This is a genomic window from Bacillus sp. IBL03825 (assembly GCF_024712505.1).
GTDB classification, from domain to species: domain Bacteria; phylum Bacillota; class Bacilli; order Bacillales; family Bacillaceae_G; genus Bacillus_A; species Bacillus_A wiedmannii.
Window position 1 is genome coordinate 346,029 of sequence record NZ_JAMXKE010000002.1, and the last position, 57,671, is coordinate 403,699.

Here is a 57,671-nt window from a genome sequence, read left to right on the forward strand (position 1 = left end):
CGATGGCGTCCGAGGTAGAACATTTAAACCTCCAATAGTTTGCTCATCAGGTACTGGCAAGGCCTTTCGGTCAATTTTCCCATTCGGAGTAAGCGGGAAGTGTTCTAACTCTACAAGGTGCGCTGGAATCATATGATTCGGTAATTGGTTTTGTAAATACTCTCTCCACTCTTGGGTATTTCCATCGCTCATTACATATGCAACCAATCGTTGATCACCTGGACGATCTTCTCTAACTAATACGACAGCCTCTTTAATAAACGAACATTTTTCTAAAGTCGCTTCAATTTCTCCTAATTCAATCCTAAAACCACGCATTTTGACTTGATGGTCCATTCTACCTATAAATTCTAAATTTCCATCAGTTAGATATCTTACTGAATCTCCTGTTCGATATAGTCGTTCCCCGAATCGATATGGATGCGAAACGAATTTTTCAGCAGTAAGATTCGGACGATTTAAGTATCCACGTGCTAAACCAGCACCACCAATATATAACTCACCCTCAATTCCTATTGATTGCAAGCGTTGATTTTGGTCTAATACATATAATTGCGTGTTCTGTATCGGCTGCCCAATAGAAACAAATTCTTGATTTGGCTGAATATCAAATGCATTCACATAAATAGTGGCTTCAGTTGGTCCATAAAAGTTGGTTAATTTCACTTGTCCACTATGATTCCATTTCTGTTGAAATCGTCTAACCAACCCTGAACTTAGTTCTTCCCCACCAGAAAATACATGGCGTACGGACGAACAATTCATGTTCAATTCAATATGATTGAAGTGATCTAAGAAAACAGATAACATCGAAGGTACAAATTGAACTATAGTAACCTGATGTTTTTTAATCACTTCAGCTATAATAGAAGGATCTTTTTCTCCACCTGGAGGCAGGAAAGATACACATGCACCAACGTGAATACCCCAAAACAACTCCCAAACAGAGACATCAAATGAGAATGGCGTTTTCTGCAAGACCACATCCTTTTCAGAAAGTGGATATTTATGTTGCATCCATTCTAGATAATTGATTACTGAATGATGCTCAATCATTACTCCCTTTGGATTCCCTGTAGATCCTGAAGTATACATAACATACGCTAAACTTCTTCCTGTTACACCACTTATACATGGGGTTGTTTCTTCTTTTTCAATTGCAGTATAATCTTTATTCATACAAATCGTTTCAACATTTTCAGATACAAACAAATTTTTAGAATTCTCTTCCGTCACTAGTACTTCGATTCCAGCATCCTCTAATATATATCGAAGCCGACTCTCTGGATAAGTAGGATCAAGTGGAACATACGCTGCTCCTGATTTTAGAATACCTAATAACGCTATCATCATTTGTAATGAACGTTCTATATATATCCCAACCAGAGACTCTGAGCCTACACCACGCTTTTGTAAATAATGAGCTAGCTGATTCGCACGCTCCTCCAACTCTTTATAGGTAATTTGTTCATTTTCGTAAATAGCCGCGATTGCTTCCGGCGTTTTTTTAACTTGCTCCTCAAACATCGTATGAATCATGCCTTCAGCCGAATAATTTACTTGAGTATGATTCCATTCCTCTAATAACTGTATCTGTTCTTCCGCTGTTAAATGAGTAATTTCAAAGAGTTTTGAATCTAGGCTCTTCGTCATCTGAATTAATATTTGCAATAAGTGATTCTGAATCCAATTTATTGTTTCTTCATTAAAATAGCTTCGATCATACATCAACTTTAAAGTAATTTTCTTACCAGGCATTACAATGAGTGTTAAAGGATAATTTGTTTGTTCCGCGCTTTTAACATCTAGTAATCTTAAATCATCATTTCTCTCACCTTGAATTGGATAATTTTCAAACACATACAAGGTATGAAATAAGGAGCTATTTCGCGGAACCTCACTCCACCCTTGAATATCTATCAATGAATTATACTCATATTGTCTTCGTTCCATTTCTTTCATCTGTATTTTATGAAGCCAATCTACTACAGATGTATTATCCGTTAATCGAATTCTAGTAGGTAAAGTGTTAATAAATAGGCCTACCATATTCTCTGCTCCTATCAAATCAGTAGGACGTCCAGAGCTAGTTACGCCAAATACGATGTCACTTTCACCGCTATACCTACCCATCAAATAGGCCCATGCTCCTTGGACTAATGTATTCAATGTTAATCGACTATTTCGTACCCACTCTTGTAAATTCTCAGTGAATTCCTCAGATACCTGATAAACACACTCTCCATAGCCCTTCTCCTGCCCTTGATCCTTTCTTTCCATCGCTAATGGCGTAGGTGCATAGAACCCTTTTAATTCTTCTTTCCAAAATTCCTCTGCTTGACTTTGATCTTGTTTATTTATCCACTGGATATATTTTTTATAAGGAAGAGATTTAGGAAGATTCAACAATTCTCCCTTTATCATCTTGAGATAAACTTCCATCACTTCACTAAAGACCAATGAAACACTCCAACCATCTAGCAAAATATGATGATGTGTCCAAATAATTCTCGTTTCCCCTTCTGCTTCTTTAATCGCAGTGACTCTCATCAATGGTGCTTCATCCAATAAAAATCCTTTCCTACGATCTGCAGTCAAAAACTGGTGTAATTTCTTCTCCTTCTCCTCATGCGAATGGGTACTCCAATCCTCTTGATGAATAGTAAAAGGAAGACGTTCGTAAACTGCTTGTAGAGGTTTTTCTACTTCCTCCCAAACAAATACTGAGCGCAGAACCTCATGTCGTTGAATAACATATTCCCAAGCTTTTTCAAAAGTAGCAACATCCAATTGCCCCCCGAGCAAGAAACCTACTTGTACAATATAGGAAAAAGAATATTCATCATCTTGATCGTATAAAGTATGAAACAGTATTCCTTTTTGCAAAGGTGATAAACCATATATATCAATAACGTCTCCCATTTTTACACCCTCTTCTTTGTTAATTTAAGTAAGACTTTGCTCAAGCTTTCTTCCGTAAGATTCTCTGCATCAGCAAAATCTGATACCGTAAAAGCAGACTCTGTTGTTGGTTTATTTATAAGTTGGCGAAGATGCCTCAACATACCATCTGCTATTACTTGAATTTTTAATTTAGAAAACTGTTCTCTACTATACATCCAAATAAAATGTAACTTTTCATCTTTCACCATTCCGATAACATCAATTAGATGAGATGGCTTGGAATCTGGAGCATGATCTAATAATGTAAACCCTGCCTCTTGCATAAACAAAGATTCCTTTGAAAACACCTGATCAAATTGGCCCAAATAGTTAAAGCTTATTGAAGGCTTTTGCTGATAAAACGGAAGTATTTCTTTATTCAAGTAACGTAAAATACCATAGTCTACTCCGTGATTCGGAATTCGACGCAATTGTTCTTTGACAGCCTTTAAGCCTTCAATTGGTGTTTTAGTTCCTTGAAAATTTAGATGAACAGGATAAATACTCGTGAACCAGCCCACTGTCCGTGATAAATCAATACCTTCAATCATCTCTTCTCTCCCGTGTCCTTCTAGATGAATAGAAACCGTTTGCTGATTTGTACAATCGACGATAGCTTGTCCTAATGCCGCCAATAGTACCTCATTAATCCTTGTCTTATGAGTGACTGGAACTTCGTGTAACAATGCTTGTGTTTCTTCTACCCCTAAAGTCCTCGTCACTTGATCAATCGATTCTTCTGTTGTTTCTTGTATTGGATAGTCCATTGGAATTGTCATCGTTTCTTTTTCTACTTGTTCATTCCAATAATCCTGCACTTCTTTTGAAATACCCGAATCACTGTATGTCTGGAGTCGTTCAGACCATTCTTTAAAAGATGTACTTTTCGCAGGTAAGCGAATTCCTTGACCTTGTTTCATCTGGTTATATACCACCTGTAAATCTTCCAATAGAATTCTCCACGATACTCCATCTACTACTAAATGATGAATCACCCAGAATATTCGATCATTTCCAGTCAAGTTATCCTCAAAGTAAACTACTCTCATTAACGGACCAGTAACTAAATTGAAACTAGCTTGATTAATGTTCATCTCTTCTTGTATTATTTTATTCCACTCTTTTTCATTAACTTTGTTCCGTTTTACAACATGGAGTACTGAAAGCTCATCTGTCCCTTCATTTCTCTGCCTCCATGTTCCGTTTGGTAACTGCTCGTACCGAAAACGTAAAGCATCATGATGTTTGATTAAATTTAATATTGCTCCCTCTAGTAACTTCACATCCAATCTCTCTTTTACTCTTAAAAGCATTGATTGATTCCAATGCTCTGGATGTGGATGTTCTTGCTCGAAGAACCAGTACTGAATTGGAGTAAGAAGCACATCTCCTGTCACAATCCCCTGCTCCGCTTGTACTCCCTGCGTTTCTATAGCCACTTGTGCCAGCTCGGCAATAGTTGGGCATTCAAACATTTGCTTCGGAGTAAGTTTTAACCCCACTTGACTTGTTTGAGATATGATTTGAATACTGAGAATCGAGTCGCCACCAATTTCAAAGAAATTATCATAGATTCCCACCTTTTTAATACCTAATACTTGCTTCCAAATGGTAGCCAGTATCTGTTCATTACTATTCCGAGGGCCAATACATTCACTATTAATCTGCTTTTCCTCCGGCATAGGTAAGGCCTCACGATCAACTTTTCCGTTAGCTGTAAGTGGAATGGCTTCCATCATCACATATCCCGAAGGTACCATATAGCTCGGTAGTTTCGCTTTAAGATACTCTCTCCACGCACCGACATTTCCATCTCCTACAACATAAGCTACTAATCGTTTATCACCCGGTTGATCTTCTCTTACAATTACAACTGCCTCTTTTATAGATGCATATGCATTTAAAGTAGACTCAATCTCCCCAATCTCAATTCGGAAACCACGTATTTTAACCTGATGATCAATTCTTCCACGATAATCCAGATTCCCATCTGGCAAATACCTCGCTAAGTCTCCTGTCCGGTATAATCTAGCTTTCGGATCACTACTAAATGGATGAGTTATAAAGCGCTCTGCTGTTAATTCAGGTCTATTTAAATACCCACGTGCAAGCCCTGCCCCGCCAATATAAAGCTCACCATCTACACCTATAGGAACAGGTTGTTGATAAGCATCTAATATATACACTTCTAAATCTGGAATCCGTTTTCCGATATTACTTCTCGAAGCATGATGTACATCATCTAGAGTAATTGGATAATATGTAACATGAACTGTAGTTTCTGTAATTCCATACATGTTAATTAGCTGTGGTTCTTTATCCCCATATCTTTGAAACCACGGTAACAAGCTAATGGGTTCTAACGCTTCTCCGCCAAATATCACATAACGCAGCTGCAAGTTTTTATTCTTATCTTCGTGTTCACACACTCGTATTAATTGTCGAAATGCGGAAGGTGTCTGATTTAGAACTGTGACTTCTTCCTCCACCAATAATTGATAAAAATCTTTTGGCGATCGACTAATCCAGTACGGAACAACAACTAATTTTCCACCATATAATAATGCTCCCCAAATTTCCCATACTGAGAAATCAAATGCATAAGAATGAAAAAGCGTCCAAGTATCTTTTTCATTAAACTGATACCAACAATCCGTCGATTTAAATAACCGAATGACATTGTGATGCTCTATCATAACGCCCTTTGGATTCCCTGTTGATCCCGAAGTATAGATTACGTAAGCTAGATTTTGGGAATTCACATCAGAAACCGGCAAGGTCTTACTTTCTTTCCCAATCTCTTCTTGATCACGATTCAGGCAAATCGATTCAACATTTTCTGGTAACCATTTCAATTCTTTTAAACTTTCTTGCGTTACGAATATCTGAATGCTAGCATCCTCTAAAATATATTGAAGTCGCTGCTCTGGATATGTTGGATCAAGCGGAACATAAGCCCCACCAGCCTTCAAAATCCCTAAAATACCTACAATCATTTCGAGAGAACGTTCAACACACAGTCCAACTAAAGTATCAGGTCCTATTCCCTTTTTCTGCAGATAATGAGCTAACTGATTTGCACGTTCATTAAGTTGCCTATAAGTAACTTTTTCTTTTTCATACGTAACTGCAATAGCGTTTGGATAAATCATTGCTTGTCGTTCGAACAATTCATGAAGAGTTTCCCGAGGTGGGAAATCCAGCTTAGGATTGTTGAACTCAACTAAACTTTTTCTTTTATCTTCATCAGAAATAATTTCGATTTCAGCTACCTTCTGCTTTGGGTTTTCAAAAGTGTTTTCCATTATCGCTAACATAACGTTAAAAAAGCGTTTTATCTCTTCCTTAGAAAATAGCTCCTCACGATAATCAATATGTACATGCAAAGAGTCTATATCAATTAGATTTTCAATATGCACTGCAAAATCTTGTACTTCTTCACGGTTTGCAATCCATAGTGAGTCACCACTTTCATCACGATCCCTATAATCAATCGTAGTTCCGAAAAGTCTCACATTGCTGTTATTCTCTTTATTAATCTGCTTTAATAATAAATCAAATGGATATTTCTGATGTCTTAATGATTTACTTTGTTTTCTGGACACCCTACCAATAAATGAAAGCACTTCTTCTTCTGGATCAATATCCATTCTTAAAGGAACTGTACTCACCATCATTCCAATCAATTTTCGTTCCATTTTAGTCATACGGTTGCCGTAAGCCATTCCTAATGCAATATCAAGCGATGAAGTCCACCGATACATGGACAACGAGAAAGCAGCGACAAAAAGAGTATATAAACTAAATTTGTAATTTCCGGAAAACAATTCTATTTTTCTCTTCAAATGCTCCGATAATATAAACGTTTCGCGTGATGCTTTGGTACTAACTTGGTACGTATTATAGGGCTTCAATCCGGTCACAGATGGAAGTGTTTTAAATTCCTCTAACCAGAATTTTTGATCTTTTTGAAAGCGACTACTATTCAAGTATGTTTGTTCATTAGCCAGAAATTGAACATATGAATTTTTAATTTCGCCTTCCTCAGTCTCGTTATGCATTTCATAATAATATTTTGCAATCTGCTCAGTAAATATTTGAATTGATAAACCATCCATGATAATATGATGAACATTTCCAAAGACTGCACATTCATTATCGTTTAATTTTATTAAGGCGAAATAGTATAAATCCGAATTAAATAATGTAAACGTTTCTTTTGTTTTCTGCTCAATCCATTCCTCAAGTAAATCTGAATTCTCCACATTACTGAAATCGAAAAACTCAAATTCTTGTTCTTCATGTTTAATAAAATATTGTTTAGGTTCCTGATGCCCATTTTCTTTTAATCTAATGCATAGACCGTCATTTTCACTGATAACACGATTCACAACTTGGTTTAATTTTGAATAATTCATTTTTCGATGAAGTTTAAATAAAAATCTTAAATTACATATCCCTTTATCAGAATGAATAACTTCTGTATACCATATTCTTCGCTGCGGGTGACTTAATGGATAACTTTCCTCATTGGTCATAAAAAATCTTCCCTTCAAAAATTATTTGCTCTTATAGGTTCGTGTTTATGTTTAGCCCATAAATATTTCTGCAGTGAAACTCCAATTACTCCAATGACAACAAGCCCAATCCCGCCATAAACATAGAGTTGAGTTACTCCAAACAAATGCACTAATGGGCCACTCATAGCAGGAGAAATAATTAGAACTGCGTTTGTTAAACTGCTTTGAATACCAAATACTCTTCCTACTTGATCTTGATCAGATTCTATTTGTAAAATGACTTGATTAGATACAAGCATCAGCCCACTTCCAATACCAGCGATAAAACTAATCAGATAGGCCAAAACGAAGACCGTACCGGGCGTTATCAAACCAATCCCTCCAAAACCAATTCCCATTAAAACCATGCCTCCACATACTACCCAACCATATTGAAATTGTTTTAATTTCTGAGTTAGTAATGCACCAAGTATTCCGCCAAGACCAATAATAGAAATGATATATCCCATTTTACTTTTATCATGTGGGAATAAGCTCTTAAATAAAGTCGGGAATTGTGAGTCTACTAATTGTAATACTGCCATGGCTATTGTAACGAAAATCATAGTTGATAATATTATCCGATTAGATAACACATAGCCCCACCCTTGTACCCAAGCAGCCCAAGTGCTTTGCTTTTGCTTTTCAACAAGTTCTTTTGATATAGTTTCTTTGAATTTTATTGTGGGTATCAGAACTAAAGTAGCTAATAAACAACTTATAGCTCTTATAATTAGGCAGAACTCTGGCTGAAACCAGCTCAGCAACATGCCCCCTATAAGTGGGCCTACTATCTTGGTACCCTGCTCTACTATTCCGTTGATACTTACTGCTTTAGTAAGCAAATCTGGGGATACAATTTGTCTTGTTAGTGTTTGTTGTGCAGGATAATAGAAAACAATAAAAATGGAACGAATCATTAATGCCACTAAGAGCCAGTGGATATTTTGTACAAATAAAAGAGCAATTGTTATTAAACCAACCATCAAATTACAGAACATCATAATTGGAATTTTTCGAAAACGATCTGCAATAACACCTGCCCATGAGCCAAAAATAATTCCAGGAAGTGCATATGCAACAGGGATCAATCCAATCATAGTAGGATCTACTTCCCATTCAAACCCAACTATAGTCATAATCGCTAACATATCAATAAAAACACCAAGCATAAGCAATGAATAGGCAGAAAAAACTTGTAAATAAACCCTATTTCCTAATAGGCCTTGTGAATCGGTAGTTTTCATAAAATGTGCTCCTTAAATTTACTAAAACGGATGTTTTCGTGTACACAATACCTCTTTTTTGCATATAATTTATAACTCTACATATATCCATCCGAAATTTAATAGTATTCAAACTTCAATAACTATAAAATTTAATATCATTGGTATAATTTATGCATTCAAATATATTTATTTTCAGTTTTTATACATTCACTTCTGACTCTAAATAATCTTTTTCACCTATAAACGTGGACAAATTAAATGATTTCTAGTTATATCGTCATTACAACCACAGTAAAAAAAGATAATATTTCATTAATTTATCTGAAAAACTTTCTTTGATTTTCATATTCTACAAGCTAAAACTCTACTCAATGAAAATAATCCATTAATAGCTATCTAACCCTAAAATTCACAATAGTTAAACCATCCAAATTACACCCCCCTTTTCAGAATTGTCTTTTTTTTCTATTTAAAATACTATCACACAAATTTTCTAGCTACTATCTTCATAAAGTTGAAATAATCAAATTGGAAAATTCAGATAAAAACAAGGTAAATTTGCAATTATCTTACTCAATATTATTTTCACAAAAGCTATTGAGTTCTAACAAATGGTAAATTCCTCTTTTTCCACATGTATGTTAATCATAGAAATTGCTTCTTTTCCTTAAAAAACTCTCGTTACTGGTTTATTTTTCATAAATAGGTCATACCTATTTCTCCTTCCATGCCTCTTTAAATTTTTTATCATACGCAATGAAAATCTCCCCCTCCTCATTTATTGTTAATGTGTTAAAAACTGCTCTTTGATACTAAGTGTTTTTCTGTCACATACGGTAGTGTCAAAATGTCATGATTTTTATGACATAGCTATTAATCCAGCAGGATCCCACTCAAATTTTATTATTCTTTATAAATATGACAGAAGTTCACTATCGACTATGACTCGCCGCTTGCTACACTCTGTTCATACGCTAACGGGCCGCTAACTCGTTGTGCTTATAAAAATGTGGCTAAAAAACTTACAAAGATAATTCCAAATGATTATACAAACGCATATCGACCTTTTATATTTGATTCCCCGTTATTAAAATGGTTAGAAAGTAAACAAGTGAATGCGATACTATCTATTCTTAGTGTACTAGTAGGAGTTGTATTATTTTTATTTACAATTAGTTTCTTATACTTCCATTTATTTACAGTTTTAGTTAGAAGAAGTTATTTGCGTCAAATAATTCATTCCATACATTAAAGTGGAAAATGAGAGAAATGCTAATGGTATTCCGTATATATACCTCTTACTTAAAGTCACTTTTTTAGTGAGCTAATTAAATTCTTTGTTTTACTAATGGAGTAGCACCACATCTTTATCAAGCTAAGAAAATAAAATTCTTTTTAAAATGAAAGAATACGCTATTCTTTCTGCAGAATCAGAGGAAGGGATAACGTATTTTTTGCTTTATGGATAGTGTAACGTCTTAGCTTGATAGCGATGTGGCGGTACCCCATCGCTATCAAGCTAAGGTTTTATGCTGCCCCTATACAATAATTTTTTACATTTTTACTCTAGGGATGTCAATTTTACCATTTTTGGGGTATTTATTTTTACTAGCTTGATGGACATGTGGGCAAAGCTCTCTTTAAAAAAAACTGTAGGAATCAAAAAGAACCGGGCTATTTATGCCCAGTTCTTTTTGATTTTGATTTCTCAATTTAATTATCTTATTTTACATCCTCTTTAGAGGTTGCTGGTACTGCATCTTTAGGTGCATTAAAGTCTTGTGAGAAAGAAGTTGTTCCATCTGCACTCATTGAAATTGAATTACCTTCATTTGACTTTAGGTTATCCATTCTTGCATCTTCTTTTACATCACCTTTAGGAGTTGCTGGTACTGCGTTTTTTGAAATTTCACTTCCATCAATTTCTTTATACGTTATATTTCCATCTTTATCTGCAACAGTAACTTTTATTTTTTCATCCGTTTTTACATCTTCTGTACCTACTACACCACCCGCAAATAATCCTGTACTTAAAAGTGTTGCTGCTAATAATGTTTTTTTTTCATTACCTCCTTGTTTTGTTTGAGCATGCATTTAGCATAAAACAAGAATCTATAGTTGATATGGACTGTATCTGGAGATTATGTAGAGAAAAATAAGTGGTTTCTCGGTGCGTAGGCAAGGACATATTATTAAAATCTTTTTTAAGTTAAGAGCGTAATGGGGATTCCACCACATCGTTATCAACTTAAGAAATTAAATGTACCTCGAATCTCCCTATACGTAGCTCAAAAAGGCAGATGTAGTGTAACTGCGGAGAAACTTCTATCCTGTGGGACATCCATTGTTGTCACAAGCAATTATGGAATGAAACAAAGGACGATAGCTGCAAAAACCTTACAATTGTTAAATCGAGTATTTACAGACTAATTCAGGCAACCAAAGTTGAAATCATTAACCAACTACTCTTTGAGCTACAACTTAACGAGGAACAGTTAAACAAACTCAACAAATTGCGAAAACTAGTTAAAAACGAGGAAATCTGTATGAAATCACAAACTGAAGTGGAAACAAATAACGAAAAACTAGCGTTGTTTACTTAGAACTTATCATTATTGGGTGAGAAGAAAACTACAATATAGATGGAGCGCGGTATGCCATGAAAGTGGCACGTACTGTGCGGATCGGGGGAAAAGTTAGAAATAACCTCACAGACTTACCTATCGACAATCATGCAGTTATGCAAGAGCAAAATTACTGGAAAGGTCAAAAACATAAGCTTCGAAAAGAAAATAAAAAGTTATTTATTTCATTAGAACCACATTTGTTCGAAAGACTGGAAGAGTTCGCATTGTATAACGAAAATCTAAATCAAACCGCATCGGAGTTAGTAATAGAGGGCTTAGACTATATCTATAAAGAGGGTCTACCTGTAATGTAATCTCATGCTTTTCAGCATTTTGTAAAAATTGAAATATCACCATTTCAACAAAAACTCTTACAACAATTAGCGCTCAAACGAGGATGTTCAACAAGAAAAATGGCATATCCAGTATTAAAATTCATGTTACAGACAAAGTAAAAGAATCCAACGTTTAACGAAGGATTCTTTTACCTGGTGTTCGTTGACAAATAGCTTCACCAAAGGAATTGAGTCTAGCCACTCAATTCCTTTTTTATGTTATAAAAAAGTGTTTAATTTGTCAAAAAGCATTTGCTATAGAATAACAAATGCTTTTTGTTGAACTTGAATTGATCACTTTCAGAAAGTATTTATATTGTTTGCCTTTTTCTCTTGAAAAATTGTACCCTCAATCACTAATCTTACTATAAAATATAGAAAATGTAGCGTTTTAATATAGAAAAACTTATTGGTTTTATATGGATTTTTTCTTTATAATAATGAAAGGTAGTTCCCGATTATAGATAGGCTCGCATGCTTTTCTTGTATGAGAGCCTATCTATATAAAAAGATTGGATATTTATGAGTTTTGCAACACCCTCAGTAGTAATATCGTAAAAAATTATTGTAAAATATTTTTAGAGTAGATTAATTTATGTAGCAACACTTAATAATCAATGGAGGTATTAAATGAGAGATTTTTTTGAGGATAAATACTTAGATATAGAGCTACAAAGAGAACTGGTAAGTTTAATAAGTGAAATTAGTGAATACAAAGGAAAAATATCCGCTTATCAAGACAGAAACCCTGATATATTCAATAATTTGGAGAAAACTATCCCCCTTCATTACATAAAAAACTTTAATACTGTTTTTATGGATATAAAAGTTCCGAATAAAAGGTTAAAAGAACTGATTTTGAACGAAATGTTACCCAAAACAATAGAAGAAGATGCCGTATATTGTTATTATCAAGCAATGTCTCTTGTGCAAAAAAAGTTCCATAATCTACCCGTTGACTCAGAGACAATACAAGAATTACATTTTCAATTAATACATTATATTACTTCTGACTGTGCAATGTGGCGTAAAAAACAATTTATTGTCCCAGGTGTTCCTGAATATGGGATGCATTCCAGTAGCTATCGTCCAGTAGCTCGGGAACTTATCCCCCAATCTGTAAAACAATTATGTGAGCAATATAATACATTAGTGAAGAATAAGGAGTTTCATTCACTTATATTAATAGCTCAATTTATATTGAATTTTTATTGTATTCTCCCTTTTGACCAGGGAAATCGAAGACTCGCATTCATATTGATACAATTACTATTAATGAAGAGTGAACATACATTTATAAAGTATGTATGTTTAGATAAATATATAAAGAAACATGAATCAAAATACTATGATTCAATCTTTAAATCTTCAGTTAATTGGTACTGTCGTGGGCATAATATCAGTTTTTGGATAAAAATATTCTTAACAATTATATTAGAAGCATATCAGGATTTACATCTAATAGTTCAAGATTCTATATGTAGGGATACTAAAATTGAGCGAATTAAAAATTATATAATTAGGCAAAAAAAAACTTTTACTAAAGAAAATATTCGTGACGTTTATCCAGATATTGCCGAAAGTACAATCAGTAAAGCATTAGCTTCCTTCCAGTCTCTTGGTCTTATAAAGCTAGCTTCACGAGGAAGAAATGCTCAATGGACACGGGTTTAATTCCTTTTTTTACGATTATTAAAAATTTATCGGCCAAAGAAAAATGTAATTCATTTATGACCATATAGTTCAAAGGAGGCTTAAATCCTGAGTAATAGATCACTTTCAGAAAAGAAAATGAGAAAAATCACAGATAGGATATTTGAAAGGTAATACAATTCAAGAAAGATAATTTTGTGATAGCCGTTGGCTATTACTTTTGTTTTTTTAGTTATCGAGGTGTATCTGAGGTCCTCAAAGAATCTGAAAATTTCATATTCTCCCAAAAACGATTATGCGTTGGGGCCATGAATATGGTAATTTGATCTATCAAATCTGGAAGAAGAAAAATAGAAAGGTTCAATCATTCTAGAAATTAGATGCGATTTATATAAAAGTGAAAGGAAAATGTTGTTATTTATATCGTAAAATCTTTAATAATGGATGTAAATTGGATATTCAACTTCAAAAAACTAGAGATCATCAGACAGCCTATGCCTTTATGAAAAGATTGGTGAAGGCTTTTGGAGAGCCAACGGTTCTCAAAACAGACAAGGCCCCAGCACTACTTTGCACATTTAACAAATTAAAAGTACAAGGTTTTTATAAACAACTCATTGTACAGTCAAACATTTGAACAATCTCGTCGAACAAGACTATAGACATGTAAAAGATGTTGAAACCGTTCATGCTCTATATACACGAAAACGAAGTTTGCAACAACCAAACTTCGTTTTTTTCGACGTATAATGAACTATATCAATTACTAACGATTGTTTGAACTACTCACCACTTAACGTCCTTACGGACTTTTTGAAGTGGGAGATTCCTGCGAACACCGATGTATCCACCGGTTATCTTAGCAGGCTCTACCCGTAGTCCCTACGGTGAGAACACAAATATCTTGTACGTTGACGCACCACACTCCCTACTTTAGCTTGGTTTTCGCAACTTCGGCAAGAATGGGGCGATAGAACGTTGAAGATTTTACGGTTGGAACGATTTTCTGCAACCAACCTCATATCTTCAGTTTTCGAAGAGCAATCTGTACAAGTAAATGATAGCAAACATGTTGGCTTATGCCAACCGACATTCATCTCCCACCTAAAATTGGTGTTTCACACCTTCACATTTTTGAGGAAGGAGTCTTCTGTCGGAAAACGATAAAAAAGAAGAATCCAATTTAGGTTCTTCTTCCATACAAAAGCAGACTATTTACTGAATATTGACTATTTCATTCCCCATCTTTCGTTTCCTGGATTGCTTCAATTACATTGTATGGTTCTGGTGCAAAAATTTTAATAGATGTGTAAGTAATCTCTAAAACTTCAACATACTGACCCTATTACTCAAAAAAGATATTTGATTGGTCTGGAAAAGAAACGCGCATTCAAATATATGCATTATCAGCTGATAATATTTTGTTAACGATACAATCCCAATTTTCACAATTTGGTAAAGATGATGAAGAAACGGTTTTATCCATTTCTAATGCAACACTTCCATTAGGATTATATACGCTTTATTCTCTTTTATTTTTATTGTTTATTTACAAATTGATAAAAATTTTGGCGTATTGTTTTTTTTTTAGTTTCTTAAATTATTTTCATTCTCGATATCAATATTGGGTAGTATCAAATTGGTATCATCTTTTGACAATTTTATTTTACTTTTAGACCTCACCATACCATTTCGGGAAAATTGTACGCTAAGGATTACAAACCTTTATCATTACAGTGTTTTTTTAAGATGAGTATATGTTCATAAAGATAAAATACTAAGTTTAATTGAACACTGATTTATATACACACTTTATGAACACGATTATAGCTACAAAACGTTGATATTATTGAGTTTTATCGCCTGTCCATAAACATAGATTTTCTGGACAGATGTCTCTTAACGTACATAAAACGCTTAAAATGTGTCCAATTTGTGTCCAAGTGTACGATTTTCCCAATATGGCATGGGGTACAAGCTTAGATACGCGTAAAAATCGGTCACAGGTTAAATTTTATTCCCCAACATAATTTAAGAGTATTTATTTTTACATTTTGGAAAGATAAGCACATTCAAAATCATTATAGAATTTATGACAATTAACGATGGATTTCTTAATTCATATATATCTTTTTATTATAAATATGACATTACCAAAAAAAAAATATATATTTCAAATGGCATATATATAACAAAACATAAAAAAACTAGTCACTATTATCTTATAGTGGGTGATTAATCATAAAATTGCGTATTTTCTGACGTTTATATATTCTAATAGGGGGTATCTTTTTCCATCCCCGAAAAAGGAGAATAAGAAAGAATCTAGTCAATATCTATTGCTATTCCCTTTATAAAAATAGTAATTGTAACAGACTTAATCTAGAATCTCTCTTTAAAAAATAAGAAAAGGAGGAGTTCAAGTGAAAAAAACTTTAGTTACAGGATTAATGGTTACAGCAATATTAGCAAGTCCTTCCAACTATGTAAGTGTTTACGCGGAGAAGGTGCAGTCTAAATCAGAGTCAACATATGTACAAAATGTCAAAAATGCGAATACATTATCACATTCGATTAGAACGTTAGGTTCACAATCACCTTTAGCACAAGCATATGGATTAATTATTTTACAGCAACCAACCATTAAAGGGACTGGTATGAGCAGTTTAACGAATCACCAAGAATTTGTAAAAAATCATGTTCGCGAATGGTTAGATGAATATAATCCTAAGTTAGTTGATTTAAATCAAGATATGCAGCGTTTTAGTACAAGATTCAATGGTTATTATGGTACATTATATGATTTAGCCGGAACGGTAAATACAGATGCGGAAACAAAAGTGCGTTTTGTAAATGCTTTTAATAGACTACAACAGGACGTACAAACTATCCAAGATAGTATGAACCAAACCTTATTGCAGCTAAATCGTTTTAATGATTTATTGCTTCAAGATAACAAAGGGTTTTCTGAAAAAGCAAAAATAGCAATTCAATCCTTAGAGGGGTCAGATGGAACTGTTACACAGCTAAGAGCTGATATAAAAAGACTTCAAGAAGAGATACTGGTAGAACTCGCAAAAATTTTAAATAGACCAAATGAAGTTCGTAACGGCGTTATAAATATTGGGAAGCAAGTCTTTACGATTGCGGGCGGAGCAGCTCAGACTCAAACTATAGATTTTATCTCTATTTCATCTCTTGGTGGTGGAATTTTAGATCTTTTCGACAGCCAAACAGCTGCTTCTGCTAGGATTATTGAGCAGAAACAAAAGGAATTACTACCACTAATTCAGCAGTTAGCAGAAACGCAAATTCAAGTGACTGAAATGACTTTTATTGAGGATCAAATGAATGGGTTTACTGAGATGATTAAGAGGCAAATTACTACTTTTGAATATTTGATGAATGATTGGAAAGCGCTAAATGATACAATGATCCAAATCCAACTCAATCTGAGTGCAGGGGCACACATGGATAGTGTTGGATTGCAAAATCAATTAATTCAGCTCAAAGAATTCAGTGATGAACTGTATTTGCAAACAAAAAAGTTTGAAAATTTCATTTCAAATGTAACAATAAATTAAGTTTAAGCAAAGAGTGAAATATGATTATACTGAAAGTTAAAGGAGAAGACAAAAATGACAAAAAAGCCTTATAAAGTAATGGCTTTATCCGCATTAATAACGGTAATGGCAGCAGGTAGTATCATGCCAACATATGCTTCTGCAGCGGAAAGCACGGCAAAATCAACTCCTATTCACGCTAAAACAGGTACAACGGGCGATTACCCGGATTATTCATTAGGACCAGAGGGTCTTAAAGAGGCAATAACAAATACAGGGTCAAATGCTTTAGTAATGGACCTTTATGCTTTAACAATCATTAAACAAGCAAATGCTGATTTCAATGGGCTCAATTCAATTGATACATCTTTACGAACGAAAATAATTAATGATCAAAATATTGCCAGAATAAATGCAGGGCAATGGTTAGATAAACTTAAACCGCAAATGATTTCAACGAATCAAAATATTATTAATTATAATACTAAATTTCAAAATTACTATGATACGTTAATAACAGCTGTAAACAATAAGGACAAGGAAACATTATCAAATGGACTTACAAGGCTAAATAATGATGTTGTAGCAAATAAGGCGGAAGTGGACGAATTATTAGGAGAACTGCGAGAATTCCGAAAGAAAATGGCAACAGATACGCAAAACTTTAAACAAGATGCAACTCAAATAACGTCTATTTTAGCAAGTCAAGATGCTGGAATTCCGCTGTTGCAAAATCAACTCACAACGTATCATGCTACAATTGCTGAATATAATAAACTGCTTATTGCCTCAGCAGTTGCAACGGCTTTAGGCCCACTTGCTATTATAGGCGGAGCAGTTCTAATTGGTACTGGTTTAGGAGCTAAACTAGGAGTGGTGTTCATTGTAGGTGGTTTAGGAGCAACAGCAGGTGGTATAGCGGGAATTGTTATAGCAAAGCAAGAGATGGATAAGGCTCAGGAAGAGATTAAGAATATAACAGGACAAATAACCCAGGCTCAATTAGAAGTAGCTGGTTTAACCAATCTAAAAGAGCAAACTGAATCCTTAACAGAGACTATTGATATAGCAATTACTGCACTACAAAATCTTTCAACCAAATGGGATGTAGTTGGATCAAAATATAAATCTTTACTTAAAAATATTGCAGTTATGGACCCTAACGATCTATTTTTCATAAAAGAGGATCTCGATGTGGCTAAAGATAGTTGGAAAGAAGTTAGAGATACTGCTGCAAATCTTTATGAAACCGATATTAAATTAGTAGATACAAAATAATCAATTGATTTTATGTGATAAGGGTTCCCTGTTCAAACTTGAGCAGGGAACTTCCTCACTGCTCACTAAAAGATACGAATTCTTAAAAAGCGTAGGTGGGATAATATGAATAAGAAATTGTACAAGAAATTCCTATTATCAATGATGATTGCTGGAATGGTAACAAGTAATATAGTACCACTTCATACTTTCGCGGCAGAACAAAAAGTCCATACAACTATATCGCAAGAAACCATTCATAATTATTCACTTGGTCCTGAGGGCTTTCAAGATGTACTAGCACCAGCAATGTCTAATGTACTTGTTATGGATTCATATGCCAAAACAATACGCAATCAACAAGAGACAGACCTTAGTGGTATAAGTTCTCTTAATAGTTATTTACGAGCAAACATGTTGAAGCACCAGGACGATGCAAAAAAAAACGCGACCTATTGGTTAGATAATCTTAAACCACGTATTATGAATACGAATCAAAACATTGTAAATTATAATGATACATTTCAAACACACTATAGTATTTTACTAGATGCAATAGATCAAAAAGATACTGAAAAATTGAAAACTGAGCTCGAAAAATTGTATCAAAGTATATTGACTAATAAAAGTGAAGTTAACGAGCTATTGGAACAGCTGAAAACATTCCGAAATAAAATGACAGCAGATACGCAAAACTTTAAACAAGATACAAATCAATTAACGACTATTTTAGCTAGTACAACTGCAGGTATTCCGTATTTAGAACAGCGAATTAATGGGTATAATGAGTCTATCAAAAAAAGCAATGATCAAATTATTGCAGGTTCAGTACTTTGCGCGACGTTAATAACGTGTATCATTGGTGGACCGCTGATCGCAACAGCAAAAAGTAATATTGCATCTGCTGAGCGAGAAATAGAAATTTTAAAAGCACAAATTTCTGGGGCACAAGCAGAAATAGCTATTATAACTGATGCAAAAAATAAGACTACGAATATGGCGGAAACAATTGACACAGCTATTACTTCTATACAGAAAATGTCTAATAGTTGGGATACTGTAGCAGCAAAATATAATAATTTAGTAAAAAATATCACATTCATTACCCCAGAAGAATTTGCTTTTATAAAAGCAGATCTTAATACAGCAAAAGATAGCTGGCAAGATCTTAAGAATTATGCTGATAAATTATATGAATCGGTGAAAATTGCGGAGAAAGAAGAGCAGGATCTTATGGATCGACTTCGTCCGTCAAGTGTTCAATATTTCTACAAACCGATACACAATGCCTATACATTTGAAATAAAAACGGGAGCAAATGCACCAAATGCGTCCTATAAAGTTATGAATTTAACAAAACGGACTACTCATAATATGTGGAGCGGAGGACCAAATGCAAGCATGTGGATTGACCAGCTTCCATTAAACTTAAAAGACCAATATGCAGTAATAGCAACGGTCAATGGAATGGATTATGTCATATATAAAGAAGTAGGAGAAAACATTCCTGGAGCTAATTTGAATGGTACCTATCAACTATTTTCTGCGTTAAATAATAGTAGCGTTATAGATATGGATCGATCAACGAATAATGTTACCTTATGGAGCAATAACGGCGGTAATCATCAAAAATGGAAGTTAGTATATGATTCAAATAAAAAGGCCTATCAAATTAAAAGTGTAACAAATGGAAATTTAATATTAGCTTGGAATGACTATCAAGGTTCTAGCAATGTTTTTGCTACACCTAACCAATACTATGAAGAGCATTATTGGATAGTTGAAGATGCAGGAAATGGATATTTTTATTTAAAAAATAAGAAAAACTCTAGGTATTTAGATGTAACTGGTTCTGGTACTAAAGATGGAACAAATGTTATAGTATATCCATTTACAGCTAGTAATAATCAAAAATTTAAATTACAGAGACTAAATTAAATTATAAGATTCTGGTAGAAAAAAATTTCATCTTGAATTTCAATTGTTGTAAAATCGGGCATCTCTCCTGCTTCGGAAAGATGCCTCTTTTCTATTCTAACGAATGTTGGGGTACAGCCGCATGCCCATCAACTTAAGAATTTTTAAAAAAGGCGTTATTCTTTCTTAATAATATAAATGAGAAAGGGTGTCGTTTTTTTAGGTTCTGTTGCAAAAATAGTGGGATATGAAAGAAGGGTAAAAGATTCCTAGCGGTATTGAACGTTATGCTGTTAAACCAAAAAGTTCATTGATAAGATATATCTGCCTTTGGACAGACTTCTCCCCTTGGAGAGTTTGTCCTTTTTTGACCATATTTGTGAAATTACCAATGTTTCAAGATCTGCTTTATATAGAATACTACAAGACAAAACATAATAAAAAATACCCGCCCAAATTGGAAATTTTCAGATGTGGCGGGTTATTCTTTGAATCGTTTCTGTACCCCAGTTTAACATTTTGTATGTTTTGTAAAACTATTTTTCTTTCGGAAGTACAATTCTTTTATACAATTGAACTGTAATCAAGTAGTAAATTAAGTAAATCACTACGAAAATGACAAGTGGCAACCAAATTCGGAAATACGGATCAATCAAAAGTGGATTGAACATGTTCATACCAACTAATATATGAGCAATACCCACAATTGCCGGTACTAAGAATATGAAGAATAACTCTTTATAAATCGATTGTGTTAATAACCCCTGGCGGACACCGATTTTACGAAGCATTTGATAACGTGTGCTGTCTTTCGATGCACCAGATAGAATTTTAAACATTAGGCAACTTGCCATCATTGCTAGGAACGCAATTCCAACGAAGAAGCCCATAAACATGAATCCACTGGCCATACCATGACTCAGATTATACATTTGATACGTACTACCTAATTCTTCCGCTTTCACATTTTTATATTTCGCTACCTGTAATTCATCAAGTTTTTTCCATTCTTTTAAATGTGCTCCAAAATCATCTGTTTTCCCAATAAACACAGTATTTTCTTTATCCTTCATACTATCATATATGCTTGGGTCTATAATTTTTATTTTATGATCAGGATACATATAAGTTGGCTGGATTGTGAAGAAAGCTTCTTTCCATTGTTTTGTTTTCGTATTATCGTTATACAGTTTATACAGTTGTTTTGGCAATGTAAATGCATCCTTAGGAAATTCCTCTGAAACTTTCATCATCTTCCTATTTTCACTATCTTGTGCTAAAGGACGATTTTTCTCTACATCTTCTTTTATATAATATACATACTGATCATCTACTTTGTAGCGATATTCAAACTTCTCTTGAAATAAGATGCCACTCAAAATTTTCTTTTCTTCCGCTGTTGGATTATGAACGACTGAATCGTAAACTTTTTCTTTATCAGTCGTCTTTAGAACGTTATTTTTAAATGCCATACCACACGCAATTCCACCAGCGCCAAGAGCCACTAGGATTGCTACCGTTGCAAGCACCCGTGTTAGGCTATTAATTCGGAAATTCAATTGTGCAAAAGTAAAAGCATTCAGCCCTTTTTCAAGACGTTTTTTATTACTCTTTATCTTGTTAAGCATAACTGGGAGAAGTGATCCAAATAACATGTAAGTACCGACTGTTGCTGTGATTAATCCAATACCCATGAATTTAGGTACGGTTAATAGCTCTTTTTCCTGTAAATGTGCTATATGGATCAGTGATGCATACCCAATACCTAGCAAAATCAGACCAAGGAATGCAACTACATCTGTCATTTTTCCTTTTACAGCGATACGCTCTGTTTTTGCATCTGCATGTACAAGTTGTAATACAGAAATACGAGATAATTTCATACTATTCATGATTGCTGATACTATAAATAGTGCAAAGAAAAAGAGGCAAGTAATAGTCATAGATGGAATATAAAATGCTTTATAATCTTCACCAGAGAATTCCAACTGCTTCATTAATAACTGACCAATACCTTCTGCAAGCCCTACACCAACTGCGATTCCGATTGCAAGAGATGCGGCACCTATTACGATTGTTTCAATAAACATAAGTAAGGTAACTTTATGCTTTTTTGCCCCTAACATCATGTACATACCAAATTCTTTTTGGCGAAGAGATAATAAGAAAGAATTTGCATATAAAATATAGAAAAACGTTACAATCGCTAATAAAAAAGAACCGATTTGGAATGCAATTGCAACCGTATTAGCATGTGGATTGGATTCAAGGAACGCTTTATTTAGTGATAACGTTTGAAACATATAAAAAGTAGAAATAGATACGATAAGACCAACAAGTAAGACAATATAGTCTTGCAACTTACTTTTTAGTCCTGACATGGAAAGTTTAAATAACATACATGAGCCTTCTTTCTTACGCTTTTTGTGTTCCTAAGTCTACAAGCACGTCTAAAATTTCTTTATAGAACTCTTCACGTGAACCACCACGGTGAATTTCTTTATATAGCTCACCATCTTGAATGAATAAAATACGCTGACAGTAACTTGCACTGTACGGATCATGCGTAACCATCATAATCGATACACCTTGTTCTTTATTTAAGTTTGTCATCGCATCTAGTAAACTTGTTGCATTTTTAGAATCAAGCGCTCCTGTTGGCTCGTCCCCTAAAATAATTGCTGGTTCACTAACGCGCGCGCTGCTGCTGAACGTTGCTTCTGTCCACCAGATACTTCAGATGGATACTTTTGAAGTATTGCTGAAATGCCTAACATATCAGCTACTTTTTCTACTTTCTGTCCAATATTTCGTGATGAAACACCTTGAAGGGAAAGTGGAAGAGCGATGTTTTCGTAAATAGATAAGTTCTCCAATAAGTTAAAGTCTTGGAAAATGAATCCTAACTTTTGTGAACGGAAATCAGAAAGTTCACCTTGTTTCATTTTCGTAATATCTGTTCCTGCAATTTCAACAACGCCGCCCGTTGCTTTATCTAACGTTGAAATTACGTTTAATAATGTCGTTTTACCAGAACCAGATGGTCCCATAATTCCGACAAACTCACCCTCTTGAATTGAGAATGATACACGTTTTAACGCGTGTGATTGGTTCTCACCTTTTTTACCGTACACTTTTTGAACGTTTTTCACGTCTACAACTGGTTTCGTCATATATATCCTCCTACGCTTGTTTTACCATTATCTATTTTGCGCTTTGGGGAGGGGAACTGTAATTGATTTATATAACATTAACCTTACATTTTCGTAAGAATCCATTCATTCGGTAATGAGTTCTGTGGTATATAATGGGGTATTTTTTTCGCTTGAAACCATCTACTTTAATATGGGAAGGATACACATAAAAAACACCAAATGCTGATCGGATTGTTACAATGAAGGATAAATGGTTTAAATGACATCAAATATACACTTTTATGAACAATATCGCTTATATAACATAAATATATTGATTTTCAAACGTTAGGAATATGCGATATTAATTTGCTTATTCCCCCATCTCGAGGGGATGGGCAAAAACACCTTACTTATACTATCGCAATTTCTGGTAACTTACATGTAGAGGTATCGCCTAATATAAAAAAATGTAATGTTAATGAAATGTAATTCCATCGATACTATAAATGAAATTATATAAAATGAATAACACAGATGTTGCAAACTGCTCGCTCTATGTAATTGGTCCTCATAAGAACAAACACGAATTTCTCCAAATCGATTGAAAAATACAGCTTGAGCAAGAGCATGTTTACTTTCTCCTTTATTTAATTCTACATGAACTTTTCTCCCACATTCAACAAATATTTATGACGATTATTCCTGTAATAGCGCGAAGAAATTGAGTTGGATATATAAAACAGAGATACTCCCATTTTTTCGGTTCGGGGGTATTTCGTTTTTGTTAGCTTGATGGCGATGTGGTGCTACCCTTTCATTTAAAAAACTTTGCAACAGCACTAGATGGACAATTAGCAATTAAAAATACAAAAATCCATTATTATGAAATGATGCTACGGGCCAGAACAGCTACCCCATCACTAGGCCTATATAAAAAAAACCGAAGTCATGGCTCAGACTTCGGTTTTTCAGCTGTACTTAACCCCACCTTTTTATCTCTTAACAAAACTTTGCAACAGAACACTATATTTCCTATTAATATAGTTAATCCAATCGAGCAAGCCGAAAAAAAAATTTTGAAGTATGCATACTCATTTTCTAATTAGATTAATATAAAAGGAATAGAAACGTTATAATATTTTTTAGTTTGAAAGAGCGTAGAATTTTACTTTAAATGTACCGTTAGAAGTATATCCACTAGGAGGACCTGAGATATACAAATTCTTTCTATCATCTCCTGAAGGGATCGTTAGAATAGAACCATCTCTAACATTTGACCAAATTATAGGGTCTGTACCTGATTTATCTCTTGAGATTTTAAATGACAAAGAGGTAGCACCTGCTCCTTCTAAAACAACTCGTACTTTGGTACCTGCCGCGAGATGTTCAAGTGAAAAATTATTACTTGATCTACTGCTTTGACCAGGCTGTGCCTTATAGAGTGACTCCACTTCTCTTGTTAAAGTCCCTGTTACATTAGACAATTGGAATGTTTGATTATTACCACCATGGAAATTATATACTGTAACATTTGTTCCATTTGCAGTACCATAACCACTTACATCTAACACTTTGTTTTGATCCTTCTTATTCCTTACATAATAATATCCATTTCCTGCTTCTGTTGGTATCCAATATTGCTCTTCCTTATTTTGATTAGATGTAGCAACTACATTATTAGAACCATTAAGATCATTCCAAGCTAATACTAAATTTTGATTTGCTATATTTTTAATTTGGTATGCTGATTTATTTGAATCATATACTAGCTTCCATTTTTGATTATTAGCGTTGCCATTTTGCCACAATTGAACATTTCCATCTGCTTGATTTAAGTCAACGACACTACTATTATTTAAAATAGAAACTAATTGATAAGTACCACCATCTTCCAGTTCCGGTGCATAAGGGTCAAAGTTAATGGGTGGCTTTGCGTTAGCAAGGGCTTTTTCAAATCTTCCATCTTTGATCTCAAGTGTTGCATCTCCAAAGTTCGTAGTCATTAGTTTTTCACGAATATTTGGGCTTGGATAGCCATTCCAACCAACCATTGGTAGTTGGAGCCACTGGTGATAATAGTTTTCTGGCGGCTCGTCATTGCTATTAGCCAGGCGAAAAGCATGTGTCGAGCCGCCGTCCTTATGGTATACAATTTTCGGGTGGTTTCCATCGAATCTAACGTTTGAGCGAGGGTTAGTGTACCAATTACCATGTGCTGAATAAGTTACATATTGAACCTGACTATCTTTAACCCAAACTATTGTGTGTTCCCAGTCATGTCGATGTCCAAGCGCACCAGGGCCCGAAGTTGATTGATCTTTCTCAAAGTAACTCGCATACATAATGGCAGTCCAACCATTATTTGATTTGGCCCGAGAATAAGTGTTTGAATTTTCCAGTCGGTTAACATCTCTACAGACACTTTCCGGGGAACCGCCCAAACTTAGGCCAGGGTTAGTCGTGCCATCTGGAGAAATTGCTGCAGTCGCATAACACCCGTCTGTGTCGTAGTCATACACAGGAGCATAATCTAACTCTATCTTTGACGCATTTTGTGGAAGTGCCTTGATTACATCCCCATATGCTTTTGGGGTAGAAAGAAAACTCTTATCAAATTCTCCACCTAAGTTGAATGCAAATGTACTCAATACTATTAACGCAGTCATTACTATTTTTGATATTAATTTCATGTTCCCCCTCCTAGTTATATAAATAACATACATCGTAAAGGTCAACCTGTGTCTAAACGTAAAAATCCTCAAAATAGCGTGGTGACCCCTAAATATATATCATAAAGTTTATTTTATCCCATTTGCATTTCTTTTTTATTGAGAAATACAATTCAAATCAGTGTTATATTCAGAAATAGATAAAGCACTATTTCGAAGGCCTTCTATTATTCTAATTTTTATTTAAGAGTTCTCTTTTGCTTATATATAATAAAAAAGAATCCTTATTATAAGGATTCTGCAACATCCCAAACAATGCAGTATCCATTAAGCGGATTATTTAGGCAAAAAATTAAATGTAGACTATTGTTTAAGTATTTTATTTTTTATTAAACATTACGGTACGTGAAATTTCGTGTTTCCCTTATTAAAAAAGCCCCCCTAGATCTTACACCTATGAGAGCTACCTAAGGGTATTTAGACTTTTGACTTCATTCTATTGTAACAGGCTCTCAACAATTTGTAATTTGTCTTCCATTTTTCAGCCCTTCTTTCAATGATTATTAATAGGGTGCTTTTGCCCATCCTCCGAAAATGCGGATTTACACCGAAAAATATTTTGCTACATTTACAATTCTTATTTAAAGTAAAGTACTAATAAAGTTAATCCTATTGACATAAGGCTTTCTATCTTACCGTACAATTTTCTTTTTTTAATCGTGTCAGGCCTTGAAGAGATTGGTATGCCCGCTAGAAACAAGATACATGCAAAAATGGGTCAAAGGCCATATTTTATGTCTATCAGTTATTTTCAGTTGAAAATAACCCCCTCGCGATAAATAAAAAGGAAAGAGATTGATAAAGAGCCTCTTCCTTTTTGCATAAAAAAATGGCGTATACACTTGCCTTAAATGGTTCAGATGCATTTTTAGGATTCGCAATATACAATGATCTCGCGGATATTACACTTGTTCTATTACCGCTTAATACATCGTGAAAAACAATGTGATCTGTACCAGCAGATACATCTTTCATAACATTAAAACTAATAAAATCTGGATCTCCTCCACCCTCAATTTCCCACTTTAAATATTTTGTACCTGAAGGAAAGCTCTCCGTACTAAAGTTCCCCCTTGAGCGGTTTTTTTTGTCCATCTAAAGGCTTGGGTTGAGATAATACAGTTGCTACTAATTGTTGTGCTTTTGTTTCCATATTACAGTCCCCTTTGCTTAATATATTTTAGTTAGATTACTACCGTAACCTAACTAAAATATTTAACTAATAGAAAAAATAGGTATTGAGAAAATGTAATTTCTTAGGCATCTGAAATTTGTTTATTCGTGAATTATGGCATAAACTTGTATTTTAATTTTAGATGGTGTAATTGTTACAATAATACATTTTTAAAAAACCATCGATTCATTAAATACGCTAAGTTGGGTTGCCATACATGTCCATCAATTTATATTGTCTCCATTCTTAAGTTTTGGGGAATGCCATCAGCCCCCTATGTCAGTGGATTCCATAATGCCAAAGCGAATATCCAATTTGGGTCACCATTTCCTTGATGATTTTGAATAGCTTCATACACTTTCCCTTGATGTTCTACTTTATCTCCCTTTGTATACACCTTCTTTGGATCCCATTTCTCATAAGATGTATTTTGATCTTTTGTTTTTACCGGAAGAATGTTACTTTGAATTGATGTATTTCCAGCTGCATCTACGGCCTTCACTGCATATTTATATTCCTTATTAACTGTTAAGTTTTGATCAGTAAACGTCGTTCCTTGTACCGTTTGAATCAATTGTCCATCACGTAATACCTGATATTCTTTTACACCTACATTATCTGTAGAAGGATTCCATTTTAGCTCTATACTGTTAGAAGTAAGGTTGCTTGCATATAATCCTTGTGGCTGTGTGGGAGCTTCCGTATCTGGTTTCGGATTAACAATTTGATTTACTTTCTTCAATCCATCCTTTGTAACTTCATAAATTGCTTTTTTATCAAAGTTTTCACGTTTATTATTCTCTAAATTTATTAATGTTGCCCTCTCTCTGCCTTCTAGATGTGTAAGTTCAATAAAATCGCCGATCTTTACTGGAGCTTTTTGTGTTTCAGCATTTTGCTGTTTATTCCCATAAACCTCTTTGTTATATACCACTTTACCTGATGTGTTTTGCACTTTAATACTTGCATATGTACTATCAAAGTAGTTATGTGGTACACCTGCTTTTAGATCAATTTGCATTTCTTCTGTTGATTTATTTAAATTTACTTTCGCAAATTCAAAATCGCCAATCCCTTTCAGTGACCATGCAAATTGGTCTCCTTCTAAGATACCATCTCTAATTGGTACATGGTCTTTTATTTGAGTAATAAGATCCATCATCGGTCGCGGTTCATTCGCAAAGACGGAAATGATACTGTTATTTAATTCTTTCCACTCAGCATCTGTTACATTTGGATTTTGTAACATAAGGGAAACGTAATCATTCCATACTAAAAAATTGATTGGTAAAATATTGGTGGATATTTTATAAATTGCAATTTTATTATCTGTTGAAGTCATCACTTTCGCTAACCAGCGTAATCGCTCTGATTGATCTAGTTTTACTGGGTCACGTTCAGCATTTTCAAATAGTAGCATATACGGCACTTGATTTGTCGGGCTATTATCTGACCAAGGAATAACAGTTGCATCATGACGGCTCGACTGACCCCATCCAGATATATCATATCCTAAATTCCAAGAAGATGGCTTGTTATTCCATATAAGTGCACAATGTCCAGGTTGTCCAACAGGCATAGCTGCCACTCCAAATGCTTGGCTTACTTGCGTACCAAACTTCGAAATATTACCGCATACCCCGCCAAATCTATAAATGGAAGAAAGATTCCAACCTAAACCGTAGAATGCATCATTTCCAGCTTGAATACTAACTCCATCTTTGTTATGGGTTACATAATCAATCAAATATGCACTTTCCCCTACCTTATCTTGGTTTTTAAGTTCTGGATGTTCCGTATTAATCATATTTCTTGCCCAAGTTAAATCTTCTTCTGGTGACCAAGTATTCACTACTAATCTTAAATGCCAAACATCATATGTTCTAAAGCAAGGAAGTAACTCATTATTTTGATCTGCTGATTTATAATGTTGGTACCTTGTTAATGGATTAATAGGTTGATTGTTTGTCCAATATTTTATAGGTTCAGCATGAGCTAACGATGTAGCTACCGCTAATTTCAAATACAACCCTTCGTGAGAATCTGCATCCGCATTCCAGATTGTATTCCATATCTCAAGTGCATTTACAGGATTTTTTCCCGTTGGACTACCACCTTCAAGATAGGTATTCATCACGCTTGTATTTTTCATAGCCCAGCTAAGAAATTTCTGATGGTCAGCATCTTTTTTGGCAAATGCATCCATTGTTGCACCACCTGTTTGTGATATGAATTGCCACTGAGCCAAAGCTGCTGCAAATACTGGGTCTGCAAGCTTCTTTTTCAAATTTTCTTCAGTCATACCCCCAACATTTCCATTTAAATATGCTGTGAGATTTTTCAAATGGGCTTCAAAATTACCATTTGCAATGGCTTGATCTGTCTGTTGATTCAATGTTTCTAAAGTGAATGTTTCTTGATTGAATGACATTGTTTCAGCTGAAACCTTTGTATGCGGAATCGTAGCAATACTTCCTAAAATAATAGGCATAGTTAATAATAAAGATGAAATCCTTTTCAAAATAATTTCTCCTTTTTTGTTTTTGACTTTTGACTGTTGCATGATTCTCATTTATATAAAATAATTCCCATGCCATCAACTTAAAAATTCAAAATAAGCGGGCTCCATAACGATAAAGCAAATATCCAATTTGGGTCACCATTTCCTTGATGATTTTGAACAGCTTCATACACTTTCCCTTGATGTTCTACTTTATCTCCCTTTGTATATGCCTTCTTCGGATCCCATTTTTTATAAGATACATTTTGATCTTTTGTTTTTACCGGAAGAATGTTACTTTGAATTGATGTATTTCCAGCTGCATCTACAGCCTTCACTGTATATTTATATTCCTTACTAGCTGTTAAGTTCTGATCAGTAAATGTTGTTCCTTGTACCGTTTGAATCCATTGTCCATCACGTAATACCTGATATTCTTTTATACCTACATTATCTGTAGGAGGATTCCATTTTAGCTCTACACTGTTAGAAGTAACGTTGCTTGCATATAGTCCTTGTGGCTGTGTGGGAGCTTCTGTATCTAGTTTCGGATTAACAATTTGATTTACTTTCTTCAATCCCTCTTTTGTAATCTCATACACCGCTTTATTCCCAAAACTTTCATGAATGTTTTTTTTCATATTTGTAATAGTGGCTCTATTCGCACCTTCAAAATGTGTGAACTCAATAAAATCGCCTACTTTTACCGGAATTTTTGCTTGCTCAGCATTATGTTGCTTATTTCCATAAATTTCTTTGTTATATACCACTTTACCTGATGTATTTTGCACTTTAATACTTGCATATGTACTATCAAAGTAGTTATGTGGTACACCTGCTTTTAAATCAATTTGCATTTCTTCTGTTGATTTATTTAAATTTACTTTCGCAAATTCAAAATCTCCAATCCCTTTCAGCGACCATGCAAACTGGCTTCCTTCTAAAATATTCGAAGAATTCGGTGTATCTGGTTTAATCGGATTAGAATCTGTACTTTTCCAAATTTCAGCCATTAAATTTGGATACCCTAGTGCCGCTATTTTTTGGATTGTATCATTTTTTAACACGGATACTTTTTGTTGCTGCGCTTGTTCTTCCGCAAAGATTTCTAATGAGGGCGTTATTCCAATAGTAAACATAGATAATGTGGCGGTTACCATCACTAAATTTTGTATTTTTCGTTTCTGTCACCTTTTCATAATATCCCTCCGCTATATTTCTAGATACTTAAAATATGAATATGTAAGTAATAAATATTACTTACATATTCATATTATCTATTTACACATATTTACACAATTTAACATAAATATACTCATTTATATAAGAAAATGGATACATTTCAATTCAATTAAAAAGAAGAATAATCAAATGAATGTATGAGAAAAAACAGATTTTAATACATTTATTTTAAAAAAAACATAAAATATATAAAAATGTCGAAATATTAACACACTATGTTCTCATAAAAAAACTTCTAGACAGTTATAACTAATCACCTAAACTCAGATATAACAGTACTTTAAAAAGAACGTCATCCTAATTGGGATCACCATATCATTTTGATGAATTTGTACGCTAAGAAATTTATAAATGAAGAAATCATTTATGTAAAATTAAACAAATGTTTGTTTAATTATTTTAGTTATGGATCAATTTGTGAGATATGAGTATGGTTGTTTGAGTTGCGGGGTTCAATTGTCTGCTTAGTTAATTTCTCATTTATTATATAAATCTTATATAGCAAAGAAAAAAGCATCCGCTACGGATGCTTCCTCTAAAAATTTATAATATGTGATTTTAAATATTCTATTTTTTTTGGTCATGGATTGTCCCATCTTTTTCTAGAATATCCGCATCAACAAATAACGAAAATTTAGGTTGTACCGTGGGTACCATCTTACCGTTAATAAGATAATAGTAGGTTGATAGTGCTTGCATATGAAAATTTTTTCCTTTTTCATACCGATCACATACTTTTTTTAGAGTAATAGCATCAGTATGTCCAAGATGTAGAGATTTTTTGCAATTCCCATAAAATTTTTCGCACCAGAACTTTTAATTATACATCAATATTTAATTTTCTTTTATAGATAAAATAAATCCCTAATAACCCAAAAATAGATAAATATTTCCATATATACATAATATTACATTTTTAAATAATCTCATTATACTACTAAAAAATACAAAAAATTATCTATATTTAGTCAAAATGTATCTAGTCTTCTATTTAAGATATAAGTTTTTTAGCCAATCTAGATTATTAGAATCGACACTTTTGTGTACATTTATATTACTTATGATTTACCGTTAATTCCCAACTTACAAAAATGGTATATATTTATTAATTTTAACTCGATTTTACGTAGTTTATGAGAAGAAATATATTATTTTTGAAGGTACAATTAATAGTTAATTTGGTGAATTATAACATATATTATCTTTAAATAATACCCAGTTGAAAAAACAATGGATCAATTGTGACATAATTGTTAGATTTAGGAATATCAGAATACATTCTATATATAAATAGAAAGATGATCGTGTACGGATAAAATATAAGGGGGATTTATATTATGTTTTCAAAAAACAAAAATTAGTAACAATGGTAACCACTTTAACACTAGGATGTGGATTAGCTTTTGGATTAACTCCTATTTCGGCAGATTCTATAAGTAACCCTACTCCTATTAACGAAGAACAAATACGAATACAGATACCTTTCACTGGATATGTTATTTCAGCAGATGATAATTATTTAGTTGTAGCTGACACTAACACAAAAGTGGAGGCACTCTCTTATCAAAATAATTGGTGGGAATTAGCCTCTCAAAATAAAATCTTACGTGTCCCTATTACTAGCAAAGATAACTACAGCGTAGGTGAAAAACTAAACATATTTTCCGTAGGATGGACTCACTCTATTCCACCAATTGCTGCTATGCCTGTTATCGAAAAAATAATTGAATAAATTATATATTTTTTATAAAAGAAGATAGCCATTATTTGTAATACTGAAACTAAGATAATTAAATAAACATCATTATTACTACACGACGACACATGTTGTTTAACAATGTAGTTTTAAGGCGTATCAACACTTTGCATGATACGCCTATTTTTCATGGTTTTTCCTTCGTTTTATCACTACATTTTGTAGATTTATCAAAACTTTTATCGCTACATTTGAGTTTTTTTCATCACTTTTAAATAGCCAGTTTAAGAGAGGCAATTGATTGCTTAGTTGAAATTCATGTTTGTATTTGTGTCAAAATAAAGCTCCTTCAATACTTCCTTTTTATAGATGCGTTTAATACACCTAATTTTAAAAAGATTTTATATACCATGCATTCATAGTGGAGTGTTCAGAACCTGGTAGGGGGGCATTTAAAAGTATAAATCCAAATTTTTCATATAATAGACATGCAGTTTTTAATTCATGCATTGTTTCTAAATAGCACTTTTCATAATGTTTAGAGGCAAATGACAAAGCTGTTTCCATTAGTTTCTTGGAAAACCCTAGACCTTGTGCTTTTGGACTTAAGTATAGCTTTTGTAATTCGCAAACTTTATCATATTCGTTAAACGGTGCTATACCAATTCCACCAACAACTTCTCCTTCCATTTCTACTACCCAATAGTTCGCATGTTTTAGATTATTATAATATTGATGTAGGTCATTAAGTTGAGGGTCAAAATAAGCTGTTCCAGGAAGCGCTAATCCAAGTGATTTTAATGAATCTTGTATAATTTCTTTTACTTTTGCATTGTCTTCTTTTTTCATTTTTCGAATAATCATATACGATCTCCTTCAATTAGGTTTTAATAAAGATTGCGACAGATTTTTGAAAATGGCATCCTTAAAACATTGACTAAGTCCACATTTTAAGGGTACAGTTATATTAATATTAAACGTGGACTTAGTCAACTAAAGGAGGATCTATGGATAAAAAAATTACTTATGACATCAGACAATTCAACCGTTTTTATACAAAGGTACTTGGTCTATTTAATAACCAGATTCTAGATACAGATTATTCATTAACCGAAACACGAATACTATTTGAAATAAGCGAAAGAACAGAGTGTATTGCGAATAATCTTGTGCAAGAACTTAATATTGATAGAAGCTATATGAGCAGAATTTCACGTAGATTTGAGAAGGAAGGATTAATAGAGAAAAGAAACTCAATAAAAGACAGCAGAAAAAACTTTCTCTTTTTGACAAAAAAAGGAGAGGAACTACTAGATATAATTCATATTCAGTCAGATGAACAAATAAATCAATTGTTTAACGGACTAAGTGATAGTGAGATTAATGAAATTCGTATTTCCATGATGATAATAAAAGAAAAATTGGATAAAAATATTAAACAAAAATAGATGTGTCAATCCTTAGAACATTAGCTATAACTTGTTTTTTTGAATAGGTATAAATATATAAAATATCTAATGTGCCTATAGAATTCATCATACATCATTATCAATAGTTAACTCTTTTTTAATAATAAAAAAGATGTCCAAAAAAAATTATATTTTTTAGACATCTTTTTAATCTATTTTATTAATAATCCCGTAGAAGTAACTTGATATGTTCTTTTCTTACCCATAAATTCCTGTTTACTATTCTCAAGATTAATTAGTAAAGCTCTTGTCTTTTCCTTTTGTGCTTCTCCTTCTATATGGGTAAATTCTATATAGTCTCCTATTTTTACTGGAACAGTTTGAATTTCAGCGGCTTGTTGTCTATTTCCTACAATTTCTTTATTGTACAAAATATTGCCCGATGAGTTTTGAACTTTAATGCTTGCATACGTACTAGTAAAATAGGAGTGTGGTATACCGGCTTCTAATTTGATCTGCATTTTTTCTGTTGCTTTGTTATACTCTACTTTTGCGATTTCTCGATCATTATATCCCTTTAAAGACCATGCAAATTGATTTCCATCTAAAACTGTTGCTTCTGGCATTTTTTCTACTTTCTTCAGACCTTCTTTTGTAACTTCGTATATGGCTTTTTTTCCAAAGCTCTCTTGCTTACTATTATCGACATTTGTGAAAGTAGCTCTATGCACACCTTCTAAATGTGTTAACTCGATATAATCTCCTACTTTGACTGGTACCTTTTGTGATTCAGCATTTTGCTGTTTGTTTCCATAAATGTCTTTATTGTATACTACTTTCCCCGATGCATTTTGTACTTTAATACTCGCGTATGTTTCATTAAAATAATGATGCGGTATGCCTGCTTTTAAGTCGATTTGCATTTCTTCTTTGGACTTATTGAAATTGATTTTAGCAAACTCGAAATCACTGATTCCTTTTAGCGACCATGCAAATTGATTTCCATCCAAAATTGTTGCTTCTGGCATTTTTTCTACTTTCTTCAAACCTTCTTTTGTAATTTCGTATATGGCTTTTTTTCCAAAGCTCTCTTGTTTACTATTATCAACATTTGTGAGAGTAGCTCTATGCACACCTTCTAGATGTGTTAACTCGATATAATCTCCTACTTTGACTGGAACCTTTTGCGATTCAGCATTTTGTTGTTTGTTTCCATAAATGTCTTTATTGTATACTACTTTCCCTGATGCATTTTGTACTTTAATACTCGCGTATGTTTCATTAAAATAATGATGTGGTATGCCTGCCTTTAAATCAACTTGCACTTCTTCTGTCGACTTATTGAGATTGATTTTAGCAAACTCGAAATCGCTAATTCCTTTTAGTGACCATACAAACTGCTTTCCTTCTAAAATATTAGAAGAGTTCGGTATATCTGGATTAAAACCTAAGTTATCTAATATAGATTTTAGATCAGGTAAAACACCTATTCTATCATTCCATGGATCTTGAGATTTTGTTCCTGTATTTGGATTACTTAAGATATTTCTTAATTCGGCTGGTGTATAAGGAGAACCTCGGTGTTCTTTAGCAATACCTTGAATCGAAGTTGCTGCCCCAGCAATAATTGGTGAAGCACTTGATGTTCCACTAAATGTTGATGTATATAAATTTGTATTATTTTGACTTGGATTTGCAGATGTTGTATCAACATTTTCTCCCCATCCATATACATCTAATCGGCTTCCATAATTTGAAAACCATAAACGTTTATGTGGAACAGTTGATGATCCCGCCCCAACCATAATAGCACCTGAATCCTTAAAGTCTGGACTATTTCGATTTAAGATTTTTTTTCCATTACGATCTTTAAAATTATCTAAGTCGTTTGAACCATTTGCGCCAGCTTCTATAATAATAATCCCTTTATCTGTACCAACACGAATCGCATCAAAAATATCTGGATGTACTTCTACAGGTAAATATTTCTCCCCATACCCATCATACGAAGCTTGTGCCTCTAATAAAAGAATATCCCCTGCTTGTAAATTATGTACAGCACTTAAAATGGCATCCGCTGTATTATAAATTCCATTATCCCTGATTTGGGATATTACTTTTACATTTGCTCTTGGTGCAATTCCAATATTTCCAATTTGATTATCTTCGGATGAAACAATTCCTAATACAGAAGTACCATGAGCTCTATGCTGACTTATATTTTGTCCAGACATAAGCTTTATATTTTTATTGACTAAATCCTCATGGTTCAATAACCATCCATATTCCATATCCACAAAAGTAGTACCCTTTCCGTCACCACCTTTAATGCTCCAAGCATGCGAGGCATTAATTCCCTTTGGTGCTGCTTCAAGATATCCTTGATTTTTAAATCTAGGATCATCGTACGGATTAACAGATAAATCTGGTAACTGTTGTATTTCAGGGGGTGTCAAAATTTGTTTTTCTTGTATATAAGCTTCCTCTACAAGAGGTGATGTTTCAAATTTTTTCAGTAATAATTCTATTTCTATGTTATTAGGAGCTTGTACAATATAATAATTTAATAGATTGTTAGCTGATTGATTAGCAAATGATTTAGAGTGTAATGATAACTTTTCAATCTCTATCGGATTTACAGATGAGAACAGGCGATTTAAAGTAAGTTCCGTATTTTCGGAAAATAACTTCTTTAAATTGTTATCATAATTCCCATTTTTTATTCGTTTCTCAATACCATCTTCATAAGGTAAGTCAATTTCATTTTTAAACTTTACAATTAATTGTTCTTCCTGTGAATCTCTTTTATTAGAATCTGTTTCTTTGTATGTGACATTATAAGATTCCGCGTAAACTTTATTATGAATTCTATCATTTTGTAGTATTAGATCTGTTCCTACAAATGTTGTCATTGCAATTGATGAAATTAGAAACCCTTTGAATATGTTCATACTATACCCGCCAATCTATTTTCTCTTGAGCATTTTTTAATGCGTATAATAGTTAAGATTTATATATATTATATAAATCAATAATTTAAGTTTTGTAGTGAAATCTATGACTTTATTAATAATCCCATAGAGGTAACCTGATATATTCTTTTCTTTCCTATATATTCCTGTTTACTATTCTCAAGATTAGTAAGTGTGGCGCGTGTCTTTTCCTTTTGTGCTTCTCCCTCTATATGAGTAAACTCAATATAATCCCCTACTTTGACTGGAACGGTTTGGCTTTCAGCAGCTTGTTGTCTATTTCCTTCAATTGCTTTATTGTACAAAATATTGCCCGATGAGTTTTGAACTTTAATGCTTGCATACGTATCAGTAAAATAGGAATGGGGTACTCCCGCTTCTAATTTAATCTGCATTTTTTCTGTTGCTTTGTTATACTCTACTTTTGCGATTTCTCGATCATTATATCCCTTTAAAGACCATGCAAATTGATTTCCATCTAAAACTGTTGTTTCTGGCATTTTCTCTACTTTCTTCAGGCCTTCTTTTGTAACTTGATACCTTGCTGTCTTTCCAATGGTTTCATTTTTTTTATTTTCAAGGTTAGTTAAAGTTGCTCGCGTTTTCTCCTTTGTTGCTTCTCCTTCTATATGGGTAAATTCAATGTAATCCCCTACCTTGACGGGCACAGTTTGACTTTCAGCATTTTGTTGTTTATTTCCCACGATTTCTTTATTGTACAGAACATTTCCAGAAGAATTCTGGACCTTAATACTCGCATACGTACTAGCAAAGTAGGAATGTGGTACACCTGCTTCTAGTTTTATCTTCATCTCTTCTGCCGTTTTATCGTAATCTACTTTTGCAATTTCTCTATCACTATATCCTTTTAATGACCATGCAAATTGATTTCCATCTAAGATTGTTGCTTCTGGCATTTTTTCTACTTTCTTCAGACCTTCTTTTGTAACTTCGTATATGGCTTTTTTTCCAAAGCTCTCTTGCTTACTATTATCGACATTTGTGAAAGTAGCTCTATGCACACCTTCTAAATGTGTTAACTCGATATAATCTCCTACTTTGACTGGTACCTTTTGTGATTCAGCATTTTGCTGTTTGTTTCCATAAATCTCTTTGTTATAGATCACTTTACCTGATGTATTTTGCACTTTAATACTTGCATATGTACTATTAAAGTAGTCATGTGGTACACCTGCTTTTAGATCAATTTGCATTTCTTCTGTTGATTTATTTAAATTTACTTTCGCAAATTCAAAGTCTCCAATCCCTTTCAGCGACCATGCAAATTCGTTACCTTCAAAAATGTTTGGAGATTCATTTTTGATTTGTACCTTTTTCTCAACAGTTTGATCAAATAAATCCGTTAATACAATTTTTGCATAAGCATTTGTTGATAATGATATAGATTGACTGATTCCATTTTGATAAGATTTAATATCATCAATTACGTTAATAGGTTGGCCCGTCATATTTTCATTGTTATAAATTTCAATTTTCCCCTTAAATTGCGGTGTACTATTTTCTTTTAGTTTCCAAGATACATTTAATTTTTCATTTTCATAATATATAGATTGGATATCAAAATCTAGTTTTCCTATTTCAGGTTGAGTAGGTTGATTTAGCGTGAATATTTTTCCTGATCCAATGGTAGACTGCGTATTACCTCCTGCTTTGACCCATACATATTCTGAAGTGGCTCCTCCATCATATTGATATGTATTATCATGCGTCCCTGAAATATTTTGATTATTCCAGGAATTCCATTGTTTATCTACTAACTTTCGGCTATAACCATTTTTCAGGCGCGCTTCTCGAACATTCTGTCCACTATCAGCCCAGTCTTCTTGAAACATTCCTAATCCATGATTAAATGCAACATTAGTAACAGGAAAATCCATAATTGCAATTTGATGCCATTTATTATTTGTTACATCTTTCAGCCATTGTCCAAATTTAGTATGACCATTTTCTTGCCATGAACGCATTGTCATTCTGTACCAATTGTAGTCTTTCCAACCATAAGTTGTTTGAACCTTCATTCCTGTTCCTTCTCCTCCAAAGGGTCCAGCTTGCGAATTCGGAGATAAGTATTCGGCCTTTATTGCTTCTTTAGAGGAAATTGGATCCCATAAAGCAAAATGTAAAGTACGTTTTCCATTTTCATCAAACCCACTTTGTTGTTGAAAACCAGCATATCCTCCAGCTTCACCACCTGCATTCCAGTTGTGTACAGCCCAGTACGTATAAGGCGGAGTCTGAACTGGTGACCAGTCTATACTAATAATATCTGAGGCAGGTATATTTTGGGGACTGACATAAACTGCTGGAGCAGCTGAATGTGTTGCAGCTTTAGTGTGCGAAATAGACGTTCCAAACATAGAAAACATGCTACATGCTGCGGTAATTATAATAACTTTATTAAATCTTTTCTTTTCTTTCTGAATAATCACTAATCTTCTTCCTTTTCTAATTTTAATTTTTGAATAATAACTTAATAGAGAAATCTATCAAAATTCAAGCAACATCCAGTAATTCTTTAAAATACTGCCCCAATTTATGTTTTTCTATCTTCACATCTGATTCTTACATATTACTTGATTGTAAGTGGTTTCCATAACGATACTGCAAATATCCAATTCGGGTCACCATTTCCTTGATGATTTTGAACAGCTTCATACACTTTCCCTTGATGTTCTACTTTGTCTCCCTTTGTATACGCCTTCTTTGGATCCCATTTCTCATAAGATGCATTTTGATCTTTTGTTTTTACCGGAAGAATGTTACTTTGAATTGATGTATTTCCAGCTGCATCTACGGCCTTCACTGCATATTTATATTCCTTATTAACTGTTAAGTTTTGATCAGTAAACGTCGTTCCTTGTACCGTCTGAATTAGTTGTCCATCACGTAATACCTGATATTCTTTTACACCTACATTATCTGTAGAAGGATTCCATTTTAGCTCTACACTGTTAGAAGTTACATTGCTTGCGGATAATCCTTGTGGCTGTGTGGGAGCTTCTGTATCTGGTTTCGGATTAACAATTTGGTTTACTTTCTTCAGGCCATCCTTTGTAACTTCGTATATGGTTTTTTTCCCAAAGCTCTCTTGTTTACTATTATCGACATTCATAAAAGTAGCTCTATGCACACCTTCTAAATGTGTTAACTCGATATAATCTCCTATTTTGACTGGTACCGTTTGTGATTCAGCATTTTGCTGTTTGTTTCCATAAATATCTTTCTTATATACTACTTTTCCTGATGCATTTTGTACTTTAATACTCGCGTATGTTTCATTAAAATAATGATGCGGTATGCCTGCTTTTAAGTCGATTTGCATTTCTTCTGTCGACTTATTGAAATTGATTTTAGCAAACTCAAAATCGCTAATTCCTTTTAGTGACCATGCAAACTGTTTTCCTTCTAAAATATTATTTCCATTAGGCATATCTGGTTTAATTGGATTAGAATCCGTACCCTTCCAAATTTCTGTTGTTAAAATTGGATATCCTAATGCAGCCACTTTTTGGATGGTATCGTTATTTGGACGTAATCCCCACTTCTCAAAGAAAGGAATCAAATTTTGTTTGGCTACTTTTGATGCTGAAATCATAAATAATTGTTTTTTATTTTCATCAGTTTGTGGAATTTCATTTGAAGGCATGTCTCTATACAATTGATGCAATTTAGGATAGAAATCCTCTCCATATGCTAACTGTAGTTGCCAAAGCATAACAAGCTTAACAAAAACATCACTAATTTCATCATAATTTTTATTCGTTTGTTCTAGATATTGAAACGCTTTTGGATAAATTCCACTTTTCTCTAAATTGGATGGTTGATTAAATGCTTTTTCTACAGAAAGGCTGTATATATTATTTTGTACTTCTGTCATATTATAAAACTTCCAGGGCGATTGTTGTCTCAAATGTCCTGCCTCGTGCCATGGACCCCAGCCATCTTTTACAAATTTATCAATATCTAACACGTATTGAATTGCATCTCCTACATATGCAGTTCGATAAGAAGTTGCATACATATAATAATCAGGAGAATGATTTTCCTCTACGTAATGAACATAATGTTTATCTACTTGTTCTTCGGATAATCCAGCTACTTTGTCTTGAATTCGAGTAGCTTCATCCATCTTTTTTAAGAGTTGTACAGGATCTGTATTAGAACCCAACAAATATTTCTTAACACGTGCAGGGCTGGCTGTAATTAATACACGTTCTCCTTTTAACTCCACTGCATGTGCATTAGGATATTGGTCCAGCATGTTTATTAGATCTTGTTTCGTATGCTTTCCTAATTCAAAGAAAGGCGTAGTCGATCCACCTGTTGTGACTGTTGTTCGAATGGTGCCACCTTGTTGTTTATTATAAAAATAAATCATCCCCCCATTTGGAGATTGAATTGTGTTTATACCAGGTTTTAATGTAAATAATTTTATTTTAGAATCTTCTCTCCAAGAAGCATCATACGAATACGTTCCAATATATACCTGAATATCTTGATTACCTTCTACATTAATCGTTATTTGTTCATTTGGTTTTGCATATAAACCAGTGGGTTCATATGGGCTAAATGCCATACTTTTTCTTTCCTGTTGTTTTAGTACCTCGACATCACCTTTCCCTGGGACTGTATACGCTCTATTTTCTGATTTAACTAAATTCTCACCTTGCAGTGATGCTGATAATTTTTTTGGTTGCTGCATTTCCTCTGCAAAGACATCTGGTGAAGAAGCCATTCCAGAAGCAAGTATAGTTAATGTTGCAGTAGCTACAAGTATTCTTTTGGTTTTATGCTTTGATTTATTCCCCATAGTATCTCCCTCTCATTTCCTTGATAAATTTAAAAGTTTTCATTTCTTTAGCATGTGTTTACGTGCAAAAACAGTTCATGAACTTGTATTTATTACTTTTTACATAGCCCTCCCTTTACTCTGTTTATAATTATATTTAGATGTTATTTTATGACACATATAAATACAACTTTATAAAATATCTATCAAAAACGTGTATTTATGTTTTAATCTAGTATTCCTAACTGTCTTACAAATCAAATAAATTACACAAAGGTAGTCATTTCGTGTGAATAATACATTAAATCTAATTAATTACAGAGTAATAATTCACAAAAAATTAATATTATGTAAAATTCAAGAAAGTAAATAGCTATAGGCGGATTTGTCATATATACATTGACACCGCTAAGTCATTTACTACCATCAGAATACTTCATTCTTTTTTCTCTTATAGCTTAAGTTTTTAAGTTATTGGGAGATAAAAGCGTCATCTTTTCCTAGGATTCCACAGAAAAGGTATCTTAGTTTTTATCATTTTAGCCAAGAAGACTCCTTCCTCAAGGAACGTGAAATGAGTAGGTGGGAGATGAATTGGCTTCTGACAAGGGATGGCAGGAAGTCATCTTAATTGTTCGACATACTTACATTGTTACTTCAATATCATTCGAATGTACGTTTGTTGTATAATAGGTACATATCAAAATGGGTGTGAAAGGAATGATGATCAATAAAGCATATAAATTTCGTATCTATCCAAATAAAGCACAAGCAACCTTAATCATTCATTAGTTAGCTACTGAAAATACTTTGTTTCAATTGTATGATTAGGGTGTATGATAATAAGTTTAAAAATTATAGAAAAAACCCCGATTTGATTATGTTTCAAAATAAAAGTAAGCCTATGACTCAAAATTACATGTATCTTGGCAGTACCCCTATATTTACCTTTAACAGTACAATTTTTTCATTTGTAAGTTTCTTCAAAATTCCCCCACCACTTAACAAGCCTAATTATTATTTGTTTTTCTTTATAACCTGATTCCATGATATACTCATAATGAGTCGGGGAATCACTCTCCCCTCTATGTACTTATATTTTATCTATTCATTTTGGCGTTTAGACCTTTGAAGCTAAGCGTCCTTTTTCTTTTTTACCCTATAATTCAGTATCTCGTACTAAATTATTTGCTAATCTTCTCAAAACAAACAATACAGTATCTATTTAGCGGCTTAATTCAACATAAGATTATATGTAGACTATTAATTAGGTATTTAGTTTTTTATTAAACATTATGATACGTGAAATTTTATATTTCCCCTATAAAAAAAAGCCCCTTGAAAGGAGCATTTATTTTACAAGATACTGTTCTATTTCTTTTAGTAATAATTCTGCACCTTCTGGACTTAATGTTATCTTACCATTTGCTAATGCTATGTTATGATTTAACACTTCTCCTGTTAATGCACAAACACCACCAGGCTGATACTTCTGTAAAACAATGTTTTCCCCTTCTACAAAAATCTCTAATGGTGATTTTTCTTTAATACCAAGCGTATTTCTAAGTTCCTTTGGAATTACTACACGCCCTAATTCATCTACTTTTCTAGTTACTCCGGTTGCTTTCATCTAGTCTCTTTCCCCATTTCATTATCAATTTGTACCTAAGTTATTATTAACTATTGTAACAGGCTTTCGCCATAAAGAGATATTACCACATTACTATAAACCTAACAGAACAGGTTACCCCAAAAAAGCCAAAAATGAAATTTTGTGCTATAAAAATTTTTTCTATTTAGAGTGTACCTTAAAATATTAGCTTAATGGGCATGTGGTGCTATCCCAGTAGGCGATTCAAGCAAAGCATTATTACAAAAATGTACAGTATTTTTACGGTGCAAACAATTCTTAATGCGGGTTTTATGTTAGTACGTTGGCTGTACCCTATATCACCTATAAAAAAAGAATTTTTTGACAATTAATCCTATCATTGTTATTATTAATATAATTTTTAACTTTATTAAATAAAAGGTGGGATTCTATGATAAAAAAAGAAAACAGTGTATTCTATATCTCCATCTTGCTTACAACCTTATTTATTATATGGGGTATAATTCCAGCAAGTTGGATACAAAGCTATGATTTACAAAGTGTTACCTCTTCTTTAAACGCATTTATTCTCAATAAGTTTGGATGGTTTTACTCTCTACTTATGACCACAATGATTATTTTAGCTGGTTATTTAGCATCTTCAAAGTATGGCTCCATTCGTCTTGGTAAAGATGATGAAAAACCGCAATATAGTTACCTCTCTTGGCTTTCCATGTTATTTGGAGCAGGAATGGGCATCGGACTTCTCTTTTATGGAATTACTGAACCCATTTCACACTTTGGAGCACCGCTTACCGGTGAACCTGGATCTGAGGAAAGCGCAAAACTTGCTATGCAATATTCATTTTTCCACTGGGGTCTTTTCCCTTGGTCACTTTATGCAATGGTCGCTCTAACAATTGCATATTTTACATTCCGAAAACAAAAAGGTAGCACAATTGGCGCTACAGTTACTCCATTATTTAATCGATCGAAACATTCTCCTATTGGAAAAACAGTAGATATTTTGGCTGTTTTAGCAACTGTATTTGGAATCGTACCATCCGTAGGCATCGGTGCACAACAAATCGCTGGAGGATTAAGCTATTTATTCCCTTCTATTAATAACACAATTGGTACACAACTCGTACTTATTGCCATTTTCACTGTACTCTATTTAACAAGTGCACAAACTGGCTTAGATCGTGGGATTAAATATTTGAGTAACTTAAACTTCTCACTCGCTGGAATATTACTCGTTTCCTTTTTAATTTTAGGGCCAACTGTCTTTATCATGAAGTATTTTACTTCCACACTGGGCTCTTATATTGGAGCATTACCAAGCATGGGATTAAATTTAGGTGCTTTTAGCAAAGAATCTTCTTCTTGGATTGAAAATTGGACTATTTTTTACTGGGGTTGGTGGATTTCTTGGTCTCCATTCGTCGGTACATTCATTGCCCGTGTTTCTCGCGGGCGTACAATTCGTGAATTTATTATCGGCGTCGTATTAATCCCAACATTCATTTGTACATTTTGGTTCGCTGTTTTTGGTGGTACAGCTATTCATATGGAAATGTTCCAATCACTTGGAATTGCTGATGAAATTGCGAAAAATGGTACCGAAATTGGTTTATTCGCTGTCATTTCGCATTTACCATTCTCAACATTTTTGACCATTATTGGACTAACTTTAGTCGCAACATTCTTCGTTACCTCTGCTGACTCCGCAACATTTGTTGTTGCTATGCAAACAAGCAATGGTAACTTATCACCGAAAAACAGTTTGAAGCTTATTTGGGGTTTAACAATTGCAGCTATTGCAGCCATTCTCTTGCAAGCAGGTGGGTTAAATGCACTGCAAATTGCAGCGATCATAGCAGCTTTACCATTCTCTATTGTAGTCGTTCTTATGGTCACGTCGCTCTTTAAAGAATTACGACAAGAGAATATCATTACTCAAACGAAACAATCACCGCAAAAAATTAAAAAAGTTATATAATAGAAAAGCACCTCTTCTTTGCTAGAGAGGTGCTTTTCTATTATTTAACCTTACTGTATGGGGGTACCGCCACACATCTATCAACTTAAGAATTTGATAGTTCCTCAAAACGAAGAAATTTTTTATTTCGGAGACTCTTTAAAATATTAGCTTGATAAACATGTGGTGATACCCTTTTATGAACTAACATTAACAATGTGTCCACTTTCACCTTTCATTTAGTTCTAATTCTTTTGATTTCATTTAACTATTCTTTATCTTTTTCTGAAGCTTTTTCTATTTTATACATTTTAAAACTATCCCTTATCTCAAAAAAGCTTACCAAGAGAAGAAATTACCTTCCCTTGATAAAGCTTTAACTTTGTCTAACCTTCTTTTACAAACCCTTTATATTCCACTCTAAAAATTACAGGCATTGTATTTCACGAACAATATATTGTTATGACTACTGTTATTCTTCTCTAATTACATCTATAACATTATCCTTTTGAATTTTCCGAAGTGGTATTAGTACCGCTACATAACTAATCAACAGTGCAGTTATAAATGTGGTAAAGATAGATTGATAAGGAATAATCAATTCAAAAGACACCATATTCGAAAGCGCTATATAAAGAATATATGAAAGCATACAGCCGAAAAAGATTCCTTGTATACTTCCAAAGAGACCGTACAGGAGCCCTTCATAAGTAATCATCTTTTTTAAATTCTTTTGCGACATACCAATCGATTTTAAAGCAGCTAGTTCTTTTCTTCTCATAATGATGCTGACTGTAATGGTATTTAAAATATTCACACAACCAATCAGTGTAATAACAGCTATAAATCCGTACCCTAATATTTTTATATAAAGTAAATTGTCTGTATGAAAATTACTTTGAACAATATTATTTTGTACATCTATAGATGCATCTCCACCCAGTTTCTTTTGTATATCTAAAATTGTAGCATCAGCCTGAGATTGATTCTCTAAATCAATTTCAAAACCTGATAATTTTTGTGGAGATGGTGTAATATATTCAGCTATTTGTTCACTAGTAATAAAAGTTATGGTATCCATCACTCTGCTCATATTAAAAATATCCAATTCTACAATTGCAGCTATTTTTAAAGTTTCCAGTTTTTCTTCATTGTAGGAGATTTCCTCTGTAGATTTTCTTTCCTGCTGACTTGTTATTTGGATTTCATCCCCTACCTGAAAAGTGCTTAGAGAACCTATATATTTTTTACTTGTATTCATATCATTCGTTGCAGCTTGTTTTACTAAAATAACCTCTTTTTCACGATTTAATTTTGAAATATCAATTCTTCCACTAGTTACATTTTCAGCTAGTTTCTTTAAACTATTCTCATCGTATGCTTTTATTTGTGTTTTCATAATTTCTACAGTTTGATTATTATATTTTACTTTTTGATACAGCGATTCATTTCCTTGTAATTCTTTAATTTGTTTATTTTTTGGTACTTTCGTATAAAAATCATTTGCCTGATATTGCTTGTACAGCTTCTCTACATTATTGACTTTATAAATATTTCGACTCATACGATCTATGCTAGGCTTGTCTAAATTTGAATTAAGCGTAACTGATATGTCCGATTTTAGAGCTTGAATTTCCGGTTGTTTACGCTGAATGACAGTATCTATGAGAAACGTAAACGTAATATACAGTACACTACTTATAATAATAGACAAGATTGTAACTGTATACCTATTGGGATTCCTTTGGATATTTTTTAATGCCATACTTAAGGGAAAAGATAGTGGTTTCTTTAACTTTGTTCTCTTTTTTTTCTTTATTTTTTCTTTTTTTATAGCTAATCGGCTACTTACGGCCAGTAACGGTGAAATTCTACCTGCAAAAAAAGCAGGAAAATAGCTTGAAATATAGACAGTTATCAATGTAATTAGAGAACTTACACATATAATTAACCAATCTAATTTAATTGTATATCCCATAGAGTTTTTAAGTACGTTTATCAGTACTTGATTAAGTAAAAAGACTACTAATATACTGCACATAATCCCAAAAAAGATAGCAATAATTGAAAGAATTGTTGCTTCCCTTATCACAATTTTTCTGATTTGTTTTTTTGTAGCTCCTATACTCCTCAATAGCCCAAACTGTTTCATTCGCTCTACTATACTAATTTGAAATGCATTGTAAATAATAACAATCGTAGAAATCACAACAATCCCAATACTAATAGCGGCTGCCATCATTATCTCAACACTAGGCTTTAAGGCTCTCTTTAATCCGTCATTCACTCTTATATTTTCTTTATTCGTTAATAATTTAAATTGATTTTCAACTTCATCAAAGTTTGCGTACTTATGCAATTCAATCAATACGCTACCTTCTCCAACTTTAAACTTATTTTTATATGTCAATAATTGACCTGTTTTATTTTCCTGAGTACTATTAGACTTATTTAGCAAACCAACAAGTTTATATTTTTTATCATGAATAGTAAACATACCGCCTAATTTAAGATTGGGCCCGAAGTAAGGTAGCATCCATTTTTCCAAAACAGCCTCGTTTTCATTTGAAGGTAGCTTACCTTGTACTGGCATACTAGAATTTAACAGCTTTAATGCTTGTTGGTCTGCATACATATAAGAGACAGCTATTTCATCAACATTGAGCGTCTCTCCTGGAGTTATGATGCCATAAGAAGATATATTCGGATTACTTTTTATCATATTGAAAAGCTTTTGATTATAATTTTCAACTGAAATATTTGCGGAACCCATAGAACCTTTTTTGGCATTTTCAATTCCCGAAGTGTATCCGCTATTAAAAAACAATCCAATCGTTGTTATTAGCGCCAATGCTAAAATAATGCCTGTTAATGTTAGCAGAGTACGTTTTATATTACTTCTGAGATATTTTTGACTTAACTGTTTGTAACTACGAATCAATACTCCTCCCCTCCACATTTTGCTTGATTTTGCAATAATTGTTCATCTGAAATAATCATGCCATCTGCAATGGTTATAATTCGATCAGAGTTTGATGCGATAGCAGGGTCATGGGTAATTAAAATCACCGTCTGATTATATTTTTTAGCTGTTACTTTTAATAAATTCAGAACTTCTTTTGTATTTTTTGTATCTAGATTTCCGGTTGGTTCATCTGCTAAGATGATATCGGGTTTATTTATAAGAGATCTACCAATAGATACCCTTTGTTGTTGACCACCCGATAATTCAGAAGGCAAATGATCTCGTCTTTCATTTAACCCTAGAGTTCGTATAATTTCATCCAGGTAATGATCATCTACCTGTTCCTCGTCCAGTAGAGCTGGCAAAGCAATATTTTCTTGTACATTCAAGACAGGTATCAAATTAAAAAACTGAAATATAAAGCCAACTTTTCTTCGGCGAAAAATAGAAAGTTCATTATCTTTATAATTATAGATATTTTCACCACCTATAAACACATTTCCTGAACTCGGACGATCCAACCCTCCTAAAATATGTAATAATGTACTTTTACCAGAACCTGACGCTCCAACTATGGTTACGAATTCTCCCCTATGAATGGAAAGATTAATTCCTATTAACGCCTGTACTCGCGTTTCTCCCTCTCCATATGTTTTTTCTACATTTTCTAATCTAACAACCTCCATACAACTCATCCTTTTCACAGATTAATTTTGAATCTCTACAAAATAGATTTTATCCCTATCGTATTCACTATTCTCGTCTTTCACTTCATACACTTTTGAAATGTTTTCGATCACCTTATTTACCTTGTTTTTATTTTTATAATCAAAATTTTCTTTTGCAAACTGAATTAACGAAAGGTTTACTTCTTTTTCTTTTAATTGTTTATATGTGTCCTCATTAACAATTACTATCGGTGATGAAAAATAGCCAATCCAATTATTTTGTTCAATATGTTGAACAGGTATCATTTGTCCATTTAAATTTAAATTTCCATCCTTAACTTCCTCATCTTCCGCTTTTTTTCTATAAAATAAATTTTTTTCACTCGCTAATTCTTTTATTTCTTTTACCGGGGTTGAAGTTATTGAACTATCTTCTTTAGATAAGGGTGTTCTTACAATTCCTTTTTTCAAGAATTTTTCTGCTGTAGATTTTGTAATAACCGTGTATTGTTTCTTTCTAACAGATGATTTATCAAGTTCTTTGTCCATCTCTTCTTCAGTCATATTTTCTCCTTTTTCTTTCCATTCTTTCTTAATATCTTCTTTCTGTTCGGTAGTGAGTTCTTGTTTTATTATTTCTTTGACCAATTTATAACTATAATCTGCTGTTCGTACGTTTTGATCTTTATACAGATTTTTAACAGCAGATATATTTTCTTTCGTTCCAGATACCATGATACCGTTTACCGGTTGTGAGGGACCATTTATATAACGATTTACAGCAAACCCTATACCTATAAAAATTGCTGTTACTGCTAGAAATCCTATTACCTTTTTCATTTTCTTCCTCCTCATATACTATGTTTAATCTGGGATTAGAACAGTGGTTTTCTTCTTTAAATAAAACAGTGACTAAAATGCTACAAGTCTTAATAAAGAATGATTACCTCCAGTATAGACGTCTTTAATTGCTAATTGAATAACTCTTGTCTTACTATATATACTTTAATCTTACAGTTTAGTAAGATTACTAAATCTAACTTTTTATATACTCGTAACTCTGCTCAAGATATATTTTAAAATTGTACACTTAAATGGCTTTTATACACTTATTTAAGTACACACATACTTTTCAAATTCTCGAAAATCCGCTCCCATTCAGCTCTTATTCTCAATGAGCTGTTTTTTTAATTCATTTACATAATTAATGCGAATCCAATTTTCATTTAACATTTTTGTATAAGTTAAGTTAACTTAAATAAAACATTACTGATTTTATAAAAACGGACAATTTCAACAAGATTCTATTACAAGGTTTTTCAAAATATAAGCAAGAACATGTATGAATTACGTGAATATTCTGCTTTAAATAATTGTTGTATCTCATTATGTGTTGAAAAGCTGAAAGGCGATTTGGGTATTATGCTTATACTCAGAAAAGCCTCTAAAAGTCCATTTCCATACTAAACTATTTTAAATTAGCCAATCAACGTGTAAAATAACGGTCATAATCTAAAATACTGCCATAATCAAAGAAAAATGAGGAGAGATACTGTGGATAGAGTATTATTCGTTGAAGACGATAACGATCTAGGAATGGCTATTGAGTTTACTCTAAAAGGAGAAGGACTTGAGGTTATAAGAGTTTCTACTGTACAAGATGCAAAAGACCAATACGAAAATAATAAATTTGACTTAGCCATATTAGATGTTGGACTCCCAGATGGAAATGGGTATGATTTATGTACCTATCTTAAAAGAAAAGGTGATATACCTATTATTTTTCTCACAGCACTAGATGAGGAGGCAAATGTAGTAATGGGCCTTGAAATTGGTGGAGATGATTATATAACAAAACCCTTCAGGGTAAAAGAGCTATTATCTAGAGTAAAGGTACAATTAAGAAAAAAAATTAAAACAGCTTCTAATACTATATTGAGGTCTGGAAATATACAGCTTGAAGTTGAGGCGGCCAGAGCTTTTAAGCATGAGAAAAGTATAAATTTAACACATTTAGAATACAAACTTTTATTAACGCTAATGCTAAATCCTCATAAAGTGTTACAAAGAAATGAGATATTGAAAAAAATAGTAGATGAAAGTGAAGTGTTTTTCGATGAAAATACTCTTTCTGTTTATGTAAAAAGATTAAGAAGTAAAATTGAGGATACTCCACAAAATCCTAACTGTATAATTACAAAAAGAGGTGTCGGATATTTCTGGAATAAAGACGTCAGTAAGGAGTAATTTAATGATAAATAGAGAAATAAAAATTAATATACTTACATTAGCATTAATCTCTTTTTTATTTATTATATATCAAGTTATCACAGTTCATATTCTATATGACCATTTAAAAAATGATTATATTACTATTTGGAGTGAAATTACCGGAAAACTAATTACACAAAACCCAGAAAATGAATACGAAATAATACAAGCACTTACAAATGATACAGCGAATAAAAAAGATTATTCCAGTGATGGAGAAATGCTATTAAATCAATATGGTCTATCTGCTGAATTGGATTCAAGACTTTTTCCTTATTTAAATAAACATATATCCCAAAACAATATATACATGTTCCTTGGAGCAATAGGGTTCAGTTTAATCCTAATTTTTCTAAATTACTTACAATATAAATCTTTTTTCTTAAAAATTAGAAATGTAACAGCTGCAGCGAATAAAATTATTGAAGGTGATTACACCATTGATATAAAGGAAAATAGAGAAGGAGATCTAGCAAAACTCGCTAATTCTTTTCATAAACTGAAAAATATTATTAGAAAAAGTATGCATAATTTATTGGAAGAGAAACAATTTTTAATTCAAACTTTACAAGATATTTCTCATCAACTAAAAACACCACTCTCAACACTAACAGTGAACAACGATATCTTATTACAAGGTAAATTAAATGAACAGCAATATCATTTTTTACACAATAATGAAGTTCAAATTTCAAGAATCAGCTTTTTAATACATAATTTATTAAAAGTTTCAAAAATAGATGCTAGGGCAATACTATTTGAAAAAGAAAATTCTGATATTATTGATACAATTTATGAGGTCATTGCTAGTTTGAACAGTAAATTAAATAAAAAAAATATGAACATACATTTAAAAACCAATGAAAAAATATCACTTTTCCATGACAGTATTTGGATGCAAGAAGCTTTATTAAATATTTTAAAGAATTCCATTGAACATTCAAATGATAATAGTTCTATTTATATTGAAGTCACAAACTCTCCTATTCATACTGAAATTATAATTCAAGATTTTGGTGAAGGTATTGCATCAGAAGATTTGCCATATATATTCGATAGATTTTACAAAGCAAAAAATTCTAAAAAAGAAGGATCTATTGGAATTGGCTTAGCACTAGCAAAATCAATTATCGAAGCTCATCACGGATTTATTAAAGTAGAAAGCCAAAAACATTCATTTACAAAATTTACAATTACTTTTATGAAGTATTAATAGTCATTAAATTTTTTAACATCCACACTTTTAAGTATAATTTTCAAAAATTAATTAGCGTTGAAAAAAGAAGAATGACTGTGGAGAGATAAGTTTTTCGTTTTTAGGGTATTATAGGAACTTATCTTGATGGTCATGTGGCGGTACCCCATGCCCATCAACTTAAGAATACAAATCAGCCCCAAAACGAAAAAATGAGCTTTTTTATTACTAATTAGCATATTCTGTGGGCCAACAATATCAATACTCGAATTTAAATTATAACATTTTAGGCTTAATAATCGAGGAGGTTACGAATAAATCGTATAAAGAGTATATTAATGAATTCATATTCAAACCACTTGAAATGAGCAATAGTTATGTTAACCCAAAAGATGATAAAAACAATGCAATTGCAACTGGATATCAAACTGTATTTGGATTAAAGGTGCCAACAAAGCAATTAATCCATGAAGGAACTATTTCTTCAGGTTACCTTATATCCAGTGCGGAAGATATGGCAAAATACATGATCGTACAATTGAATCAGGGAGAATTCAAAGGAAAAAGTATTTTATCAGCGAATGCAATAACCACAATGCATCATCCATCAGCACTCATAGGGGATGATACCTACTACGCAATGGGATGGGAAGTGAATAATGAAGGAATTTCCCATAGTGGATGGACAGAAAATACATATTCAAAAGTTGTATTAGATGTGGAACATGGCATCAGCTTGCAAATCAATTCAATGGATTATCTTAAACTTAATGAATATGATGCCATCATACGCGGGATAAACAAGCTGGTACATAATGAAGAACCTTCTATATCTGATAGCAATCCATTTATGAAATATGTTATTATTGATTTGATTTTACTGGCAATAGTTGCTTTAATTGCTTATTCAGCTTACAGAACTTTCAAACCTAGCAATCATAAAGTAACAGCATTCCGTAGGATTCTAAATGGGTTGTCTATATTAGTATTTAACTTGCTGCTGCCATCGATTATTTTAATTGGATTTCCTAAATTATTTAGCCCTTTGTCTACAGTAACATTATTTGCCCCAGGAATAGGACATCTCTTATTTGTAATACCTTTGCTCTCTATAATTGTAGGAGTCATTAAATTAGGTAAAGTAACACTAACATTAAAGAAAAATACTTTTGATGCATAAGCTGAAAAGTCGTGATTGATTTTATTGTCTGTTTACAACATCCCTTTTTATTTGCTTACTAGATTCACTTACCTCTATTTTTTCAGAAAGAGAAAAAAGTAACCTATTAAGTTGAAGGTAATACATTAAATAATGAATATCCTTCAGCCTGATAGGTTACTTATCTTATATTTAAGAAAGAGAACTTTATGACATACTACAAAATTGTGAGGACATAAAATAACTATCATTTCCAAATTCCACTCAAAAACAGTATAGTAAATTTTAAAATTTCTTCTTAATTATAAAATTTCTATATTAACTTTTGGTGACATTGAAGAAAAGATTAAAGTCTTGTCCACCCCAGTAAATTTTATCGTGATCAGCATTGTCGTACAATGTAATCGATGCTATCTTATATTCTCCTGGATTCACATACGGATTTAATTGAATGTCTGCAATCCATTTATACTTTCTTTATCATAACTAATCCTAGCTGTACTTTCTTCACCAGTGGCCCCTCTTACTATTACAAATCCTCCCATAACACCTGACACATCATCTTCCGCTTCTACACTTACCCTTACTATATCTCCTGCTTTATATGTCTGTTTTTCTACTTCTACTTTCTTTAGGTTAGGAGGCAATTGATCTGTGGGATTTGTTGTTGTTCCACCATTATTTTCTTCTGTTTTCTCATTCACATTAATTGCATTGTATAAAAATTGCGCATATTGCTCACGTGTTACAACCTTCTTTGGCTCAAACATATTGTTTCCTGTACCACTTGCAATTTTATTTTCTTGTAATGCACTGATAGCATTCGTAGCCCAATAGTTTTTTTCCACATCTTTAAATGTAGTAGTTGCTGTTGCTTTTAAATTAAAGGCTTTTGTTAACACAGCCGCTAACTGCTCACGTGTTAAGATATTATTAGGTCCAAATTTCCCATCACCATAGCCACTCATAATACCAACTTTAGTAAGATATAAGATTTCTTTTTCAAACATATGCCCTTTGACATCAGTAAACGGATTTTTAATATTAGGGCCATCTGCAGGTTTCAAGTAAGCATAAATCATTCTAGCTACTTGACCACGAGTTATATTATCCCCAAAAACAAAAATACCATTTTCATAACCTGCAATAATATTTTTATTTGATAAATCTGTAATAGCATTAAAAGACCAATGTCCTTGTGGAACATCATTAAACCTTTTACCTTCTGCCTGCGCATCTATCATTGGTGTTAATGCTGTTGCCAATATAATACCGCCTGCTAATACCTTCTGTTTAAGTTTCATAAATTATCTCCTTCATTCAAATTAAGTTTATATGATTTTTTACCCTCAATTTAATACTTGAATACACTTAAATCCTTCATCTAAACTAACGTTTTAGACTTCTTAAAGAAATTTTCCATACAACTATATCTTTATATATTAATTTCACAAATTAAAACGTACAATATATTCCTCTTATCTTATTTAGAAGTTTTGAAGCACAATAAATTCTAAATAAGGTATATACACTATTATCTTTTTCTAAATATTTATTACAATGGGAGAAAATAAAAAACAGGAAATTACATGTATTTAAGATTATTCTCTAATATTTATTTGATAAAATCTCATTAACCTCTGCCTCGTCATAATCTAAAACGTATTGTAAGGCCTTATCAGTCTGTTTGACTCTGATATGACTAACATGTCCTGTATTCCTTATCTCAGAAAACAGATTAGTCTCACCTTGCTGTTGCTCTACTTCATTTCCACGGTTTCCTAGTCCCATTGTTATTCCTCACTTTCTCCCCAAAAGTTTATTTTGTTTAAATTTGGCTTAATTATCACCAATAATTATCTAAAAATTTAAAAATCATTATATAATGAATTTAATTTAAATTAGGAGTGGTTAAAATGTCTGATACAATACGACTCATTCTTTTCATCCTTATAGGAATTAGTGCTGTTTTCTCTTTAATAAACGAGTTTAAAAAACCTGAGAAAAAAGCACTTTGGATTTCAATAGAATTTTTAGTTCTTTTCTGGGCGATATGGGTAATCGCAAATATCATAATCTAATTTGTAGGGTATAAGTTCTTCTGAATAAAACTCACTATTCCGTCAATAATGTAGACAACCCATTTCTTAACCATATTCCATGATTGGAGCACTTAGCTTTTGCTAACTGCTCTTTAATTTGTAAAAGGCACACAATTAAATGGGCACTCATAGAATATTCTGTGTTCCTTTCTATATAAAATAGTCGTTACAAAATGGATCTCGTCACGAGAGCACTTTATTTAGTGCTCTTTTTTACATAATAGTTTCAGACCACTTGGACACATTTACCAATTTATTTACCGCTAAATCCATGTTAAAATCACCTGTGAGTACGACATAACTCAGTCTTATGAAGCCCTGTAATATTTTCTACGGGGCTTCTTTTTTTCAACAAGCCGTTAGTTAAGTATGTTGAGTAGCTTAATTTATAAAATCACTTTTTTGATACATTTATGAAACATTCATGTGCTATCTTCAGTACATTCTTTTCTTTTTTAATGTCGTGTGAGATATACCATGACTTGAAGCCCTAGCCCCATAATCCTAGGGCTTCTTCATTTAAATAAGGATTTTGTTTAAATTCACCTTAATTCCCATCATTATTTCTCAATATTTAAACTCCTTTATAGGTTAGAGGGAATACTAAAGCAAGAAAAGATAGAATTATAATCACAAATGGACAACAATCAAAAAGAATAAAAAAAACAGGTAATTGTTTGTAATCACAATTACCTGTTTTAAATCGTTTGTATTTACTCTTTATGTTTTAAAATTTCATTAACCTCTTCCACACTTAATTCAGTGGCTTCTGATATCTTCTCTATAGGTACACCAGCTTTAATTAAATTATGAATCATCTCTATCTTAGTGGCTGTTCTAGCTTCTTTTGCAGCTTGTTTCGCGGCTTTTTCTTCTGCCGTCTCTATTTCTGATATTCTATCTTTGATTGCCTTCTCTCTAGCCTCATATAAGCGTAAAAAGTCCTTATCACTACTTAAACGCTCCCAATCTTCTATTGCCTTTTTCAAAACTGGATCTTTTTCCATCGCGATTCCCTCCAGGATTGTTGTTAATTTCTCATCTTCATATGCAGGAAATAGTAATAGCCAACGTGCTAATATATCATCCCATGGATCCATTCGATCTTCTTGCCATTCTCGAATTACTTTTGGAATCTCAAGAAAGTGCAATTGCATATTCTCTGAAATTATGTGTTCTGATTTTTTGTTCATGACTACACCGATATTATGAAAGTCTTCTTCTTCTGAAAACAGAATAAAATCCACTATATTAATACAAATGATTGGTCTTAATTCTGTGTACTTCATTCCCTGAATCATTTGAGAATAATACATGCCAGCCCAGTAGAACAAAGATCGCTCGATCATGTCTTTTTTGTCGCGAACTTGTATCTCTATATTTATTTTTATACCATTATTAAGAGTAGCTCGCAAATCTAAAATAGACAATTTATCATCCTTTTGCTCCCTTGGGAGATGTGGATCATCTAAATGCAACGAAATGATTTCCTCATCTAAAGAGGATTGTAATACCGCATTAAGAAAACCAATGAGGATATCTTCATTTCCCTCTACTCCAAACAAGCGCTTGAAAGCAAAATCAACTCGTAAATTTACTAGATTTTTTTTCATAGATGTATTCATATTCTCTTCTACCTTTCTTTTTGTTAATTTAAAACCTTTGTAGTAATTGGATATAAAAAAAGATAGAATTATAAACTCTATCTTTTTCAAACTACCTATTTATGAAAATATCAACCTAATTTATGACTATTACAGTCCCTTAAACACTGGTTTAAATTCCGCTTGCATTGTATCATCCAGACCTTTTCCTTGTGCTGGGTTCCATGCTGCAATAATTACGTTATAACCCTCTTGTTTTAACTTTGTCGCAAAGTCTATAAGAGCTTTTCTTACTTTCTTATTCTCTACTAAATCAGCATCAAACGCTAAATAAACATTTTCTACCCCCATATCCTTTAATACAGGTATAGTAATTCTCCAAG

27 protein-coding genes and 15 pseudogenes (2 of these 42 cut by a window edge) are annotated in these 57,671 nt (G+C 32.9%); 17 read left to right on the forward strand and 25 right to left on the reverse strand.

The features are described from left to right. The 3 genes in view from NHG49_RS29230 to NHG49_RS29240 are tightly spaced (at most 14 nt apart) and all read right to left on the reverse strand, a layout consistent with a single transcriptional unit that may run on beyond the window. On the reverse strand, positions 1-2,922 hold the beginning of the coding sequence (locus NHG49_RS29230; protein ID WP_258127015.1) for a non-ribosomal peptide synthetase. The gene continues 3,549 nt to the left of window position 1, outside the view; only the first 2,922 of its 6,471 coding nucleotides appear in the window; its start codon is at positions 2,920-2,922; the stop codon falls past the left edge of the window. Positions 2,923-2,924: 2 nt separating this feature from the next. Continuing rightward, positions 2,925-7,481, reverse strand: coding sequence for a non-ribosomal peptide synthetase (locus tag NHG49_RS29235; RefSeq protein ID WP_098644141.1), 4,557 nt, complete (start codon positions 7,479-7,481; stop codon positions 2,925-2,927). A gap of 14 nt (positions 7,482-7,495) precedes the next feature. Next, a complete protein-coding gene (locus NHG49_RS29240; protein ID WP_088047353.1) occupies positions 7,496-8,749 on the reverse strand; it encodes an MFS transporter in 1,254 nt (417 codons plus the stop codon). A gap of 988 nt (positions 8,750-9,737) precedes the next feature. Here NHG49_RS29240 and NHG49_RS29245 point away from each other — a divergent pair. Further along, a pseudogene (locus NHG49_RS29245) lies at positions 9,738-9,944 on the forward strand (ABC transporter permease); the annotation flags it as partial. Positions 9,945-10,456: 512 nt separating this feature from the next. On the opposite strand, the pseudogene NHG49_RS31765 reads toward NHG49_RS29245, so the two are convergent. Continuing rightward, positions 10,457-10,654, reverse strand: a pseudogene (locus tag NHG49_RS31765) (hypothetical protein); the annotation flags it as partial. Positions 10,655-10,990: 336 nt separating this feature from the next. On the opposite strand from NHG49_RS31765, the pseudogene NHG49_RS31560 reads away from it, so the two are divergent. The 8 genes and pseudogenes from NHG49_RS31560 to NHG49_RS29285 form a co-directional block, all read left to right on the forward strand. Beyond that, positions 10,991-11,334: pseudogene (locus NHG49_RS31560) on the forward strand (group II intron reverse transcriptase/maturase); the annotation flags it as partial. Positions 11,335-11,471: 137 nt separating this feature from the next. Continuing rightward, positions 11,472-11,813, forward strand: a pseudogene (locus NHG49_RS29255) (hypothetical protein). Between the two features lie 510 nt (positions 11,814-12,323). Further along, complete coding sequence (locus tag NHG49_RS29260) at positions 12,324-13,367, forward strand: Fic family protein (RefSeq protein ID WP_222661451.1); 1,044 nt, start codon at positions 12,324-12,326, stop codon at positions 13,365-13,367. Between the two features lie 133 nt (positions 13,368-13,500). After that, a pseudogene (locus NHG49_RS29265) lies at positions 13,501-14,127 on the forward strand (IS6 family transposase). Positions 14,128-15,769: 1,642 nt separating this feature from the next. After that, a complete protein-coding gene (gene nheA, locus NHG49_RS29270) occupies positions 15,770-16,930 on the forward strand; it encodes a non-hemolytic enterotoxin subunit A (RefSeq protein WP_222661449.1) in 1,161 nt (386 codons plus the stop codon). A gap of 54 nt (positions 16,931-16,984) precedes the next feature. Continuing rightward, positions 16,985-18,187, forward strand: a complete 1,203-nt coding sequence (gene nheB / locus NHG49_RS29275) for a non-hemolytic enterotoxin subunit B (RefSeq protein ID WP_050845448.1) — start codon at positions 16,985-16,987, stop codon at positions 18,185-18,187. Between the two features lie 105 nt (positions 18,188-18,292). Further along, a pseudogene (gene nheC / locus NHG49_RS29280) lies at positions 18,293-19,369 on the forward strand (non-hemolytic enterotoxin subunit C); the annotation flags it as partial. A gap of 369 nt (positions 19,370-19,738) precedes the next feature. Continuing rightward, positions 19,739-20,104, forward strand: a complete 366-nt coding sequence (locus NHG49_RS29285) for an RICIN domain-containing protein (protein WP_229135894.1) — start codon at positions 19,739-19,741, stop codon at positions 20,102-20,104. 264 nt (positions 20,105-20,368) lie between these two features. Here NHG49_RS29285 and NHG49_RS29290 read toward each other — a convergent pair. From NHG49_RS29290 to NHG49_RS29330, 9 genes and pseudogenes are all read right to left on the reverse strand, one after another. Further along, a pseudogene (locus NHG49_RS29290) lies at positions 20,369-20,458 on the reverse strand (IS6 family transposase); the annotation flags it as partial. Between the two features lie 161 nt (positions 20,459-20,619). Next, the gene (locus tag NHG49_RS29295) at positions 20,620-22,482 is read right to left on the reverse strand and encodes an FtsX-like permease family protein (protein WP_222661443.1); all 1,863 of its coding nucleotides are present in this window, start codon (positions 22,480-22,482) and stop codon (positions 20,620-20,622) included. A 16-nt stretch (positions 22,483-22,498) separates the two neighbouring features. Next, positions 22,499-23,256 (reverse strand): annotated as a pseudogene (locus tag NHG49_RS29300) (ABC transporter ATP-binding protein). 504 nt (positions 23,257-23,760) lie between these two features. Further along, positions 23,761-23,901, reverse strand: a pseudogene (locus NHG49_RS31770) (Tn3 family transposase); the annotation flags it as partial. 461 nt (positions 23,902-24,362) lie between these two features. Then, the gene (locus NHG49_RS29310) at positions 24,363-25,910 is read right to left on the reverse strand and encodes an NPP1 family protein (protein WP_222661441.1); all 1,548 of its coding nucleotides are present in this window, start codon (positions 25,908-25,910) and stop codon (positions 24,363-24,365) included. Between the two features lie 864 nt (positions 25,911-26,774). Next, positions 26,775-27,102, reverse strand: a pseudogene (locus NHG49_RS29315) (DeoR family transcriptional regulator); the annotation flags it as partial. A 295-nt stretch (positions 27,103-27,397) separates the two neighbouring features. Next, positions 27,398-29,644, reverse strand: coding sequence for a putative mucin/carbohydrate-binding domain-containing protein (locus NHG49_RS29320; protein ID WP_258127016.1), 2,247 nt, complete (start codon positions 29,642-29,644; stop codon positions 27,398-27,400). Positions 29,645-29,724: 80 nt separating this feature from the next. Next, positions 29,725-30,681, reverse strand: a pseudogene (locus NHG49_RS29325) (putative mucin/carbohydrate-binding domain-containing protein); the annotation flags it as partial. A gap of 801 nt (positions 30,682-31,482) precedes the next feature. Next, positions 31,483-31,587: pseudogene (locus tag NHG49_RS29330) on the reverse strand (IS6 family transposase); the annotation flags it as partial. 644 nt (positions 31,588-32,231) lie between these two features. Here NHG49_RS29330 and NHG49_RS29335 point away from each other — a divergent pair. Continuing rightward, the gene (locus NHG49_RS29335; protein WP_064474303.1) at positions 32,232-32,597 is read left to right on the forward strand and encodes a DUF3221 domain-containing protein; all 366 of its coding nucleotides are present in this window, start codon (positions 32,232-32,234) and stop codon (positions 32,595-32,597) included. Between the two features lie 354 nt (positions 32,598-32,951). Here NHG49_RS29335 and NHG49_RS29340 read toward each other — a convergent pair whose 3' ends face one another. Beyond that, entirely contained in the window at positions 32,952-33,425 is a 474-nt protein-coding gene (locus tag NHG49_RS29340) for a GNAT family N-acetyltransferase (RefSeq protein WP_088047596.1), read from the reverse strand. A 143-nt stretch (positions 33,426-33,568) separates the two neighbouring features. On the opposite strand from NHG49_RS29340, the gene NHG49_RS29345 reads away from it, so the two are divergent. Next, positions 33,569-34,009: a MarR family winged helix-turn-helix transcriptional regulator gene (locus NHG49_RS29345; RefSeq protein ID WP_258127017.1), complete on the forward strand. Its 441-nt coding sequence runs from the start codon at positions 33,569-33,571 to the stop codon at positions 34,007-34,009. 173 nt (positions 34,010-34,182) lie between these two features. Here NHG49_RS29345 and NHG49_RS29350 read toward each other — a convergent pair whose 3' ends face one another. The 3 genes from NHG49_RS29350 to NHG49_RS29360 form a co-directional block, all read right to left on the reverse strand. Further along, positions 34,183-36,921, reverse strand: coding sequence for a putative mucin/carbohydrate-binding domain-containing protein (locus NHG49_RS29350; protein WP_222655505.1), 2,739 nt, complete (start codon positions 36,919-36,921; stop codon positions 34,183-34,185). A 104-nt stretch (positions 36,922-37,025) separates the two neighbouring features. Next, positions 37,026-39,392 (reverse strand): putative mucin/carbohydrate-binding domain-containing protein, encoded by a 2,367-nt coding sequence (locus NHG49_RS29355; RefSeq protein WP_258127018.1) that lies wholly within the window; start codon positions 39,390-39,392, stop codon positions 37,026-37,028. 140 nt (positions 39,393-39,532) lie between these two features. Beyond that, positions 39,533-41,773, reverse strand: coding sequence for a M60 family metallopeptidase (locus tag NHG49_RS29360; RefSeq protein ID WP_258127019.1), 2,241 nt, complete (start codon positions 41,771-41,773; stop codon positions 39,533-39,535). 699 nt (positions 41,774-42,472) lie between these two features. Here NHG49_RS29360 and NHG49_RS29365 point away from each other — a divergent pair. Further along, a pseudogene (locus tag NHG49_RS29365) lies at positions 42,473-42,535 on the forward strand (helix-turn-helix domain-containing protein); the annotation flags it as partial. 568 nt (positions 42,536-43,103) lie between these two features. On the opposite strand, the gene NHG49_RS29370 reads toward NHG49_RS29365, so the two are convergent. Next, positions 43,104-43,382, reverse strand: coding sequence for an AbrB/MazE/SpoVT family DNA-binding domain-containing protein (locus NHG49_RS29370; protein WP_258127020.1), 279 nt, complete (start codon positions 43,380-43,382; stop codon positions 43,104-43,106). A 412-nt stretch (positions 43,383-43,794) separates the two neighbouring features. Between NHG49_RS29370 and opuD the strand changes: the two genes are divergently transcribed. Next, positions 43,795-45,345 carry a glycine betaine transporter OpuD gene (gene opuD, locus NHG49_RS29375; protein WP_061530085.1) on the forward strand — a complete coding sequence of 517 codons (1,551 nt, stop codon included), beginning with the start codon at positions 43,795-43,797 and terminating at the stop codon, positions 45,343-45,345. 451 nt (positions 45,346-45,796) lie between these two features. On the opposite strand, the gene NHG49_RS29380 is transcribed toward opuD, so the two are convergent. From NHG49_RS29380 to NHG49_RS29390, 3 genes are read right to left on the reverse strand one after another with little or no spacing between them, the layout of a single operon-like run. Further along, complete coding sequence (locus NHG49_RS29380; RefSeq protein WP_258127021.1) at positions 45,797-48,265, reverse strand: ABC transporter permease; 2,469 nt, start codon at positions 48,263-48,265, stop codon at positions 45,797-45,799. Next, positions 48,262-48,975 (reverse strand): ABC transporter ATP-binding protein, encoded by a 714-nt coding sequence (locus NHG49_RS29385; protein WP_064474243.1) that lies wholly within the window; start codon positions 48,973-48,975, stop codon positions 48,262-48,264. The genes NHG49_RS29380 and NHG49_RS29385 overlap by 4 nt, the downstream gene beginning before the upstream one ends. Before the next feature lie 21 nt (positions 48,976-48,996). Continuing rightward, positions 48,997-49,797 (reverse strand): lipoprotein BA_5634 family protein, encoded by an 801-nt coding sequence (locus NHG49_RS29390; RefSeq protein WP_258127022.1) that lies wholly within the window; start codon positions 49,795-49,797, stop codon positions 48,997-48,999. A 714-nt stretch (positions 49,798-50,511) separates the two neighbouring features. Between NHG49_RS29390 and NHG49_RS29395 the strand changes: the two genes are divergently transcribed. The 3 genes from NHG49_RS29395 to NHG49_RS29405 all read left to right on the forward strand — a co-directional run bounded on the left by NHG49_RS29395 (position 50,512) and on the right by NHG49_RS29405 (position 53,603). Then, a complete protein-coding gene (locus NHG49_RS29395; RefSeq protein ID WP_088047590.1) occupies positions 50,512-51,204 on the forward strand; it encodes a response regulator transcription factor in 693 nt (230 codons plus the stop codon). Between the two features lie 4 nt (positions 51,205-51,208). Then, on the forward strand, positions 51,209-52,441 hold the full coding sequence (locus tag NHG49_RS29400) for a HAMP domain-containing sensor histidine kinase (protein WP_098102965.1): 1,233 nt from the start codon (positions 51,209-51,211) through the stop codon (positions 52,439-52,441). A gap of 226 nt (positions 52,442-52,667) precedes the next feature. Next, positions 52,668-53,603 carry a serine hydrolase domain-containing protein gene (locus NHG49_RS29405; protein WP_064474248.1) on the forward strand — a complete coding sequence of 312 codons (936 nt, stop codon included), beginning with the start codon at positions 52,668-52,670 and terminating at the stop codon, positions 53,601-53,603. 662 nt (positions 53,604-54,265) lie between these two features. Here the strand turns inward: NHG49_RS29405 and NHG49_RS29410 are convergent. Beyond that, positions 54,266-54,886, reverse strand: a pseudogene (locus tag NHG49_RS29410) (S-layer homology domain-containing protein); the annotation flags it as partial. Between the two features lie 304 nt (positions 54,887-55,190). Next, complete coding sequence (locus NHG49_RS29415) at positions 55,191-55,373, reverse strand: hypothetical protein (RefSeq protein WP_064474249.1); 183 nt, start codon at positions 55,371-55,373, stop codon at positions 55,191-55,193. Between the two features lie 125 nt (positions 55,374-55,498). Here NHG49_RS29415 and NHG49_RS29420 point away from each other — a divergent pair, with 125 nt between their 5' ends. Beyond that, positions 55,499-55,663: a hypothetical protein gene (locus NHG49_RS29420; RefSeq protein WP_081257121.1), complete on the forward strand. Its 165-nt coding sequence runs from the start codon at positions 55,499-55,501 to the stop codon at positions 55,661-55,663. Positions 55,664-56,397: 734 nt separating this feature from the next. Here NHG49_RS29420 and NHG49_RS29425 read toward each other — a convergent pair. Both NHG49_RS29425 and NHG49_RS29430 read right to left on the reverse strand, forming a co-directional pair. After that, a complete protein-coding gene (locus NHG49_RS29425) occupies positions 56,398-57,309 on the reverse strand; it encodes an Rpn family recombination-promoting nuclease/putative transposase (protein ID WP_064474250.1) in 912 nt (303 codons plus the stop codon). Positions 57,310-57,438: 129 nt separating this feature from the next. Then, positions 57,439-57,671, reverse strand: a pseudogene (locus tag NHG49_RS29430) (DUF3854 domain-containing protein) (it continues 1,058 nt past the right edge of the window).

Excerpts from the sequence above, each read along its gene's own strand:
- opuD (WP_061530085.1), top strand. The coding sequence starts at position 43,795 with ATGATAAAAAAAGAAAACAGTGTATTCTATATCTCCATCTTGCTTACA.
- nheB (WP_050845448.1), top strand. The coding sequence starts at position 16,985 with ATGACAAAAAAGCCTTATAAAGTAATGGCTTTATCCGCATTAATAACG.
- NHG49_RS29385 (WP_064474243.1), bottom strand. The coding sequence starts at position 48,975 with ATGGAGGTTGTTAGATTAGAAAATGTAGAAAAAACATATGGAGAGGGA.
- NHG49_RS29420 (WP_081257121.1), top strand. The coding sequence starts at position 55,499 with ATGTCTGATACAATACGACTCATTCTTTTCATCCTTATAGGAATTAGT.
- NHG49_RS29240 (WP_088047353.1), bottom strand. The coding sequence starts at position 8,749 with ATGAAAACTACCGATTCACAAGGCCTATTAGGAAATAGGGTTTATTTA.
- NHG49_RS29335 (WP_064474303.1), top strand. The coding sequence starts at position 32,232 with ATGGTAACCACTTTAACACTAGGATGTGGATTAGCTTTTGGATTAACT.
- NHG49_RS29340 (WP_088047596.1), bottom strand. The coding sequence starts at position 33,425 with ATGATTATTCGAAAAATGAAAAAAGAAGACAATGCAAAAGTAAAAGAA.
- NHG49_RS29370 (WP_258127020.1), bottom strand. The coding sequence starts at position 43,382 with ATGAAAGCAACCGGAGTAACTAGAAAAGTAGATGAATTAGGGCGTGTA.
- NHG49_RS29425 (WP_064474250.1), bottom strand. The coding sequence starts at position 57,309 with ATGAATACATCTATGAAAAAAAATCTAGTAAATTTACGAGTTGATTTT.
- NHG49_RS29350 (WP_222655505.1), bottom strand. The coding sequence starts at position 36,921 with ATGAACATATTCAAAGGGTTTCTAATTTCATCAATTGCAATGACAACA.
- NHG49_RS29400 (WP_098102965.1), top strand. The coding sequence starts at position 51,209 with ATGATAAATAGAGAAATAAAAATTAATATACTTACATTAGCATTAATC.
- NHG49_RS29310 (WP_222661441.1), bottom strand. The coding sequence starts at position 25,910 with ATGAAATTAATATCAAAAATAGTAATGACTGCGTTAATAGTATTGAGT.
- NHG49_RS29360 (WP_258127019.1), bottom strand. The coding sequence starts at position 41,773 with ATGGGGAATAAATCAAAGCATAAAACCAAAAGAATACTTGTAGCTACT.
- NHG49_RS29390 (WP_258127022.1), bottom strand. The coding sequence starts at position 49,797 with ATGAAAAAGGTAATAGGATTTCTAGCAGTAACAGCAATTTTTATAGGT.
- NHG49_RS29260 (WP_222661451.1), top strand. The coding sequence starts at position 12,324 with ATGAGAGATTTTTTTGAGGATAAATACTTAGATATAGAGCTACAAAGA.
- NHG49_RS29235 (WP_098644141.1), bottom strand. The coding sequence starts at position 7,481 with ATGACCAATGAGGAAAGTTATCCATTAAGTCACCCGCAGCGAAGAATA.
- NHG49_RS29345 (WP_258127017.1), top strand. The coding sequence starts at position 33,569 with ATGGATAAAAAAATTACTTATGACATCAGACAATTCAACCGTTTTTAT.
- NHG49_RS29285 (WP_229135894.1), top strand. The coding sequence starts at position 19,739 with ATGGATCGATCAACGAATAATGTTACCTTATGGAGCAATAACGGCGGT.
- NHG49_RS29295 (WP_222661443.1), bottom strand. The coding sequence starts at position 22,482 with ATGTTATTTAAACTTTCCATGTCAGGACTAAAAAGTAAGTTGCAAGAC.
- NHG49_RS29415 (WP_064474249.1), bottom strand. The coding sequence starts at position 55,373 with ATGGGACTAGGAAACCGTGGAAATGAAGTAGAGCAACAGCAAGGTGAG.